Annotated in this window: 38 protein-coding genes, 1 pseudogene and 1 riboswitch; of the genes and pseudogenes, 21 read left to right on the top strand and 18 right to left on the bottom strand. The window is 62.6% G+C overall.

What is annotated here, in order from left to right; translation table 11 throughout:
• The first annotated feature begins 266 nt into the window (after positions 1-266).
• Positions 267-434: a 50S ribosomal protein L33 gene (gene rpmG / locus EOC93_RS14745; RefSeq protein ID WP_006201775.1), complete on the top strand. Its 168-nt coding sequence runs from the start codon at positions 267-269 to the stop codon at positions 432-434.
• A gap of 392 nt (positions 435-826) precedes the next feature.
• Here rpmG and EOC93_RS14735 read toward each other — a convergent pair whose 3' ends face one another.
• Together EOC93_RS14735 and EOC93_RS14730 are read right to left on the bottom strand one after the other, a co-directional pair.
• Positions 827-2,200: a PleD family two-component system response regulator gene (locus EOC93_RS14735; protein WP_095485371.1), complete on the bottom strand. Its 1,374-nt coding sequence runs from the start codon at positions 2,198-2,200 to the stop codon at positions 827-829.
• Between the two features lie 33 nt (positions 2,201-2,233).
• Positions 2,234-2,590 carry a response regulator gene (locus EOC93_RS14730; protein WP_287247952.1) on the bottom strand — a complete coding sequence of 119 codons (357 nt, stop codon included), beginning with the start codon at positions 2,588-2,590 and terminating at the stop codon, positions 2,234-2,236.
• A 250-nt stretch (positions 2,591-2,840) separates the two neighbouring features.
• Here EOC93_RS14730 and EOC93_RS14725 point away from each other — a divergent pair, with 250 nt between their 5' ends.
• Entirely contained in the window at positions 2,841-3,140 is a 300-nt protein-coding gene (locus EOC93_RS14725; protein ID WP_095485583.1) for a DUF3572 domain-containing protein, read from the top strand.
• 102 nt (positions 3,141-3,242) lie between these two features.
• On the opposite strand, the gene EOC93_RS14720 is transcribed toward EOC93_RS14725, so the two are convergent.
• Complete coding sequence (locus EOC93_RS14720; RefSeq protein WP_127204969.1) at positions 3,243-4,724, bottom strand: hypothetical protein; 1,482 nt, start codon at positions 4,722-4,724, stop codon at positions 3,243-3,245.
• 101 nt (positions 4,725-4,825) lie between these two features.
• Positions 4,826-6,271: a S8 family serine peptidase gene (locus EOC93_RS14715; protein ID WP_245329857.1), complete on the bottom strand. Its 1,446-nt coding sequence runs from the start codon at positions 6,269-6,271 to the stop codon at positions 4,826-4,828.
• 119 nt (positions 6,272-6,390) lie between these two features.
• Between EOC93_RS14715 and EOC93_RS14710 the strand changes: the two genes are divergently transcribed.
• Both EOC93_RS14710 and EOC93_RS14705 read left to right on the top strand, forming a co-directional pair.
• Positions 6,391-6,933 carry an RNA polymerase sigma factor gene (locus EOC93_RS14710; RefSeq protein WP_095485373.1) on the top strand — a complete coding sequence of 181 codons (543 nt, stop codon included), beginning with the start codon at positions 6,391-6,393 and terminating at the stop codon, positions 6,931-6,933.
• Complete coding sequence (locus EOC93_RS14705; RefSeq protein ID WP_095485374.1) at positions 6,930-7,712, top strand: anti-sigma factor; 783 nt, start codon at positions 6,930-6,932, stop codon at positions 7,710-7,712. The genes EOC93_RS14710 and EOC93_RS14705 overlap by 4 nt, the downstream gene beginning before the upstream one ends.
• Positions 7,713-7,762: 50 nt before the next feature.
• Here EOC93_RS14705 and EOC93_RS14700 read toward each other — a convergent pair whose 3' ends face one another.
• The 3 genes from EOC93_RS14700 to EOC93_RS14690 all read right to left on the bottom strand — a co-directional run bounded on the left by EOC93_RS14700 (position 7,763) and on the right by EOC93_RS14690 (position 9,714).
• On the bottom strand, positions 7,763-8,110 hold the full coding sequence (locus EOC93_RS14700; RefSeq protein WP_164759138.1) for a hypothetical protein: 348 nt from the start codon (positions 8,108-8,110) through the stop codon (positions 7,763-7,765).
• A 171-nt stretch (positions 8,111-8,281) separates the two neighbouring features.
• Entirely contained in the window at positions 8,282-8,992 is a 711-nt protein-coding gene (locus tag EOC93_RS14695; RefSeq protein WP_095485376.1) for a DUF6065 family protein, read from the bottom strand.
• A gap of 146 nt (positions 8,993-9,138) precedes the next feature.
• Positions 9,139-9,714: a GNAT family N-acetyltransferase gene (locus EOC93_RS14690; protein ID WP_095485377.1), complete on the bottom strand. Its 576-nt coding sequence runs from the start codon at positions 9,712-9,714 to the stop codon at positions 9,139-9,141.
• Between the two features lie 68 nt (positions 9,715-9,782).
• Here EOC93_RS14690 and EOC93_RS14685 point away from each other — a divergent pair.
• A pseudogene (locus EOC93_RS14685) lies at positions 9,783-11,110 on the top strand (DNA polymerase IV).
• A 61-nt stretch (positions 11,111-11,171) separates the two neighbouring features.
• On the opposite strand, the gene EOC93_RS14680 reads toward EOC93_RS14685, so the two are convergent.
• Positions 11,172-11,678 carry a hypothetical protein gene (locus tag EOC93_RS14680; RefSeq protein WP_127204968.1) on the bottom strand — a complete coding sequence of 169 codons (507 nt, stop codon included), beginning with the start codon at positions 11,676-11,678 and terminating at the stop codon, positions 11,172-11,174.
• A gap of 188 nt (positions 11,679-11,866) precedes the next feature.
• On the opposite strand from EOC93_RS14680, the gene EOC93_RS14675 reads away from it, so the two are divergent.
• Positions 11,867-12,748, top strand: coding sequence for a DMT family transporter (locus EOC93_RS14675; RefSeq protein ID WP_127204967.1), 882 nt, complete (start codon positions 11,867-11,869; stop codon positions 12,746-12,748).
• Positions 12,749-12,760: 12 nt separating this feature from the next.
• On the opposite strand, the gene EOC93_RS14670 is transcribed toward EOC93_RS14675, so the two are convergent.
• The 4 genes from EOC93_RS14670 to EOC93_RS14655 form a co-directional block, all read right to left on the bottom strand.
• Positions 12,761-13,564 carry a potassium channel family protein gene (locus tag EOC93_RS14670; protein ID WP_095485381.1) on the bottom strand — a complete coding sequence of 268 codons (804 nt, stop codon included), beginning with the start codon at positions 13,562-13,564 and terminating at the stop codon, positions 12,761-12,763.
• A gap of 104 nt (positions 13,565-13,668) precedes the next feature.
• On the bottom strand, positions 13,669-14,679 hold the full coding sequence (locus tag EOC93_RS14665; protein ID WP_127204966.1) for a methyltransferase: 1,011 nt from the start codon (positions 14,677-14,679) through the stop codon (positions 13,669-13,671).
• A gap of 147 nt (positions 14,680-14,826) precedes the next feature.
• The gene (gene dnaE, locus EOC93_RS14660; RefSeq protein WP_206532240.1) at positions 14,827-18,306 is read right to left on the bottom strand and encodes a DNA polymerase III subunit alpha; all 3,480 of its coding nucleotides are present in this window, start codon (positions 18,304-18,306) and stop codon (positions 14,827-14,829) included.
• Between the two features lie 246 nt (positions 18,307-18,552).
• Positions 18,553-20,565 (bottom strand): acetyl/propionyl/methylcrotonyl-CoA carboxylase subunit alpha, encoded by a 2,013-nt coding sequence (locus tag EOC93_RS14655; protein WP_127204964.1) that lies wholly within the window; start codon positions 20,563-20,565, stop codon positions 18,553-18,555.
• A 216-nt stretch (positions 20,566-20,781) separates the two neighbouring features.
• Here EOC93_RS14655 and EOC93_RS14650 point away from each other — a divergent pair, with 216 nt between their 5' ends.
• From EOC93_RS14650 to EOC93_RS14620, 6 genes are all read left to right on the top strand, one after another.
• Positions 20,782-21,909: an S-(hydroxymethyl)glutathione dehydrogenase/class III alcohol dehydrogenase gene (locus EOC93_RS14650; RefSeq protein ID WP_127204963.1), complete on the top strand. Its 1,128-nt coding sequence runs from the start codon at positions 20,782-20,784 to the stop codon at positions 21,907-21,909.
• Positions 21,910-22,110: 201 nt separating this feature from the next.
• Entirely contained in the window at positions 22,111-22,890 is a 780-nt protein-coding gene (locus tag EOC93_RS14640; RefSeq protein ID WP_126106377.1) for a DUF1353 domain-containing protein, read from the top strand.
• Between the two features lie 9 nt (positions 22,891-22,899).
• Entirely contained in the window at positions 22,900-23,367 is a 468-nt protein-coding gene (locus tag EOC93_RS14635) for a YaiI/YqxD family protein (RefSeq protein ID WP_095485585.1), read from the top strand.
• A 140-nt stretch (positions 23,368-23,507) separates the two neighbouring features.
• Positions 23,508-24,191 carry a DUF1345 domain-containing protein gene (locus EOC93_RS14630; protein ID WP_126106376.1) on the top strand — a complete coding sequence of 228 codons (684 nt, stop codon included), beginning with the start codon at positions 23,508-23,510 and terminating at the stop codon, positions 24,189-24,191.
• 113 nt (positions 24,192-24,304) lie between these two features.
• A complete protein-coding gene (locus EOC93_RS14625) occupies positions 24,305-25,186 on the top strand; it encodes a cytochrome b/b6 domain-containing protein (RefSeq protein WP_127204962.1) in 882 nt (293 codons plus the stop codon).
• 1 nt (position 25,187) lies between these two features.
• On the top strand, positions 25,188-25,976 hold the full coding sequence (locus tag EOC93_RS14620; protein WP_126106375.1) for a molybdopterin-binding protein: 789 nt from the start codon (positions 25,188-25,190) through the stop codon (positions 25,974-25,976).
• Between the two features lie 96 nt (positions 25,977-26,072).
• Here the strand turns inward: EOC93_RS14620 and EOC93_RS34445 are convergent, their stop codons facing one another.
• On the bottom strand, positions 26,073-26,675 hold the full coding sequence (locus EOC93_RS34445) for a DUF3011 domain-containing protein (protein ID WP_206532239.1): 603 nt from the start codon (positions 26,673-26,675) through the stop codon (positions 26,073-26,075).
• Positions 26,676-26,759: 84 nt separating this feature from the next.
• Between EOC93_RS34445 and EOC93_RS14610 the strand changes: the two genes are divergently transcribed.
• The 4 genes from EOC93_RS14610 to gcvP all read left to right on the top strand — a co-directional run bounded on the left by EOC93_RS14610 (position 26,760) and on the right by gcvP (position 32,333).
• Positions 26,760-27,590: a transporter substrate-binding domain-containing protein gene (locus EOC93_RS14610; RefSeq protein WP_164759137.1), complete on the top strand. Its 831-nt coding sequence runs from the start codon at positions 26,760-26,762 to the stop codon at positions 27,588-27,590.
• 188 nt (positions 27,591-27,778) lie between these two features.
• Positions 27,779-27,865, top strand: a riboswitch (glycine riboswitch).
• A 148-nt stretch (positions 27,866-28,013) separates the two neighbouring features.
• A complete protein-coding gene (gene gcvT, locus EOC93_RS14605) occupies positions 28,014-29,129 on the top strand; it encodes a glycine cleavage system aminomethyltransferase GcvT (protein ID WP_126106373.1) in 1,116 nt (371 codons plus the stop codon).
• 8 nt (positions 29,130-29,137) lie between these two features.
• Positions 29,138-29,506: a glycine cleavage system protein GcvH gene (gene gcvH / locus EOC93_RS14600; protein ID WP_095485586.1), complete on the top strand. Its 369-nt coding sequence runs from the start codon at positions 29,138-29,140 to the stop codon at positions 29,504-29,506.
• 16 nt (positions 29,507-29,522) lie between these two features.
• On the top strand, positions 29,523-32,333 hold the full coding sequence (gene gcvP, locus EOC93_RS14595; RefSeq protein WP_126106372.1) for an aminomethyl-transferring glycine dehydrogenase: 2,811 nt from the start codon (positions 29,523-29,525) through the stop codon (positions 32,331-32,333).
• Positions 32,334-32,424: 91 nt separating this feature from the next.
• Here gcvP and EOC93_RS14590 read toward each other — a convergent pair whose 3' ends face one another.
• The gene (locus EOC93_RS14590) at positions 32,425-33,597 is read right to left on the bottom strand and encodes a GGDEF domain-containing protein (protein ID WP_126106371.1); all 1,173 of its coding nucleotides are present in this window, start codon (positions 33,595-33,597) and stop codon (positions 32,425-32,427) included.
• Between the two features lie 265 nt (positions 33,598-33,862).
• Here EOC93_RS14590 and parE point away from each other — a divergent pair, with 265 nt between their 5' ends.
• Together parE and EOC93_RS14580 are read left to right on the top strand one after the other, a co-directional pair.
• Positions 33,863-35,914 (top strand): DNA topoisomerase IV subunit B, encoded by a 2,052-nt coding sequence (parE, locus tag EOC93_RS14585; protein ID WP_095485393.1) that lies wholly within the window; start codon positions 33,863-33,865, stop codon positions 35,912-35,914.
• 35 nt (positions 35,915-35,949) lie between these two features.
• Positions 35,950-38,016, top strand: a complete 2,067-nt coding sequence (locus EOC93_RS14580; protein WP_126106370.1) for an FUSC family protein — start codon at positions 35,950-35,952, stop codon at positions 38,014-38,016.
• Here the strand turns inward: EOC93_RS14580 and EOC93_RS14575 are convergent.
• Positions 38,013-39,134 carry a DUF2336 domain-containing protein gene (locus EOC93_RS14575; RefSeq protein WP_127204960.1) on the bottom strand — a complete coding sequence of 374 codons (1,122 nt, stop codon included), beginning with the start codon at positions 39,132-39,134 and terminating at the stop codon, positions 38,013-38,015. The genes EOC93_RS14580 and EOC93_RS14575 overlap by 4 nt on opposite strands.
• Positions 39,135-39,286: 152 nt before the next feature.
• On the opposite strand from EOC93_RS14575, the gene EOC93_RS14570 reads away from it, so the two are divergent.
• Both EOC93_RS14570 and EOC93_RS14565 read left to right on the top strand, forming a co-directional pair.
• Entirely contained in the window at positions 39,287-39,739 is a 453-nt protein-coding gene (locus EOC93_RS14570; protein ID WP_095485396.1) for a MaoC family dehydratase, read from the top strand.
• 3 nt (positions 39,740-39,742) lie between these two features.
• The gene (locus EOC93_RS14565) at positions 39,743-40,624 is read left to right on the top strand and encodes a CoA ester lyase (RefSeq protein WP_126106369.1); all 882 of its coding nucleotides are present in this window, start codon (positions 39,743-39,745) and stop codon (positions 40,622-40,624) included.
• A 14-nt stretch (positions 40,625-40,638) separates the two neighbouring features.
• Here the strand turns inward: EOC93_RS14565 and EOC93_RS14560 are convergent, their stop codons facing one another.
• Together EOC93_RS14560 and EOC93_RS14555 are read right to left on the bottom strand one after the other, a co-directional pair.
• A complete protein-coding gene (locus tag EOC93_RS14560; RefSeq protein ID WP_126106368.1) occupies positions 40,639-41,244 on the bottom strand; it encodes a flavin reductase family protein in 606 nt (201 codons plus the stop codon).
• Entirely contained in the window at positions 41,245-41,829 is a 585-nt protein-coding gene (locus EOC93_RS14555) for a nitroreductase (RefSeq protein ID WP_126106367.1), read from the bottom strand. It abuts the gene before it with no gap.
• A 159-nt stretch (positions 41,830-41,988) separates the two neighbouring features.
• On the opposite strand from EOC93_RS14555, the gene EOC93_RS14550 reads away from it, so the two are divergent.
• Positions 41,989-42,954, top strand: coding sequence for a hypothetical protein (locus tag EOC93_RS14550; protein WP_126106366.1), 966 nt, complete (start codon positions 41,989-41,991; stop codon positions 42,952-42,954).
• Positions 42,955-43,005: 51 nt separating this feature from the next.
• Here the strand turns inward: EOC93_RS14550 and EOC93_RS14545 are convergent, their stop codons facing one another.
• Positions 43,006-43,944, bottom strand: a complete 939-nt coding sequence (locus tag EOC93_RS14545; protein ID WP_126106365.1) for a GNAT family N-acetyltransferase — start codon at positions 43,942-43,944, stop codon at positions 43,006-43,008.
• Positions 43,945-43,995: the final 51 nt, after the last annotated feature.

Raw genomic sequence — 43,995 nt, 5'->3', positions numbered from 1 at the left:
CAATCCGGCAGGATGGCTGCCTAAACCGACAAAGGCCTCGCAAGGGCCGCGGAAAACCGCTCTGCCGGCCTTCAAAAAGGCCCCCACTGACCACCGAACTCCACTTCGCTCCCCGTGCAAAGCCCTCACAAGGGGAGAAGGAAGAGGCGCTCTCGCGGGGTTGACTTTCCGGGCGCGTTCTTTATGTGTCGCGCCAAGTTTCCCGCGTCCGGGTGTTTCCCCGTGCTCCAGCGGCTAAAACTCCACGAACATAACGGACGAACAACATGGCCAAAGCCGCAAACATCAAGATCAAGCTTCTGTCGACCGCCGACACCGGTTTCTTCTACGTGACCAGCAAGAACAGCCGCACCAAGACGGACAAGCTGTCGTTCCGCAAATACGATCCGGTCGCCAAGAAGCATGTCGAGTTCAAGGAAACCAAGATTAAGTAATCTGGTTTCCTGCTCCAAAAACCAAAACGCCGCCCCTCTGGGCGGCGTTTTGGTTTTCAAGGCTTCGAAAAGTCCGATATTTCCGATGCTTAGCGCAGAGTCTCGATGTCTTTTCGGAAAGAGGGGGCCGGTCGGCGTTTGGCAGCGGTACGAGGAGGCCACTATGTGCCAGCGCCGGCCGGCCGACCCCACGGACCCAGGAGATGCGGCGGACCTGAGAATCATGGGGTATTCTTCGGATCGACCCGGCAACTACCCTCGCGCCGGTTCCGTCATTGGTCTGCACATTTGCGCAACAGCTTACGAAAATCAACAATTTCTTAACCAAGCGCTGCGAATCGCTTGCGTTAAGGTAAATTCGTAACCCTGTCGCACCGACTGGATAATCGGCGCTACGCCGCCTTGGCGACGACGCGATTACGGCCGGCGCTCTTGGCTTCGTAGAGCGCGAGGTCGGCGCGTTTCATCAGCCCGGCAACCGAGTCCACGCCCTTCAGCACCGACGACACGCCGACGCTGACGGTAACCTCGATCGTCTTGCCATCGAGACCGACGGCAAACGGCATCTGGGCGATTTCGGCGCGAATGCGCTCTGCGACCTTTTCGGCGACCGCGCCGTCCGTGTCCGGCATCACCACGACGAATTCCTCGCCACCGAAGCGGCAGGCGAGATCGATGCCGCGCACATTCTTGCGCAGCCGCCGCGCGAATTCGCGCAGCACCTCGTCGCCGCCGTCATGGCCGTGCGCGTCGTTGATGGTCTTGAAGCGGTCGAGATCGGTGATCATCACCGACAGCGGCCGCCGCCGCGCCACGGCACGGTCGAACAACGTCTGCAGATGGCTGTCGAGGTAACGGCGATTGTGCAATCCCGTCAGGGCGTCGGTCACCGCCATCTCAATGGTTTGGGTGACGCTGGCGCGGAGTTGGTCGTTGTAGCGCTTGCGGCGCACTTGCGTGCGCAGCCGAGCCGTCAGCTCCTGCTGGTCGATCGGCCGCATCAGATAGTCGTTGATGCCGAGTTCGAGGCCGCGGATGATGCGCTCTTCCTCACCCTCCTGCGCCAGAAGGATGATCGGCAGGAAACGGGTGCGATCGAGCGAACGCAGTTGCGAGCAGAGCCTGAGCGGATCGAAATCGGCAAAGGCCGTCGAGATCATCACGCATTCATAGGGGGTCTCGGCGGCCTGGAAGAAGCCGGCATGCGGATCGGTGGCAATGTCGAGGTCAGCGCTGCCGCGCAGCATTTTCTGGACGCGCTCGAAGGAGGACTTGCGCTCGTCGATCAGCAGAACTTTCGGCGTTGTGTCTGCGGAAGCGAAGTTGCGGCTCAACAGCTCCTCGATGCCGATATTGCGCGTGGTCGAGGCGCGCAGGCGCAGCTCGTCGGTCAACGTCTTCAGCCTGACCAGGCTTTTGACGCGCGTCATCAATTGCAGATCATTGACCGGCTTGGTCAGAAAATCGTCGGCGCCGGCCTCAAGGCCGCGCACCCGGTCCGAAACCTGGTCGAGCGCGGTGATCATGACGACGGGTATGTGCGACGTCGCCGGATCGCTCTTCAGCCGCCGGCAGACCTCGAACCCGTCCATATCGGGCATCATCACGTCGAGCAGAACGACATCGACCTTGCCGTTTTCGCAGGTCTCGATCGCGTCCAGCCCGTTGGTGGCGGTCAGCACCTCGAAATATTCGGCAAGCAGCCGGACCTCGAGCAGCCTCACATTGGCAGGGATGTCGTCGACGACGAGGATCCGTGCAGTCATCTCACAAAGCTCCGGCTCGGCTGGAAAGGCGCATCAGGCGTCGCCCAGGTAGGATTTGATCGTTTCGATGAAACGCGGCACCGAGATCGGTTTGGAAATATAGGCTTCGCAGCCACCCTGGCGGATGCGCTCCTCATCGCCCTTCATCGCGAATGCAGTGACGGCAATGACCGGTATGACATGGAGGTCGTCGTCCTCCTTCAGCCATTTGGTCACTTCCAGCCCCGACACTTCGGGCAGCTGGATATCCATCAAAATGAGGTCCGGCTTGTGCAGTCGCGCCAGATCCAGCGCTTCCAGGCCGTTGCGCGTGCGTACCGTCTCGTAACCGCTCGCTTCGATGAGGTCCCGAAAGAGCTTCATGTTGAGCTCATTGTCCTCGACGATCATGACCTTCTTAGGCATCAAATTCCCGTTCCGGCCTGCCTTCCACTCGAAGGATACCGCTATGCGCCCTCGCCGGCACGCATCAAACCCTGCTCGACTCTACGGCAATATAATTGACGAAACGGAAACCGGCTGCCGGAAAAGCTTCGGATTTCGCCTAGAATACCGCATTGCCGAGGTAGATGGCTTGCCGCAGGCGACGCTTGCGATTACTGCCAAAAAGAGACTCATTCCACCGCGCAAGAAGGTAGCGATGGCAAACGCAGCGTCAATGCGCGAGGAAGCGGAAACCATCGCCGTGAAGGCGTTGGGCTTTGTCGCCGCCGATCCGGAACTTCTGCCCCGCTTCCTGGCGATCACCGGTATCGAGGCGCATTCCATCCGCCAGGCTGCCAGCGAGCCGGGATTTTTGGCCGGCGTGCTGCAGTTCATCCTCGCCCACGAGCCGACGCTCATGCGGTTCGCGGAGGAAACCGGCACGCCGCCGGCTTCCGTCGGCAAGGCGTTGCGGGCGCTGCCGCTTGGCGACGACAATCATGAGCATTCCATATGAGCGACGATCCCGAAACAGCGCGCCAGATCGAGGAACTGGCCGCCGACGACTGCGTTTCCAAGCGCCCCGGCAGAACCGCTTAGCCGGGGCTCACGAAAGCGCCTACGGCGTCGTTTCTTCTGCTTCATCATTCGCAACCGGATCGGCCGGCTTCAGCATGGCGCCGTTGACCATCACCGAACCGTCGGCCTTGGTGTTAATGATCCATTCCAACCGGCCGTCCGGCAGCGTCTTGCCAAACCCTTTGATCGCCAGCACTACCGGGAAATACTGCGCGGCTTCCGGCTCCGACTTCGCCGCCGCCTGCAGGCTTTCCACGATCTTGTCGTAGCCGGCTATATCGATCGTCACATTTGCCTCGGGCTTCATGCCGGGGAACGTCATCTCGCCTTCCAGTGCAATTTCCACGTCGCGGTTCTTCACCGTGCTGTGGCCGATGACCATCTTCGGCGCTTTGGCCATGAAATCGGCGGTCAGCGTTTCGCCGAAGCCGGCCGCCAGCGGAGGATTCTGATTGAGATCAAAGGCTTCGATCGCCTTTTTCGCCATGCTGTCGAGATCGATGTTGGCGCCGCCGAAATTCAGATCGATGTCGGTGGGCAACAGCGCTGTGCTCCAGCCGGGGACAAGATGCTGAGGGATCGTCAATCCCGCCGCCTTGATCGAATAGTTGATCGCTCCGTTCTGGGCGATGCCGTCGGACCCGAAGCTAGTGCCCAGCTCCGTCGCACCGAAATGTCCCACCGGGCTCTCGACAGTGAAATCCTTGAACCCGTAGTTTCCGTCGATCCGCTCCCACAGCGGCAGCGCGGCGAGCAAAAGGGATTTGAGCTGCGCCTGGTTGGCCTTCAGCTTGGCCTCGTCTTCATTGGCGACCGCAAATGCTAGCAGATCGAGAAACGGCTTTGTCCTCAAGCCTTTGCCGGTCGCATTCACCGACAATTCTGGCGATTTGATCGTAAGCGGGAATTTCAGCCCGCTTTTTGGGTCGTCAACGTCGATCGCTTCAACAAAGCCGGCCATCGTCTGTGTCATGGTGAAATCGACACCGCCATTCGCGGCCTTGGTTGCGTTCATGGAGGCCGTACCCGCGCCGGTCCTTATTTCCATGTGTTGCACGGCATCCCGTGAGATCATGGTCATACCGGTCATCAATGTCGTAGCATTGGCGAAAGTTGCCAGCTCGGGATCATAGACCCCGGCAAACTTGCCGCCTTCGACCGAGAACTGCGTGCTCTGTGGCCCCTGCGGTCCGTTGATCTCGAAGGAAGCTCTCGTCGTGAAATCCCCCGAGATATCCCATGTCGCGTCGCTGCGCGGTTTGGCCAGCAGGACATAGGGCGCAAAATCGAACTTCAGCAAATCCTGCTTCGGCAGCATTCCGGCAAGCGCCTTGAAGTCGAAGGCGATCTTGTATGCATCACCTTCCACCGAGACCTTCAGGACGCCTTTGTCGATCGCCTGGCTACCGACGTAGCGCGACAGATTTTCGGAAAGCTGCTTCGCACCCTCGCCATTGACGGCCTGGGCGAAAGCGGGCGCGCTAAGCGCGAGAACGAAGACGGCCGGCAGAACACGGGTCACGCAGAATCTCCGTTGCTATTCTTGTAGTAGAAAACTCCAACCGCAACCGTAAGCCGAAACGGGCGAGGCGCAATCCCTCCCAGGCGTTGGATTGAGGAGCTTCACGTCGCCTTCTTCGGTGTGACGACGCAAGCGGCCCGGGCATTGAGCAGGCCCCAGCCGAAGACGGCGTCCTTGCCCGGCGCACCGAGATCTTCCGCCGACTTGCCGAGTGCGTCGTGAATGTCGGCTGCGGTGGCGTTGCTGTTTGCCGATTTCATCAACGCCGCTGCGGCGGTAACAAACGGCGCCGCGAAGGAGGTGCCGGTCTTTGGCCGGGCGCCGCTGACCGAAGCGGCCGTCCACACTTCGACACCGGGAGCGGCCAGATCGATATGCTCGCCGCGCCCGGCACGCCTGTAGGGACGTTTCATGCGGTCCACCGCCGTCACCGCGATCACATCCGCGTAGGCCGCTGGAAAGGAAGGTCCGGCCTTTGGGCCGCCATTGCCGGCGGCGGCGACGATCACCATGCCGCGGTCGGCAAGCCTTCGGACAAACTGCTCTAGAAGCGCATTCGCAGGACCCGACAGGCTCATATTCGTCACCTGCACGCCGCGCACGGAAAGAAGATCGAGCGCGCGAAGAAGATCATAGACGTCCGAGCGGTCATCCTGGCGATCGCCCCGGTGAAACGCATCGACCGCGATCAGCCTAGCGTGCGGCAGGAGGCCCGGGGCACGGCTGTCGACGCCGCCGACGAGCAGGGCCGCGACGGCGGTGCCGTGCTGGCGGCCGGACTCGGGAAAGCCGTCGTCCGACAGGCGAAGAACTTCGACCCGGCCTTTCGCGAAGGCGGCATGCGCAGGATTGATCGCCGTGTCGATGAGGCCGATCGTGACATTGCCACCGCAGCCGGCGGGAAGGCCTATATCGGCCGGCCAGCCGATCAGGCCCGCGGCGGCGCAGTGGGGTCCGGCACATTCGGCTTCTTGTCCGGGCCGGTAGTAATGCACGAAATCTGCTGTCGACTGCGGACCGGCGTCGATGACAAGCTCGCGTGCAGCCTCCAGCGGCGTATTGGGTGGTATGCGCAGCCGGACCAGCTCCGTTCCCAGAAGCTGGATGTCGGCGCGGTCCAGGACGGTGAAGCCCGTTGCCTGAAGCCGACCGATCTCAGCCGAACTCAGCCCGGTCGCGACGATCTGGTCCGGCGCCCGGGACGGCAAAGGGACGGCCGGCCGTTGCGCGCGCCTGCCGCCGCCTCGTCTTGGCGGCCGCGGAAGAAACCGATCCGTCAGCGAGAGAAACAGATTAGGTCCGGTCGACCGCCGGGGAGCCGTTCCCGACCCACCAGACGACGGGCCGGATCGACCGCCGTCATCACCACCGCCACCATCGTCGCCGCCACCGTCATCACCACCACCATCATCATCGGCGAACGCCGATCTTGGTCCGAACTCTGCGGGCGCCATCTGGCCGCTCGGCGCTTGGGGATCGACCAGCAACGCGACAGCTACCCAGAACGGCAGCAGGGCCTTTGGTCTCAGCCATGAGGTGGCGTCCATAGTTTCCCTTCCGGCCGTTGCCGATTTTCAACATCGCGAGGCTAGCGGACCTATCCGGCAATAAGCTAGCGTTGCGAGGAACGGGCGCGGGGCCGCTTTATTCCAGAACTTGGAGCAACATGCCGGAAAAAACCGACCGCGTCCAAGATCAGCTAGTCGCTTTTCTCCCGAATCTGCGCCGCTTCGCGATTGCGCTCTGCCGGTCCCGCGATATGGCGGACGATCTGGTTCAGCGAGCCTGCGAACGGGCGCTCGCCAACGAGCAGCGTTTCGAACAAGGGACGCGCTTCGACGCGTGGATGTTCAAGATTCTCCGAAATCTGTGGATCGATGACATCCGCAAGCGCAAGGTCGCCGGCCCGCAGGACGATATCGACGAGCGCCATGACATCGCCGGCGTTTCCGGTGAGCGCGAGATGGAGGCGCGGCTGGCGCTGAGCGGCGTCGCGCAAGCCATCGGCGAGCTCCCCGGCGACCAGCGCGACGTGCTGCTTCTGGTCTGCGTCGAAGAGCTTTCCTACAAGGAAGCCGCCGAAATCCTTGCCGTGCCGATCGGGACGGTGATGAGCCGGCTGGCCCGGGCGAGGAAGAATCTGGCGGAGGCTACTGGAATATCCACGGCGCCCACCCGTTCTGCGGTCACAAAAGGGGCTACGAAATGACCGAAGAGACTTTTTCGGACGAGATCCTGATGCGGTTCGCCGATGGTGAGCTTGATCCGGAGACTGTCGCCAGGATCGAGCAGGCGATGGAGATCGACGACCGTCTGGTTACCAGGGTCGCTATGTTCATCGAAACCAGAGCGCAGGCGCAGGCCGCGCTGAAGCCGCTGCTCGATGAGCCGGTTCCCGAAAAGCTTGTCGCGGCCGTCGAGCAAATGGTCGAGGCCAAGCGTGCCAGCGAGAAGGCGGCATCGGTATTGCCATTCGGCGGCGGGCGTATGGCGGGACCTCCATCCAGATCCCAATGGCTGCTGCCGATTGCCGCCTCTCTCGCGGCCGTCGTCGGCGCGCTCGCCGGGTATTGGGCTGCAGGCACCAACGAACGCGCACAGGGCGGGCTGTGGGTTGCCGGCGTCATCAGGCCAGCCCTCGGCCAAGCCCTTGAAACGGTCGAATCCGGGAAGGAAATCAAGCTCGCCGGGATCAGCGATCGGTTCCGGGCTATCGCCACCTTCCGCAACAATTCGCAGGATTTGTGTCGCGAATTCGAGGTCGACTCGCAGGACCGCTCCACGGTGATGTCGGTCGCCTGCCGTTCCGGCGACGAATGGCGCGTCAGCTTCGCGGTCGTGGCGCCGGGCGACGCCGGAGGCTATGCCCCGGCCTCGTCGGCCGAAGCCCTCGACGCCTATCTTTCGGCGATCGAAGCGGGCGCGCCAATGTCAGCCGAGGAGGAAGTTAAAGCGCTGACCGAGGTCCGCCAGAAGGATCAGAAGTAAAGCTGCGGCGGCCGGCTTCTCTTGAATGGAATAAAGCCGGCGATCGCCCGTTACTCCGCCGGACCGCAACTGCCGGTCCAGTCTGAAAAAGGAGTAACCACCATGACAAGACACTGGAAACTCAAGTCGACACTGGTCGCAGGAATGGCAGCCCTCGCAAGCACCGCGGCGCAGGCGAAGGAGTATCCCGCGGCGCCCCTGGAAACCGAGCGTCCGCCGGCCGCAATGACCAGCCAAAGCGACGGTGCCTTCATCGTCGCGGGCAACAGTTCGTCAAATTCGAGCTCCAATTCGTCGAGCAATTCGAGTTCGAACTCATCGTCCAACAGTTCGTCGAATTCCAGCTCCAATTCGTCGAGCAACTCCAATTCGAACTCATCGTCGAACAGCTCCTCCAACTCGAGCTCGAATAGTTCGGATCGCGGGCCGCGCCACTGGCGGTCCCGCTAGAGCATCGGGCCCAGAGATAGAGCGGCGGTACGCTTCGACTTGAAAGTCCGCCGCTCTATCGATCCACAAAGAAACGGGGGCCCAGCGGCCCCCGTTTCGCATTCTTCTCCGGGAAAGAGTTAGCGGGCCGCGCGGGCCCATTTGCGATACCAGCCTTCGCTCGCAATCGTGTTGCGATAGACCGTTTCGCGTTCCGTCGCCTCGGCTCCGGTCTCCGCCCGGATCTCCGCCTTGAGCGCCGCACCTTCGCGGCGAACCGGTATGACCTGGACGAGCGGCGTGCCCTTTTCAATGACGTAGAGTCCATCAGGCGCAGTCGCGAAGAATGGAAAATGGATGTCGGCTGCATAAGTGTCGGTATCGACGATACCGGCGACGCATTCGAAAGGCTGAGCCGGTCTGTTGAGCGGCGGCAGGAACAAGGAACTCCAGCCCGGCGGGGTACGTATCGACCAGTAGTTGTGAAACTTGCACGGCGGGCCCGGCTCCTTCGGGTTGCCGGCGACCTGATGGGCGCCATGATTGCTCACCATAGTCCTGTCGAACTCCCAGCCGGCATCGACGGTGCGGCCGCCATTCTTGATCTCAAGGCGGACGGTTGCCGCGAGCGGCAGGATCCAGCCGGTTGTCATCGCATCGAGAAACGGCATGCAGCGCTTGACGGTCAGACCGTTGTTGTTGGCCGACGCATGCTGCGAATCGACCGCCGGCAATTTGCGGAACCAGTCCGGCAGGACCGTCTTGGCCGCCACTGGCGGGGCGATGACGCCATGGTCTTCCGGCCGACAGAGAAACCGGATCGAGCGAGAGGTCTGGGGAAAATGGAACATCGATAGCCTCCATGGAAAAATCCGAGGAGGAACGGGCCGCAGGCGGATTTATTCCTGCTGAACGTCAACCGTCTGATTGCAGGCAGGCCACGATAATTCGGGCGCCGCCGAGCGACCGTCGCGACAGCGGCGCGCAAAGCTCACAACTATAGCACCAATCGCATCAGTGGCCGGCCTGCCTTGCGCTCGACCAGCCTCTCGAAGCCGGCTTTCTCAAACACCCGCGACGAGCCGACGAACAGGCCGATCGAACGCGAATCTTTCGACACATCGATCGGACATGCCTCGACCAGTCGCGCCCCATTCTGTCGGGCAAACTCGACGCCGCCTTCGACCAGGCGATGGGTGACGCCCCTGCCGCGCGCTTTAACGCGGATGAAGAAGCACGAAATTGCCCAGACGCCCGGATCCGCGGCATCGGCGGGATCGACCGGCGCCGACCCCCTGCCCTTATTGTTCCATTCGGGCACGTCGGCGCGCGGGCCGATCTGCATCCAGCCAACCGCCTTGCCATCCTCGAACGCCAGCAGGCCAGGTGGCGGCCCAGCCTCGATCCGCGCCTTGATGTGGTCCTTGTTGCGCTCCCGGTTGCTGGCGCGGCGAGCTGCCGGCGACAGCCGGAAATGTGTGCACCAGCAGCCGTAACAGGCGCCTTGCTTACCGAAAAGATCTTCGAAATCCGCCCAAAGCTCGGGCACCAGCGGCGCTATGGTCGTATTCATGAGCTCTCTCCCGGCCCACCGCCTTGTCGTGGCGTCCGTCCTGACGTACCATTGCATTTGTTCTCTTTATGTTCGCAGCGATGGCGGCTTCTGTCAACAATCCCGATCACGGTTTTTGCCGCGACTGCCTGACCTTCCAGCGCAGCGAGGCACGGCGTTGCGATCGCTGCGGCAGCCCGCGGCTTGCTCGCCATCCGGAGCTCTACCGGCTGCATCTTGCCCATATCGATTGCGATGCGTTTTACGCGGCGGTCGAAAAGCGTGACAACCCGACGTTGAAGGACCGGCCGTTGATCATCGGCGGCGGCAAGCGCGGCGTCGTCTCCACCGCTTGCTACATCGCCCGCATCCACGGGGTGCGCTCGGCAATGCCGATGTTCAAGGCGCTTGAAGCCTGCCCGGAAGCGGTCGTCCTCCCGCCGGACATGGAAAAATATGTACGCGTCGGCCGCGAGGTGCGCGCCATGATGCAGGCGCTGACGCCGCTGGTCGAGCCGATCTCCATCGACGAAGCGTTTCTGGACCTTGCCGGCACCGAGCGCCTGCATGGCTTGCCGCCGGCGGTGGTGCTGGCACGCTTCGCGCTTGGTGTGGAGAAGGAGATCGGCATCACCGTTTCATCAGGCCTTTCCTACTGCAAGTTCCTGGCCAAGGTGGCGTCGGATTTTCGCAAGCCGCGCGGCTTTTCGGTGATCGGCGAGGCCGAGGCGGCCGGCTTTCTCGCCGAGCAGCCGGTGACGCTGATCTGGGGCGTGGGGAAAGCCTTCGCCGCCACGCTTGAACGGGACGGCATCCGCATGATCGGCCAGTTGCAGCGCATGGAGCGCGGCGACCTGATGCGCCGCTATGGCGTGATGGGCGACCGGCTCTACCGCCTTTCGCGCGGCGAGGACGATCGCCGCGTCCATCCTGACCAGGATGCGAAAAGCGTCTCGGCGGAGACCACCTTCGACACAGACATCGCGTCGCTGGATGAATTGGTTTCGGTGCTGAGGGCGCTGTCGGAAAAGGTCTCGGGGCGGCTGAAAAAATCCGGCATTGCCGGGCGCACCGTCGTGCTGAAGCTAAAGACCCAGGATTTCAAGACCCGCACGCGCAACCGCCAGCTCGGCGACCCGACACGGCTGGCCGACCGCATTTTTCGACCGGGCTCGAGCTGCTGCGCAAGGAAACGGATGGCACAAGATACCGGCTGCTTGGCATCGGCGTCAGCGACCTCTCGAATGACGAAAAGGCCGATCCGCCCGACCTCGTCGATATCCAGTCACGCAAGCGCGCCATGGCCGAAGGCGCCATCGACACGCTGCGCGACAAATTCGGCCGCAAGGCCGTGGAGACCGGCTATACCTTCGGCAAGGGCCGCAGCGCTCACCCGCCCGAGCCGATCGAGGACTGAGCATGATGCCGAACCTTCGGCTCGGAAAAGATCATGCTCAAACAAGAAGATAGAGCGGCCTTCAGATGCGCCTCAAATCGATCCGGCTGGTCATCACGCGCTCACCGGTTTTTGGGTCGACGTCGATAACGGTCAGCCGCATGCCGTCCTCGCCGCTCTTCTCGACCGTCATTTGCGCCGTGCGATCGCCGTTGACCTCCTTCGCCCAGCGGATGCCGAGATTGATCGCATTGCCCGAGCGCCTGCCGCTAAGCTGCGCCGGCCCGGTGCGGGATCCGACATAGGTGCCGGTGTACTTCGTCCCGCTGGACTTCAGATCGGCACTGATGGCGCGCGTCACCACGACCAGACCGCGGCAGGTGCCGTCCAGCGACAATGAGCTCGATGTCGCGTCGGAATTGAAGCGGCAGGAGACGTTCACCGTCGGCGCATCGGTGGTTACCTTGACGGTCCCCTTGCCGGCAAAATTCCCCTGGAACGAGCGGAGGAAATCGGCTTCGTCGGCGTGAGCTGCGCCAGCCGCTGCCGCTAGGCAGCCGGCGAGTGCAAATCGTGCGAATGATTTCATCGGATCTCTCCTCGTTGAGATCGGAAACAAGGCACTCCCTGCTAGGCAGGTAAACACTACGAATCAACGCCCGCCACTTCGGCAGGTTCCGCCTTCAACATGACTGTTTTGCAACACGTCGCTTCTGGCCCAGCCGAATGCGTCGACTAGCGGTTGCAGTGAACGTCCCGGCTTGCGACATAGCGCGCATGGCACCCTCACCATCGATACCCAAGGCCGCATTCTGGATGGCGCTGTCGATCGCATCGTTTCTGGCGATGTCGGTCGCCGGCCGTGCCACGACGGCCGAACTCAACGTCTTCCAGGTGTTGGAGCTGCGCTCGGTCATCGGCTTTTTCATCCTCCTGCCGCTGGTGATGATATCAGGCGGTTTTGCGGCAATGCGCACCAAACGGCCCTTGGCCAATATCGTCCGCAACGTCGTCCATTTTATCGGCCAGGCGGCGTGGCTTTACGCCTTGACGCTGATCCCGCTGGCCGTGCTGATCTCCATCGAATTCACGACGCCGATCTGGACGGCCATCCTGGCGGTCGGCTTCCTCGGTGAAAGGCTAAGCCGGCCCAAGGTTGCGGCGATCATGCTGGGGCTGATCGGCGCGATGATCATCGTGCGTCCGGGAGCGGGCTCCGTCGATCCGGGACATGTCGTCGTGCTGGGCGCCGCCGTCTGCTTCGGCATATCCGTGGTTCTGGTCAAGTCGCTGACGCGGACGGACAGCGTCGTGCGCATCATCTTCTGGATGCTGCTTATCCAGTCGGTGCTCGGCCTTGTCCCGGCGCTCTACGAATGGCGCAATCCGCCGCTCGAACTGTGGCCGTGGATCCTGCTGATCGCCTTCACCGGCATGTCGTCGCATTTCTGCATGGCCCGCGCGCTCGCCTATGCCGACGCGACCGTCATCTCGCCGATGGACTTTTTGCGCGTGCCGCTGTCGGCGCTGATCGGCTGGCTGCTTTACCACGAGCAGATCGACGCTTTCACCGCCGGTGGCGCCTTGCTGATCCTGATGGGCAATCTGCTCAATCTGCAACGGAAAGCGACGAAACCGGCTGAGATCGCGGCATCATAGTTCCGTCGGAGCTCAAATACCGTCGTCGGGTATCTTGAGAAGATGCCCGCAGGCCTTGCAGTGGACGGCGTCGGGCTCGTGCCGCTGAAGGCCGCATTGCGGGCACGGGAAGAAGACCTTGGCGGGGCGGAAGAGCGCCTGCGCCAGCCTGACGAACAGCGATATGCCGATGATCATGGTGACAATCGCGGTGAGCTTGCCGGCTATCCCCGGCAGCACGATGTCGCCGAAACCGGTCGTTGTCACCGTCGCGACGGTGAAATAAAGCGCGTCGACATAGCCTTCGAGACCGGCCCCGGTGCGGAAGAAGAAGGTGTAGACGAAGCCGGTGACGACAAACAGGAATGTCAGGAGATTGATGACCGCGTGGCTTGCCTCGCGCCATTTTTTGAGGCCGCGCATCTCGAAATACCGCCACAGCGCGCCGCTGCGCGACAGCGACCACAACCGCAGGATGCGCAGGAAACCCAGATTGGCCAGCGCCGAAGGCATCAGCAACGTCAGCAGGATGAAGGCGTCGATCCACGACGCCGGCTGTTTCAGCAGGCGCAGCATGTCATTGGAGGCTAGCAGCCTGGCAATCATGTCGGCGGCGACAAGTGCTGCGACAGAATAATCAAGCCAGAGGAACGAGGACGACTCCTGGATCACCGGTGTGGCGATGAAGAAGGCGATGATGGCAAGGTCGATGATGATCGCCGCCAGTTGAAACCGGAAAGCCGCAGGTGTGCGCCCGTGATAAAGCTTGCGCAACGTATCGCGCAGCCGCGCCAAGGCTGATAACTCCCGCGCTCCGTCCTTGTCTGCCGCCTTCATGGCAACTGCGATAACGTTCGCTGCAACAGCCGTCCAGTGGGCAGAGCAGGGATAAGCCGCCGTGGGTTGAGAACATCCGGAGAGTTTCAGACCCGGAAAGCAATTCAGACCGGTTCCGCCTCGATGATGCTGATGCGAGGTCCGGCTTCAACAATATTCGCGACCCGGAAATCCGACGCTGCAAGCAGCACCCTGAATTCTTCCGCCGTGCGCTCCTGCCCGCCCGGCATGACCAGCATGTTCAGATCGCCGAATTTTGCGCCGGCGCCTTCGTTGGGCGGCGCCAGAATGCTCTCGAGCACCAGCAGTTTGCCTTCTGGGCGCATTGCCCGGCGGCAGGTTTTCAGGATGCGGATGTTTGTGTCGTCGTCCCAGTCATGCAAGATCCATTTAAGCACAATCGCATCGGCGCCCTCGGGCACCGAGACGAAGAAATCGCCGGCAACGATATCGCAACGATCGGCCACGCCCGCGGCGTCAAAGACCGGGCCGGCCTTTGCCACGACCTGCGGCTGATCGAAAAGAATGCCGCGCTGGCCGGGATTGCGGCAGACGATTTCGGCAAGCAGCGCGCCCTGCCCGCCCGCGACATCCATGACGACAGAGAACGGCCGGAAGTCATAGGCCGCGATCACCGCGGCGGCGACGCCACGCGACATGGCCGTCATCGCCCGGTCGAAGATGACGGACTCTTCCGGATGCTCCGCCCGATATTCCCAAACGCCCTTGCCATGAGCATGGCGAAAGGCGTTTTCGCCGGTGCTGACACTGTGCAGCAGATCGCTCCATGCCTGACGGAAATAGGGCCGTCCGGCCAGGATAGCCCACGGCGCGACCGAATGCTGAACATCGGATCGCAACGCGCTGCCAACCGGGGTCAGTGAGAAGAGCCGGTCTTCCGCTTCATGGAACACGCCGACCGACGCAAGGGCGCGCAACAGCCGGCAGAGCGCCTGCGGATGGGCATCGGTCAACGCGGCAAGTTCGCCGCTGGTGCGTTTTCCGTCCTTAAGGTGGTCTGCGATGCCCAGCGTGGCGGCGACGCATATCGCCTGAGATACCTGGAACCCATTCACCATCTTCTGGAGTTCGGCAGCGGCTGTCCGCTCGTCCATGACGCACTCCCCCGGCCGCCGAAAGACCCAGGCCGCCGAGCTCACAATACCAGCGGCGTTATCACCGGGCAATGACGGCGCTGGGCATGCCGGCGCTGACTGACGGCATACGGTCGAAACAGACGGAACCGTGCTAATCCCGTTAGGTCACACCAGTTCCACTTCCACCACGCCCGGCACCGCGCGCATCGCCGACGCTATCTGCGGCGAGACACGGTAACGGTTGGGCAGCTCGATCTCGACCTCGCCCTGCGCCTCGTCCTTGATAACGATAATGCTCACCTGACTGTCGCCGCGCTGGGTAAGCTGCGATTGAATCGCCGACGCCGGTCGGTCATTCCTGACAAAGATGCGCAAGGCCTTCTGGATGCGGCTTGCCTCGTCCTCCAGCGACTGCACGGTCTGGATGCGCAGATTGACGCCTTCGGGCCTGTCCTCGGCCGAAACGGTGATCACCACCGAACGGCCGGGCTCGAGCAGGTCTCGATACTGCGCCAGCCCCTCGGAAAACAGCACCGCCTCATACTGGCCCGACGTGTCGGAAAACTGCACGACGCCCATCTTGTTGCCGGTGCGCGTCTTGCGCTCTTGTTTGGTGGTGACGGTTCCGGCAAGCCGCCCGGCGGCAGCACCGCGTTTGACGGCGGCCGAGAATTCGGCCCAGGTCTGCACCCGCATCTTCTGCAGCGCCGCCTTGTATTCATCCAGCGGATGGGCGGAGAGATAGAAGCCGACCACCTGAAATTCACGGTGCAGGCGGTCGGCGGCAAGCCATGGGTCGGTCGCCGGCAGGTTGAGGGCCTGCCACTGCGCGCCGAGCGAGGCGCCGAAAATGTCGTGCTGGCCCGACATTGCATTCTGCTGCGCCAGCGACGCCAGCCCCATCATCCGCTCGACGCCCGCCATCATCGCGGCGCGGTCGTGGCCGAAACAGTCGAGCGCGCCAGCCATGATCAGGCTTTCAAAGACGCGCTTGCCGACGATCTTCGGATCGACCCTTTCGCAGAAATCGGCGAGGTTTTTGAACGGTTTTTCGCCGCGCATGGCGACGATATGCTCGACCGCCGCGTCGCCGACGCCCTTGAGCGCGGCCAGCGAATAGAAGATCCGGTTCTCGCCGACTTCGAAGGCGCGGAAGCTCGTCATCACCGAAGGCGCCACGACATCGATGCCGAGGCGCAGCGCATCCTGGCGGAAATCGGCGAGCTTGTCGGTGTTGCCCATATCCAGCGTCATCGACGCGGCCAGGAACTCGACCGGGTAGTGCGCCTTCAGATAGGCCGTCTGGTAGGAGACGACCGCGTAGGCGGCGGCATGCGATTTGTTGAAACCGTAGTCGGCGAACTTTGCCAGCAGGTCGAAAATAAAGTCGGCTTGCGGCTTGCCGACGCCGCGCTCGACCGCGCCCGAGACGAAGCGCTCGCGCTGCTTGTCCATCTCGGCGCGGATCTTCTTGCCCATGGCGCGGCGCAACAAATCGGCTTCGCCCAGCGAATAGCCGGAGAGCTCCTGCGCGATCTGCATAACCTGTTCCTGGTAGACGATGACGCCTTGCGTCTCCTTCACCAGATGGTCGATCTTCGGGTGGATCGACGCCATCTCCTCCTCGCCATGCTTTCTGGCGTTGTAGGTCGGGATGTTCTCCATCGGCCCCGGCCGGTAAAGCGCGACCAGCGCGATGATGTCCTCGATACAGTCGGGGCGCATGCCGATCAGCGCCTTGCGCATGCCGGCACTTTCCACCTGGAACACGCCGACCACTTCGCCGCGCGACAGCATGGCGTAGGTGTCGGGGTCGTCGAGCGGAATGTGGGCGAGATCGATCTCGATGCCGCGGCGGCGGATCAGCTTGACCGCGGTCTCCAGCACCGTCAGCGTCTTCAGGCCGAGGAAGTCGAACTTCACCAGCCCGGCCTGCTCGACATACTTCATGTTGAACTGGGTGACCGGCATGTCGGAGCGCGGGTCGCGGTACATCGGCACCAGCTCCCACAGCGGCCGGTCGCCGATGACGATGCCGGCGGCGTGCGTCGAGGCGTGGCGGTAGAGCCCTTCCAGCTTCTGCGCCATGTCGAGCAGCGTCTGCACGATCGGCTCGCGCTCTGCCTCTTCGGCAAAGCGCGGCTCGTTGGCGATGGCGTCGGCGAGCTTGACTGGATTGGCCGGGTTCGACGGCACCATCTTGGAGAGCTTGTCGACCTGGCCATAGGGCATCTGCAGCACGCGGCCGACATCGCGCAGCACCGCGCGGGCCTGCAGCGTGCCGAAGGTGATGATCTGGCCGACCTGGTCGCGGCCGTATTTCTGCTGGACGTAGCGGATGACCTCCTCGCGCCGGTCCTGGCAGAAGTCGATGTCGAAGTCGGGCATCGACACGCGGTCGGGGTTGAGGAAGCGCTCGAACAGCAGCGAGAAACGCAGCGGATCGATGTCGGTGATGGTCGTCGAATACGCGACCAGCGAGCCGGCGCCCGAACCGCGGCCCGGCCCGACCGGAATGCCTTGTGCCTTCGCCCATTTGATGAAGTCGGCAACGATCAGGAAATAGCCGGGGAACTTCATCTTCTCAATGATGCCGAGCTCGAATTCCAACCGTTCGCGATATTGTTCGACCGTGTAGCCAGGCGCCAGTCCGTGCGCGGCGATCCGCGCCTCCAGCCCTTCATGCGCCTGTCTGGCAAGCTCCTGCGCCTCCGCCTTCACCGCCGCATCGGCGTCGGCGACATCGCCGCCGGCAAAGCGCGGCAGGATCGGGTTGCGGGTCTTGGGATAATAAGAGCAGCGCAGCGCGATCTCGACGGTGTTGTCGATCGCTTCGGGCAGATCGGCGAACAGCCTCGCCATGTCAGCCTGGCTTCTCAGAAAATTGTCGGGCGACAGGCGGCGGCGATTGTCGACGGCGACGACCGAGCCTTCGGCGATGGCGATCAGCGCGTCATGCGCCTCATAGTCGTCGCGCGAGGAGAAAAACGCCTCGTTGGTGGCGACCAGCGGCAGGTCATTGATATAGGCGAGATCGACGGACGATTGCTCGATCGCCCGGTCATAGCCGGAAACCCGTTCCAGCTCGACATAGAGCCGGTCGCCGAACAGCGCCTTGAGCGCCAAAAGCCGTGTCTCGGCGAGATCGCGGCGGTCCTCTTTCAAGGCGTTGCCGATCGGACCGCGCGGCCCGCCGCTGAGACAGATCAGGCCGTCGCAATGGCCTTGCAGCATTTCGGTCGTCAGATGCACCGCCTCGCCGGGCGGCGTTTCGAGATAGACCCGGCTGACCAGCCTGACCAGATTGCTGTAGCCGGCCTCGGTCGCCGCGATCAAAACCACCGGCCGCATCTCCGGGCCTTGCCGCCTGCGGTCGCGCTGGCTGTCGCTGGCTTCGCCGGAAAAGGCGAGAGTGGTCTGGCAGCCGATGATCGGCTGGATGCCCTCCTTCACCGCTTTCTGCGCGAATTCGAGCGCGCCGAACAGATTGTTGGTGTCGGTGACGGCGATGGCCGGAGCTTCATCCTTGACCGCATGGGCGACGACCGTGCCAAGCTGCAAAGCACCTTCGAGCAGCGAATAGGCCGAATGCACGCGCAGATGGATGAACGGCCGCGCCGGCATTTCCGGCCGCGACGCCTTCATAAAAGCCTCGCGCCGCAAAGGGTCGCGTGGAAGTGTCTCATTCGCCATGGTTTTTTAGCGCCGCTTGAAAGGACTCAGTCGATGAAATTGCATTGTCCGGCACCGGACGATGCGAGTCCAGCAGTTGCCAATCGAGCCTTGCAAGTTCGCGATCGTTGCTTTGTGACGGCATTTATGCTAGGAATATATGCATGGTGCTGATTTGCGCCAACGACCCGCCGCCGAGGCGGGTTTTTATTTTCAGCCTCACGCGAATTCCATGATCACCGCATCGACCGCGAGACTGTCGCCCGGCTTCGCCTTGAGTTTCGACACGGTGAGATCGCGCTCGGCGCGCAGCACGTTTTCCATCTTCATCGCCTCGACCACGGCCAGCGTCTCGCCGGCCTTGACCTCCTGCCCCTCGGCAACCGCGATCGACACGACGAGGCCGGGCATCGGGCAGAGCAGCATCTTCGACGTGTCCGGCGCCACTTTTTCCGGCATCAGCCTCTCGAGCTCGGCGGTGCGCGGCAGCATGGCGCGTGCGGCGACCGACATGCCTTTCCAGGCGATGCGAAACCCGTTCAGCACCGGCCTGATCTGCGCGGCGATTCTTCGGTCGCCGACCGTGCCGCGCCAGATGAGATCGCCCGGCCGCCAGTCTGACATCACCGTCAGCGCCTTGCCGCCGTCGATCGACAGATCGAGCTCCATTGGAATGGAAATCATGCCTTCGAGGACAGAGGCCGAAAGGTAATCCTCGCCGATCTTGACCGCCCAGTCGCGCTTCAGGGCACCCGAATGCGGCGCCAGCCGCCCGCCCAGCCGATCGAGCCGGTCGCGGCGCAGCAGTTCGACCGCGGTGGCGATCGATGCGAGCACGGCCTTCTCCTCGCTATCAGGCACGATCGGCGCGAACCCGTCAGGATATTCCTCTGATATGAAGGCGGTCGATATCAGCCCTTCCCGCCAGCGCGGATGCTGCATGAGTGCTGCCAGGAACGGTATGTTGTGCTCGATGCCGTCGACGACGAAGCTGTCCAGCGCTTCCGACATGGCGTCGATCGCGGCGAGCCGCGTCGGCGCCCAGGTGCACAGCTTGGCGACCATCGGGTCATAGAACATCGAGATTTCCGACCCTTCGGTGACGCCGGTATCGTTGCGGATGACGATTTCGCCGAACTGTCCCTCTTCCGGCGGCCGGTATCTCGTCAGCCGGCCGATCGACGGCAGGAAATTGCGATATGGGTCCTCGGCATAGAGCCGGCTTTCCACCGCCCAGCCGTTCAGCTTGACGTCACTTTGCTTGATAGCGAGTTTTTCGCCGGCAGCTATGCGGATCATCTGCTCGACCAGATCGATGCCGGTGACCAGCTCGGTCACCGGGTGCTCGACTTGCAATCGCGTATTCATTTCAAGGAAATAGAAGTTCTTTTCGCTGTCGACGATGAACTCCACCGTGCCGGCGCTCTGGTAGTCGACCGCCCTAGCCAGCGCCACCGACTGCTCGCCCATGGCTTTCCGGGTCTTGGCGTCGAGGAAAGGCGAAGGCGCCTCTTCGACGATCTTCTGGTTGCGGCGCTGGATCGAGCATTCGCGCTCGCCGAGATAAAGCGCATTGCCATGCGCGTCGGCCAGCACCTGGATCTCGATGTGGCGCGGATCGACCACGAACTTCTCGATGAAGACGCGGTCGTCGCCAAACGAGCTTTTGGCCTCCGAACGCGCCCGGTCGAACCCGTCGCGCACCTCGGCCTTGCTCCAGGCGATGCGCATGCCCTTGCCGCCGCCGCCGGCCGAGGCCTTGATCATCACGGGATAGCCGATCTCACCGGCTATTTTCTCGGCATGGCCGGCATTCTCGATGACGCCAAGCCAGCCGGGCACGGTCGACACGTTTGCAGCGTTGGCGAATTTCTTCGATTCGATCTTGTCGCCCATCGCCCTGATCGCTCTGGGTTTTGGGCCGATGAAGACGATGCCCTCCTTCTCCAGCGCCTCACAGAACGATGCGCGTTCGGACAGAAATCCGTAGCCGGGATGCACGGCTTCAGCACCCGTCGCCTTGCAGGCGGCGATGATCTTCTCCGGCACCAGATAGCTCTGCGAGGCCGGCGAAGGCCCGATATGCACCGCTTCGTCGGCCATCTCGACATGCACGGCGTCGCGATCGGCGTCCGAATAGACCGCCACGGTTGCGATGCCCATCTTGCGCGCCGTCTTAATGACGCGGCAGGCGATCTCGCCACGATTGGCGACCAGGGTTTTTGTGAACATGCGGGTTTTGTTCCCTCGGCTGCCTTTCTTTTATGGGCTTCGCCCAGCCGGTCAAGGCCCCGGCTGATCAAGGCAAGTTGGCGCATATCCCGGGCGCAAGTCGCCTAGTGACGACCAAACCCGGCTATGAACTGTCAATTCGTCCCATAGTCCAGAACCTGCAGATACGCTAATGCTCGGCCACGATTGCAGATTTGCCCTGAGAGGAGATTCCCGATGAAAACCCGTGCCGCTGTCGCTGTCGCCGCCGGAAAGCCGCTGGAGATCCTGGAGGTCGACCTCGACGGCCCGCGCGCGGGCGAGGTGCTGGTCGAGATCAAGGCGACCGGCATCTGCCACACCGACGAGTTCACGCTGTCGGGCGCCGATCCCGAAGGCATTTTTCCGGCGATCCTCGGCCATGAGGGTGCAGGAATCGTCGTCGATGTCGGCAAAGGCGTCACCTCGGTCAAGAAGGGCGACCACGTCATCCCGCTCTACACGCCGGAATGCCGGCAATGCCCGTCCTGCCTATCCAGAAAGACCAATCTGTGCACCGCGATCCGCGCCACGCAGGGGCAAGGCCTGATGCCTGACGGCTCGTCGCGCTTCTCGATCGGCAAGGACAAGATCTTCCACTATATGGGCTGCTCGACCTTCTCCAACTTCACCGTGCTGCCCGAGATCGCGGTGGCCAAGGTCAATCCCGACGCCCCCTTCGACAAGATCTGCTACATCGGCTGCGGCGTCACCACTGGCATCGGCGCGGTGATCCACACGGCCAAGGTCGAGATCGGCGCCACGGCCGCCGTCTTCGGCCTCGGCGGCATCGGCCTCAACGTCATCCAGGGACTACGTCTCGCTGGTGCCGACATGATCATCGGCGTCGACCTGAACAACGACAAGAAGGAATGGGGCGAGAAATTCGGCATGACGCATTTCGTCAATCCGAAGGAGATCGATGGCGATATCGTGCCCTACCTCGTCAACATGACCAAGCGCGGTGCCGACCAGATCGGCGGTGCCGACTATACGTTCGACTGCACGGGCAGCACCAAGGTGATGCGGCAGGCGCTTGAGGCATCGCACCGCGGCTGGGGCAAGTCGGTCGTCATTGGCGTTGCCGGCGCCGGCCAGGAGATCTCGACGCGGCCGTTCCAGCTCGTCACCGGCCGCACCTGGATGGGCACCGCCTTTGGCGGCGCGCGCGGCCGCACCGACGTGCCGAAGATCGTCGACTGGTACATGGACGGCAAGATCGAGATCGACCCGATGATCACCCACACGCTGAAGCTGGAGGACATCAACAAGGGTTTTGACCTGATGCATGAGGGCAAGAGCATCAGGAGCGTGGTGGTTTACTGACGAGAACCACAAGCCGCTGATCGACCGGTCCGCGACCTGGTTTCGAAAAGAAAGGGGCAGATAAAAACGCCGAAAAACTGCATCCGAAAGTCGACAATGGACTGCCCAAGGAAAAGACCGATTGTGCCCGCGAGACGCTGGTCTGCGCCTTCAATTAGAATATGATAAAATTTGGGTTTGATGATTTGAGGTCATGCCACCATGGTCAGAAAAGTTGTTCTCGTCGTCGGCATTTTAACTTTCATTTCTACTCTTCAAGCGCTCTCTCAATCGTTTCAGGGCTCTTTTGAATTTCGGTGGACAACAGATCCTCAAAATCAGCACCGCATTATGATGCTACTCTCAGACGCTTCTTTTACCGACAAAGCCGGAAAGATATGGAGCGTTCCCAAAGGCACAAATATTGATGGAGCATCTATTCCGGCGCCACTATGGTCATTCGCTGGCTCACCGTTTGTTGGAAACTACAGACGCGCCTCTGTTATCCACGACCGATTTTGCGACACCAAAACCGAACGCGCATCAGATGTTCACAAAATGTTTCGTGAAGCGATGGAGGCTGATGGCGTCGGGTATTTGGAGCGGCTAAGCAAATATATGGCTGTTAGCGCTTATAGCGTCGTCACCGGCGCATGCGGAAAAGAAGAAGACACGTTAAGAAAACTCTTTTCGTCGAACGACTTTCAAGGGGTGCTTAAAAGTGACGAGCTTTTTAAGCAGCTTGATACTTATAAGGTAGACATGAGAAAATTGGATACCGTTGCCTCAAGAGCTGACACTATTAAATCCATTGCCAAGATTGAAAATCCACTGACATTCGCGGCGCTAACTGAGTTTCGGCGTATCCCGTCCAACCAGAACTACGCGACGCTCGAAACAGCAATTAAGGCAGAGCAACCAACGGAAGCCGAGGCCGATCAACTGGTGTTGTTGGCAAACGCCACCGTTCCAGAAGGCAGTATTTCGTTGCCGGGGCAATAGACCTTGAATTTGACGCGCCCCGCCATTTATGTCGATGCTGATGCCTGTCCGGTGAAGGCCGAGGTCGAGAAAGTCGCCGAGCGCCATGGCGTCGTCGTCACCTTCGTCTCCAATGGCGGCCTGCGCCCGTCGCGTGATCCGATGGTCCGCAACGTCGTCGTGTCCAAGGGCGCCGACGCGGCGGACGACTGGATCGTCGACAATGCCAAGCCCAACGACATCGTGGTGACATCAGACATCCCGCTTGCCGCCCGCACGGTGGCGCTCGGCGCCCATGTGCTTGGGCCGACCGGGCGCCCGTTCACGCCGGAAACGATCGGCATGGCGGTGGCGATGCGCGACCTCAAGCAGCATCTGCGCGAGACCGGCGAGAGCAAGGGCTACAATGCCAGTTTCGCGCCGCAGGACCGCTCGCGGTTTCTCGGCGAGCTCGACCGCATCTTGCGGCGTGCGCTGAAATCCGCCGCACTGGGTTAGCGCTTCGACCTCGAACCGGACGTCAGCGCAGCAAAACCGGGAATCGATCTTCGGCATCATGCGCACAGGCAAAAGTGCTATAATGTCCGAGTCCTAAAAGACGAGCGGCGGTAAGACGGACCGCCATCAGGGGCCGGGCCATGACGACCGAGACGCCGCTGAAGAAACCACTGCATCGCCACATGCAGTTCGCGGTGTCGGCCTGCATCGGTGTAGTGGCACTGGCGATCGCGTTGGTTTTGCGCGCACCCATCGCCTATTCGATCGGCGCCAATGCGTTCTTCGCCGCCTACACCGTCATCGTCGTCGCCCAGATGCCGCTGCTCACCGGCCGCTATCTGAGCAAGAATGCCCGCGCCACCGACCAGCCGGTGCTGGTCATCTTTGCCGTGACGCTGATTGTCGTCGCCGTCGCCATCGTCTCGTTGTTCCAGTTGATCAATCGAGGGGGCAGCCCACATCCTGTCGAACTCACCTTCGCGCTGGTATCGATCCCGCTCGGCTGGTTCACCATCCACGCCATGACGGCGCTGCACTACGCACATGTTTATTGGCTGAACGATGAAGAGACCGACCCCGGCAGCAAAGCGAAGCAGAAAAAGCCCGTCGGCGGCCTCGTATTTACCGGTAAGGAGCGGCCGGACGGCTGGGATTTCCTCTATTTCTCGACCACCGTCGGCATGACCTCACAGACCTCCGATACCACTGTCTCGACCACGCATATGCGTCGCATCGTGCTTTTGCATTCGATCGTGTCGTTCTTTTTCAATACAGTGATCGTCGCAGCAGCGGTCAACCTCGCCGTCAGTCTTGGAAGCCAGTAGTATCGGGTAGCTCGTAATAATTCCGTGATCGGATGAAACATCGCTTTGGCTGGCAACGTATTGGGAGGAGAACGATCGGAAAGGCCGACTGAGCGGCCGGGAGACGCGAAAAAATGGAATCGGTTGCCAGGAGCCAATCCGCCATCGAGCCAGATACTGCCGCGCCGAAGGATGCAACGCTGATCTACCGGCAGTCGCGCTGGACGCGGCTGACGCATTGGCTCTGGGCCATCTCGCTGTTCTTCATGCTGCTTTCCGGCCTGCAGATCTTCAACGCCCGCCCCCAGCTCTATATCGGCAAGGAGTCGGGATTCGCCTATGACAACACCATCTTTGCCATCGGCGCCGAGAACACCGCAAACGGCCCGCGCGGCTACACCGAAATCTTCGGCAAGCGCTTCGATACGACCGGTGTGCTCGGCTGGTCGGGACCGGCGGGTCGGGAGACGTCCCGGGCTTTCCCGTCTTGGGCGACGATCCCCTCCTATTACGACCTCGGCACCGCCCGCGTCGTCCATTTCTTCTTCGCCTGGATACTAACCACGACGCTGGTCGTGTGGCTGGTCGCCAGCCTCATCAACGGCCATCTGCGCCGCGATCTTGCCCCGCGCATCGACGATCTCAGGCGTTTGCCGCGAGACATCGCCGATCATGCCAGGTTCAAGTTCCGTCACAGACGCGAATACAACACGCTGCAGAAGATGGCCTATGGCGGCGTCATGTTCGTGCTGCTGCCGCTGATGATCGTCACCGGCCTTGCCATGTCGCCGAGCATGAACGCGGTGCTGCCGTTCCTCAACGATCTGCTTGGCGGCAGGCAGACGGCGCGGACGATCCATTTCATCGTGATGCTGCTGCTCGTCGCCTTCTTCATCATCCATATCCTGATGATCTTCGCCGCCGGCCCGATCAACGAGCTGCGTTCCATCATCACCGGCTGGTACCGAACCGACCCGCCGGCGCATGGCAGCAAGACGCCTCAGAGGAGTGCGTGAGATGGCGAAGTTTGTGATCAGCCGCAGAAAATTCCTGACCTCGGCCAGCCTCGGCGTCTCCGGTATCATGCTCTCGGGTTGTGACGCCTTCGACAGCCAGCTTCGCGTCGGCGACGGCCTGCGCAGCTTCCTCGAAGGCGCCAACGGCCTGACCTGGCGCGCGCAACGCCTGCTTGCCGGCGATTCGCTGGCGCCGGAATTCACCGAAGCCGACATCCGCCAGCCGCAGCGGCCGAACGGCGTCACCGCGCCGGACGACGATGTCTACAAGGGCCTGCTCGCCAACAATTTCGCCGACTGGCGGCTCGAGGTTTCCGGCCTCGTCGAAAAGCCGCTGTCGCTGACCCGCGAGCAGCTAATGAACATGCCGAGCCGCACCCAGATCACCCGCCACGACTGCGTCGAAGGCTGGAGTTGCATCGCCAAATGGACCGGCACGCCGCTGTCGCTGGTGCTTGATCAGGCGGTGGTCAAGCCGCAGGCGCGCTACGTCATGTTCCATTGCCTCGACACGATCGACCGCAGCCTGTCCGGCGACATCAAATATTACGGCTCGATCGACCTGGTCGATGCCCGTCACCCGCAGACGATCCTAGCCTATGGCTTGAACGGCAAGCCGCTGCCGGTCGAGAACGGCGCGCCGTTGCGTGTCCGCGTCGAGCGCCAGATCGGCTACAAGATGCCGAAATATCTCACCAAGATCGAACTGGTCGACGGTTTCGCCACTATCGGCGGCGGCAAGGGCGGTTATTGGGAGGACAATGGCTACGACTGGTACGGCGGCATTTGACCGCAGAGCATGATCCCGAACCGAAGGTCAGCGCAGCAAAAAGTGAGAACCGGTTTTTGGAAAAAGATCATGTTCAAAGGAAAGTAGGCGCGATGCTCAGTAACTGTCATCGCTGTCATCGCCATCGCTGCGCAGGGCCGGATTCAAGTCCGGATTGTCATCGGGGGTGACAAGCTTGCCCAGTCCGTGCGGGCCCTGATAGTTGCCGTGCGTGTCGAAATTCGGATTGCCCTGATTGTCGAATTGCGGCGTCGGATCGATCCATTGGTCGTCACGGCGATGGCGCGGCTTCGGGTAATAACTGTCGGAATGGTGGCGATGGGAGTTGTTATTGTCTAGAATGGCGCCAACCACGCCGCCGACGATTATAGCCGCGGCCAGGTCGCCGGCAGAAGGGTTGCGGCCGGAGCCGGCGACCAGGAATTCCGCCGAGCAGCCATCATCGACCCAAATGCCGCCGCGGTCATAATCCCAGCTTCTGCCTTGGACGCAGCGCGACTTCGAAAGCTGAGAGGCCAATTGCACGCCGCGCCGCGTGTCGACACCGCAGTAGGAATAGCGGTGGTTCACACTGGAGCAGACCACGCGTCTGGCGCCTGCCGCCTGCGCGGTGTCGGGCAGCAGCGAGAGCTTCGCCGGATTGCCTAGGGTGCAGGCCAGGAACACCATCGAGCCGCTCATCGCCATCCGTGCCGACATTGCAATTCTCCAACCCGATCCGCTATCGACAGAATGGCATCCTCGTGTAAATCTGACAACCAGGCGGTTGCAGCGGGATTCATCATGCACTCAAAAATGATCGCCACGATTGCACTTGCGCTTTCCGCCTGGCTGGCGTTGGCGGCGCCATCCGCCTGGGCGGACGACAGTCTCAAGCACATCATCGACCAGAAGACGCTGACGGTCGGTGTGGCGCTCAATCCACCATGGATCCTCAAGAAAGCCGACGGCAAATTCGCAGGCTACGATGTCGACCTGACCAGCGCGCTTGCGTCCGACCTTGGCGTCGACCTGAAGCTGGTCGAAGTGCCTTGGAACGATCTCAAGGCACGGCTGCTCAAGGGCGATTTCGACATGATTGCGGCGGGCTACGCCAGCACTCCGGAACGTGCGCGCGAAGTGGTATTCTCCGACCAGACAGGCGCTGCCGATATTCGCATGGTGGCGACGATCGCCAGCCTCGGCAAAAAGCCGGGAAAGGCGGTGGCCGCGCCGGGATACAAGATCGCCGTGCTTTCCAATTCCACGGATGAAGCCGCCGCGAAGGAAGCATTCCCCAAGGCGACCATCCTCTCCTTCGACAATACATCAGATGTTTTCGCCGCGGTCATCGGCGGCGAGGCACAGGCGATGGTCGCCACATCGCCAACGCCGCAGATGGCCGCCAGGCTCTATGATGCGAAGTTGACAATGGTGGGTGGCCCGCTGTTGCGGACGCCGGAGGCGTTTGCGATGCGGCCGGACGATATCCGCCTGATCCAATACGTCAACAACTGGATTGACGCGCGTACCGCAGATGGCGCCATCACCGGCGTGCGCCGCTACTGGTTCGGCAGTTTCAAATGGATGTCGCGGTTCGACACCAGCGCCAAGCCGGAGCCTGCCAAGCAATAGTTTTGCGACAGTTCGAGGGTCCTGGCCGGGGTGCAGCCGTCTAGGCGACCTTGTCGCCCAGCGCCCCGAGCGCCGGATGGATTTCCGGCGTGGTTGTTAGCGAAGACTTGTCGGTAAGGTGTCGCTGGCAGGTGACAAGGTGTCGTCCACAGGCTATGGATGACGAGTCGAGGGCTCAAATTGAGTCCTACCTGTTTGCGGGAGAGAGCAGCGAGAGCTGCCGCCGAAGGGGAAATCGCCCGAAATCTCTCAGGCAAAAGAACCGTAGACGGGAAAGACACTCTGGAAAGTCGGGGCTTGCCCCCGCGCCGAAGGTGTAAGCGCTGCCGACAGAGTTACGGGGCGCGAGTCTCTCAGGCTTCAGACAGAGGGGCACGGACTGGCCGCCATTCGCGGCCGATTGCGTGCGACTCTGGAGACGACATGACGGGCGACATCAAACACCTTCCCCTCGAAGACCTTCACGTGGCCGCCGGTGCGCGCTTTGGCGCGTTCGCCGGCTGGTCGATGCCGCTGACCTATCCGGCCGGCGTGATGAAGGAGCACCTTCAGACCCGCGAGCATGCCGGCCTGTTCGACATCTCGCACATGAAGCTGTTCGAGATCAGTGGGCCGGGCGCTGAGGCACTGCTCAATCGTGCCTGCCCGTTCGACGCCGGCGCGCTTGAGATTTCCCAGTCCAAATACACGTTCTTTCTCAACGAAGCGGCCGGCATCATCGACGATCTGATCGTCACCAGGCTCGGCCAGCAACGCTTCATGGTTGTCGCCAATGCCGGCAATGCCGAAGCCGACGACAAGCACCTGCGCGCACTTGCCCTGGATTCTGAAACAAAGGGGGTTTTTGATGCCAAGGTGGACGCACTCGACCGCGTCTTCCTGGCGATCCAGGGGCCCGAAGCCTGGGCCGCCCTGTCCCGCGCCGGCATCGAGACCGGATCGCTGCTGTTCATGCATGGCTTTGAGCCCCGCGAAAACTGGTTCATGAGCCGGTCGGGCTACACCGGCGAAGACGGTTTCGAGATCGGCCTGCCGGAAGCCGACGCGCGAGATCTCGTCGCCAGGCTGCTCGAGGACGAGCGCGTGATGTGGGTTGGGTTGGCCGCCCGTGACAGCCTGCGGCTCGAAGCAGGCCTGTGCCTGCACGGGCTGGACATCACACCGGAGATCGACCCGGCCAGCGCCGGGCTGATGTGGGCGATTCCGAAGGAGGTTCGCGCCTCTGGCACTTTCATCGGTGCCGACGCATTGCGTGCGATCCTGGAGCGCGGCCCGGCGCAAAAACGCGTCGGCCTGAAACCGCAAGGTCGACAGCCTGTGCGGGCTGGAGCGTCGCTTTTCAATGCGGTTGGGAAACCGGTCGGACATGTCACCTCCGGCGGCTTTGGCCCTTCGGCAGGTTTTCCCGTCGCCATGGGTTACGTCGAAACGCCGTTGGCTTCATCGACAAGCCCACTCTTCGCCGACGTTCGCGGGACGAAAATCCCGATCGATATCAATCCCCTGCCCTTCACGCCGCATCGCTATCGCAAAGGATGAATCTTCTCATGGCAAAAACCTATTTCACCGAAGATCACGAATGGCTCCGCGTCGAAGGCGGTGTCGCCACCGTTGGCATCACCGACTACGCACAGGAGCAACTCGGCGATCTCGTCTTCGTCGAATTGCCGGAGCTTGGGAAAAAGCTGGCCAAGGGCGATACCGCCGTCGTGGTCGAATCCGTCAAGGCGGCATCGGACGTCTATGCACCGGTCGACGGCGAGATCACCGAGGCAAACACCTCGCTCTCGTCTGATCCGTCCCTGGTAAATTCCGCGGCGACCAGCGACGGCTGGCTGTGGAAGATGAAGCTGGCCGATGAAAGCCAGCTCGAAGGCCTCCTGGATGAGGCCGCCTACAAAGCCCATATTGGTTGATAGCAGGATCAAGAAGATGACTGCAGCATCTTACCCCTTCTCGGCCCGCCATATCGGCCCCGGCCTCAATGATGTCAGAGCCATGCTGGCGACGATCGGCGTTCCCTCAGTCGAGACCCTGATTAGCCAGGCTGTGCCGAAATCGATCCGGCTCGACCAGCCGCTGGCCTTGCCCGCACCGGCGAGCGAAGCGGAGGCGCTGGCCGAGCTTTCAGCGACAATGGCAAAAAACACGGTGCTGAAGAGCTTCATCGGCGCCGGCTACCACGGCGTGCACGTGCCGCCGGTCATCCAGCGCAATCTGTTCGAGAACCCGGCCTGGTATACGGCCTACACGCCCTACCAAGCCGAGATCAGCCAGGGCCGGCTCGAAATGCTGTTCAATTTCCAGACGCTGGTCACTGAGCTGACCGGCCTGCCGGTAGCGTCGGCCTCGCTGCTCGACGAAGCGACGGCGGTGGCCGAGGCGGTCGGCATTGCGTTGCGCCATCACCGCGACAAGCGGACCAAGGTGGCGCTTGCCGGCACGCCGCATCCACAGACGCTAGACGTCGTGCGCACCCGTGCCGAGCCGCTCGGCATCGAGGTCGACGGCGACACGATCGACGACAACACCGCCGCTCTGCTGGTCTCCTGGCCTGATACGTTTGGCGTCTATGGCGACCATAAGGCAGCAATCGAGAAGGCCCGCGCCACCGGCGCGCTGGTCGTCTTCATTGCCGATCCGCTCGGGCTGACGCTGACCGACGCGCCGGCTAGGCTTGGCGCCGACATCGCTGTCGGCCCAATGCAGCGCTTCGGCGTGCCGATGGGCTTTGGTGGGCCGCACGCCGCTTATTGCGCCGTCTCCGACAGGCTGACGCGGCTGATGCCCGGCCGCCTCGTCGGCCAGTCGACCGACAGCAAAGGCCGCGCCGGCTATCGTCTCGCCTTGCAGACGCGCGAACAGCATATCCGTCGCGACAAGGCGACCTCCAACATCTGCACGGCGCAGGCGCTGCTCGCCAACATGGCGACGGCCTATGCGATCTGGCATGGCCCTGCCGGCCTGCAGGCGATTGCCGGCCGAATCCATGCATTGGCCAACCGCTTGGCAGCCGGCCTTAGGGCATCAGGCGTTTCTGTCGTTGGCGCAAGCCGCTTCGACACGGTGACGGTGGAAGAGAAAGGCAGAGCCGGCGCGATCGCCGCCGCTGCTGAAAAGACCGGCCGGCTGCTGCGTGTCATCGACGCCGACCACATCGGCATCAGCTTCGATGAGACCTCGACCGACGCCGATCTGGACGCGATCGCGGCGCTGTTTGGCGCCAAGGCGGGCGCCGCTGCCGGCAGCACCATGCCCGGACAGCCGCGCGGCAAGGAGTTTCTCACGCAGCCGGTGTTCCACGACAACCGTTCGGAAACCGAGATGATGCGCTTCCTGCGCCGGCTGGCCGACAAGGACTTGGCGCTCGACCGCGCCATGATCCCACTCGGCTCCTGCACGATGAAGCTCAACGCCGCCGCCGAGATGATGCCGGTGAGCTGGCCAAGCGTCGCCAATCTGCATCCGTTCGCGCCGGCCAGCCATTCGGCAGGCTACCGCGCTATGGTCGGCGAACTGGAAGGCTGGCTGTCGGAGATCACCGGCTTCGATGCGGTCAGCCTGCAGCCCAATGCCGGCAGCCAGGGAGAGTATGCCGGATTGCTCGCCATTCGCGCCTATCACCGCTCGCGCGGCGAAGGCCATCGCACCGTCTGCCTGATCCCGTCCTCCGCGCATGGCACCAATCCGGCGAGTGCGGCGATGGCCGGCATGAGCGTTGTCGTCGTGCGCTGCACCGAGGACGGTAATATCGACATGGACGATATGAGTGCCAAGGCCAATGAGCATTCCAAGAATCTCGCGGCGCTGATGTTCACCTATCCCTCGACGCATGGGGTATACGAGGAAGGCGCGCGCCATCTCTGCGCCCTCATCCATGAGCATGGCGCACAGGTCTATTTCGACGGCGCCAACCTCAACGCCTTGGTCGGCCTCGCTCGCCCCGGCGACATCGGCGCCGATGTCTGTCACATGAACCTGCACAAGACCTTCTGCATCCCGCATGGCGGCGGTGGCCCAGGCGTCGGCCCGATCGGCGTAAGGGCGCACCTCAAGCCCTATCTGCCGGGCCATGTCACCGAAGGCTCGGCGCATGCCGTGTCGGCCGCACCGTTCGGCAGTGCTTCCATCCTGCCGATCACCTGGATGTATATCCGCATGATGGGCGCCTCCGGCCTGAAGCAGGCGACCGAGACGGCGATCGTTTCCGCCAACTACGTCGCGACGCGGCTCGCCCCGCACTTCCCGCTCCTCTACAAGGGCCGGCACGATCGCATCGCCCATGAGTGCATCCTCGACACCCGCGTGCTCAAGGAGAGCTCCGGCATCAGCGTTGACGATATCGCCAAGCGGCTGATCGACTATGGCTTCCATGCGCCGACCATGTCGTTTCCGGTGGCCGGCACGCTGATGGTCGAGCCGACCGAGTCCGAGCCCAAGAGCGAACTCGATCGCTTCTGCGATGCGATGATCGCGATCTCGGGCGAGGCGGCCAAGGTGGCGAAAGGCGAATGGCCCTTGACCGACAATCCGCTGGTCAATGCGCCGCATACCGCCGCCGAGGCGCTGGCTGGCCAGTGGACCCATCCCTATTCGCGCCTGGAGGCGGCCTATCCGGCCGGCGATGCCGACACATCAGCCAAATACTGGCCGCCGGTGTCGCGCATCGACAATGTCGCCGGCGACCGCAACCTCGTCTGCTCCTGCCCGCCGCTGTCGGAATATCTGGGCGCGGCGGAGTAGACCATGATCCCAAACCGAAGGTCAGCGCAGCAAAAAGTGGAATCCGGTCTTCGGACAAGATCATGGTCTAACAAGAAGATAGAAGCCTCAATCAGGCAGAACGCAAGGCCGGCGCATCGGCCTTGCTCGCCTTGTTGTGGGAGACGACGCGATTTCGCCCGGCGCGCTTTGCCGCATAGAGTGCGGCGTCGGCTTCCGCCAACACATCGTCGAGACTGGTGCCGCCGGTCCCGCCGAAGCCGATGCCGCCGCTGACCGTGCTGCGCAACGGACCAAGCTGGGTGGCCACGACTTCCGCGCCGAAGGCGACGCTGATCTTGCTCGCAATGTCGTAAGCCTTCTCTTCCGTCATCCGCGACATGACCAGCACGAATTCCTCGCCGCCCAGCCGGAAGGCGTCGACGCCGGTCCTGGCGTATTTCCTGATGACAGCGGCGAAGCGGCGCAGAACCTGATCGCCGACCGGATGACCGAATACATCGTTGGTTCTCTTGAAGTGGTCGAGGTCGAACATGGCCACGGACATGAACGGACCGAAGACCCGCTCGCCGTAGAATGCCGTCAACGCCCGCCGGTTCATCAGCCCGGTCAATGGGTCGGTCATGGTCTCGGCCTTCAATTCGATCTGCGCCTGTAAATGGTGCAGGGAGAGCGTCAGTGCCCCGAGCCCGGTCATGCAGGCGACCGCCACGACGGAGTTCAACCGTTCGGCCCAATTGTCGGGCGCAACGCCGAGCATCCATTGGCCCTTGACCAGCAGGACCGCGCCGCAAAGTACGAAGGATAGCGCACAGATGCCGCTCAGGAACGAAACGACCAGCAGAATCCGGCGATCGTGACCACCGCCCTTGATCCAGAACATCACCCCGATAAGCGAGAGCAGCGCCGTTACCGTCGCGTAGGTGACGATGAAACCGACACCGTCGAGGCCGAAATACGTCGCGCCTGCGCAAACAGCCATCGCAGCCAAGGTCGGCAGGATGGCGCGCCTGTAGTCGCGCACGCCGAGATACTGCATGGCCGACAGGCAGATGATCAGAAAGCCCAGGCTGAGAAGCGCAAGCACAATCTGGCAAAGCCAGGGGCTGGGATGCCTGGCATAATGCCAGAACAAGACCACATGCGCGACGAGCACGAGAATGCCGCAAGCCACCGTCAGGACGAAGCGGGCCTGCGGCGCGGCGAACCATATCGCAAACATGGTGATGCTGAGGCACATGCCCGACAGCGCCGCCGCGAGCAGGAGCGAACTGTAATCCAACATGCGTAAGCGACAGCCTCTTGAGAGTTCCGCTGCATTCTAGGGAGGCGGCAGTCTGCGGATACCGTTTTCAGCCAACCTTCCGATGCAACCTTCGGAAAAGGTTTACAAAGCGTCGATGCGCTCGACGCATTTCCGCCGCTTGGTTGTCGAATGGTTTTGCGGTAAGAGGCTCAATCCTCGAACGTAACAGGAACCTCCGTCGCCTGCCCGCAAAAAGCGTGGCAGTATCGGGTGGTGATTCGCAGCATCGGAATCCAGGACCAGCATGGACGACAATAACGATCTTTTCGGCACTATGGACAAGCAGCCGCAACCGGTTCGCGCCACCGCGCGCCCGGCCGACCCGCTGGTGCAGGCGGCGAAGCGCCCGGCATCCCGCGACGGCAGCGAGAGCTACAGTGCCGCCGACATCGAGGTTCTCGAAGGGTTGGAGCCGGTGCGGCGGCGGCCCGGCATGTATATCGGCGGCACCGACGACAAGGCGATGCACCATCTGTTCGCCGAGGTCATCGACAATTCGATGGACGAGGCGGTAGCCGGCCACGCGACTTTCATCGATGTCGAGCTTTCAGCCGACGGATATCTGGCCGTGACCGACAATGGCCGCGGCATTCCGGTCGATCCGCATCCGAAATTCAAGAAGCCGGCGCTCGAAGTCATCATGACGACGCTGCATTCGGGCGGCAAGTTCGACTCGAAGGTCTACGAGACCTCAGGCGGCCTGCACGGCGTCGGCGTCTCCGTCGTCAACGCGCTGTCGGACCATCTCGAGGTCGAGGTCGCACGCGGCCGCCAGCTCTATCGCCAGCGTTTTTCACGCGGCGTTCCGGTGACCGGTCTCGAGCAGCTCGGAGAGGTGCATAACCGCCGCGGCACCAAGATCCGCTTCCATCCCGACGAGCAGATCTTCGGCAAGGGTGCTGCTTTCGAGCCGGCGCGGCTCTACCGCATGACGCGCTCGAAGGCCTATCTGTTCGGCGGCGTCGAGATCCGCTGGACCTGCGACCCCTCGCTGATCAAGGAGAAGGACACGACGCCGGCCAAGGCCGAGTTCCATTTTCCCGGTGGCCTAAAGGACTATCTAAAAGCGTCGCTCGGCGACGAATTCCAGGTCACCCGCGAAATCTTCGCCGGCAAGAGCGACAGGCAAGGCGGCCACGGCTCGCTCGAATGGGCGGTGACCTGGTTCGGCGGCGATGGATTCCTCAATTCCTACTGCAACACCATTCCGACCGGCGAAGGCGGCACGCACGAGGCCGGCTTCCGTAACGTCTTGACGCGAGGCTTGCGCGCCTACGCGGATCTGGTCGGCAACAAGCGCGCTTCGATCGTCACCTCGGAAGACGTCATGATCTCGGCGGCGGGCATGCTGTCGGTGTTCATCCGCGAGCCGGAATTCGTCGGCCAGACCAAGGACAGGCTGGCGACGATCGAGGCGATCAGGATCGTCGAGACCGCTATCCGAGACCCCTTCGATCACTGGCTAGCCGACAACCCGCAGGAAGCCTCAAAACTGCTCGAATGGGTGATCGCGCGTGCCGACGAACGGGTGCGCCGCCGGCAGGAAAAGGAAGTCTCGCGCAAGAGCGCGGTGCGCAAGCTGCGCCTGCCCGGCAAGCTCGCCGACTGCACGCAGAATGCCGCTGCCGGCGCCGAACTCTTCATCGTCGAGGGCGATTCGGCCGGCGGCTCGGCAAAACAGGCGCGCGACCGCGCCAGCCAGGCGGTGCTGCCGCTGCGTGGAAAGATCCTCAACGTCGCCAGCGCCGGCAACGACAAGCTGGCCGGCAACCAGCAGATTTCGGACCTGATCCAGGCGCTTGGCTGCGGCACGCGCTCGAAGTACCGCGACGCGGATCTGCGCTACGACCGGGTCATCATCATGACCGACGCCGACGTCGACGGCGCCCACATCGCTTCGCTGCTGATCACCTTCTTCTATCAGGAGATGCCGAGCTTGGTCCACGGCGGCCATCTCTATCTGGCGGTGCCGCCGCTCTACTCGATCCGGCAAGGCGGCAAGGTCGCCTATGCCCGCGACGATGCGCACAAGGACGAACTTCTGCGCACCGAATTCACCGGGCGCGGCAAGGTCGAGATCGGCCGCTTCAAGGGGCTGGGCGAAATGATGGCCGCCCAGCTCAAGGAAACCACCATGGACCCGAGGAAGCGCACGCTGCTCAGGGTCGATGTGATCGACGCCGAGGCCGCAACCAAGGATGCGGTCGACGCATTGATGGGCACCAAGCCGGAAGCCCGCTTCCGCTTCATCCAGGAACGCGCGGAGTTCGCCGAGACGGAAGTGCTGGATATCTGAGCTAACTCGCTCGCGTCGAATGCGGAGATGAGCGTGTGACCTGGGACCGGCTGCGCAGCGATCTTGCCGCGAGGTTCGCCGGCGTCACGCGACCGACGCACTCGGATTGGATTTTCGCTCTGCGCACGGTTTCGGCCGGGCTGATCGCACTTCTCGCCGCCTACGCGCTCAAGCTCGACCACCCGCAATGGGCGATGATGACGGTGTTCATCGTTGCCCAGCCGGTCGCCGGCATGGTGCTGGCGAAAGGTTTTTACCGGCTGCTCGGCACACTGGCCGGCGCGCTGGCGGCGATCGGCACCACCACGGTCTTTGGCGCCAACCTCTGGCTGCTCGTCACGGTGCTTGCCGTCTGGATCGGCCTTTGTACCCTCGTCTCGTCGCTGCTGCGCAACCCGGAAGCCTATGGCGCTGCGCTTGCCGGCTACACGGCGATGATCATCGGCCTGCCGGCTTTCGGCCAGCCACATCTCGTCGTCGATCTCGCCGTGGCGCGCTGTGGGGAGATCGTGCTTGGCATCGTCTGCGCCGCACTGACCAGCCGGCTGATCCTGCCGAAACTGGCGGCTGACGCCATCATCGGCAGGCTGAAGCGCTGCATCCTCGACCTTGCCGTCTATGCTGGCGGCGCGTTCTCCGACAGCGATGCGGCAACCCTTGCCAACCTGCACCGAAAGCTGGTCGCAGACGCCCAGACGCTGGGTGAAATGCGCGCCTATGCGAGGCTGGAAGCGCCGAGCTTCGCGACGCGCGCCTATCCGGTCCGCCGCACTATCGGCCAGCTTTTGTCGGCGCTGTCGGCGGCGCGCGCTCTGTATGCCCATGCCGCACCGAAAAACGCAGTCCTCATACCCGTGCGCACCGAGCTGAAGGTTTTCGTCGGCGAATTGGCAGAAAAACCGGGTGCGCTGGACGACACAGCACCCTGGATAGCGCGGCTCGACGCGATCGTTGCCGAAGCACGGCGGATGCCCGACATGCCCGCCGCAAAAGGCGATGACAGGGCAGGCGCAGTCACCCGCCTCACCATCGCCGCCGATTTCGCGGAGGCCCTGAAGCAAGTGCTGCGCGGCCTGGACGCCTTACGAGCGCCGGCCCCGCGCCTTACGCGTGAACGCAGGCAGCCGGCGCTGGTCGTGCACCGCGACTACCATGCGGCGTGGCGAAACGCCGTGCGCGCGGCACTTGCGACACTGCTGGTCGCCGCTTTCTGGCTGACGACAAAATGGTCCGAAGCGGCGGGCACGGTCATCCTTGTCGCCGTCGTCTCCAGCCTGTTTGCCGCGCGCCCCGATCCCGTGCAATCGGCCTGGGGCTTCTTCAAGGGGACGTTGCTGGCCCTGCCCTTCGCATTTCTCGTCGGTCAGGTCGCGCTCCCCGCTCTGCCCGGCTTCGGCTGGTTCACGCTCTTCGTCGTGCCGATCCTGGTTCCCGCGGCGCTGGCGATGGCCAATCCGCGCTATGTCGGCGTGGCAACCGCCTTCGCCATCAATTTCCTTGCCTTCCTCAGCCCACATCAGGCCATGACCTACGACCCCGGACCGTTTTTCGCCGGTTCGGCATCGATCTTGGTCGGCATTCTTCTGGCGATCGGCGTCTTCCTCACGGTACTGCCCGCCGATCCGTGGGTCACCGTCGGCCGTATCGTGCGAGCCATGCGGGAAGATCTGGCGCGCCTCTGCCTGCATGAGCGCGTGCCGAGACGCGAGGCCTTCGAAAGCCTCGCCTACGACCGGGTCAACCAGTTGATGCCGCTCATGCAGCGCACCGGCAGCAAAGGCGACGCCGTTCTCGGCGGCAGCATAGCCGCAGTCACGGTTGGCATCGAGATCCTGCGGCTGCGCAATGCGCAGCAAAGTTCAGCGATTCCCGCCGAACCCGCGCTTTCGATCACTAGTTTCCTGCGAGGACTGGCGCGCGAACTGCTTTTCCGGCGAGCCGGCGAGCCGCAAACGGCGACCATCACTGTCGCGCGGCAATATGCGGCTGGCATCGCCGAGCGAAGCGAGGCGGCCGACATGCTGCAGATAGCGGCCTCATTGCGCATCATCGCCGCGGCGATCGAGGATTTTCCGGATTTCTTCGCGAAGGATAGGGTCTAAGCCGCCGCTATCGCCAGCGCATGGCCGCGCGCATTTTCGCGCAGCGCATCGAGATGGATCGATTTGACCAGTCCGGCGAGATCGCCTTGGGCGGACTGCCCGCCGAGTTCCTTCAGCATCAGCCAACTGACTTCCTGGACGCCGGCCAGGCGCTTGCCATTGGCAACCTCGCGCCAGATCTTCAGCGCACGCAGAATGATCGCGTGCGTGATCGCGGCAAGGCCGGCACTGCGGAACAGCGCCTGCAGCGCCACGTCGTGCCCGCCGGCCAGAAGCGCCCTCACCCGTTGTTCGGATTGCTGGCTGAGCGCGACCAGCGCCGAACCGAAGAAATCGACCTTGCCATGCGCGATGGTGCGAATGATGAAGCTTGCGGTCAGGTCGCCGCGCAGGCGCAGATGCTCGATGAGCGCCGCATGTTCTTCGTGGCGGGTGCCTTCGATCAGCGTCACGGAAGCCTTGACGCAGGCATCGCGCATGACGCGCTCGGCTCTGGCTGCGCCCATAAGAGCCACGACAAGCGGAGATCCTTTTAGGGTTTCTCCGAGCTTAACCAGAAGCATATGCCGGCAATCAGCGGGCAGCCGCGCATCCGATATCAGCGCCTCGCGCACCAAAGGCAGATGGCCATGGCGTTCCGCGATACGGCGGAAGCTGAGTGAAGCGATGTCGGCGCCGCTGTTGGCGAGAAGCGTGGCGCAGGCTTCCGGCTCGCCGATTTCGGCAATCGCCGCGGCGACCGCCATGGAGACGCGCGGACGATCCGCGATCAATTTCTGCGTCGCGTTCTGGCCTCCGGCGATGCGGTCGATCAGGTCGGCGTCGGTAAGAAGCGGCGAACGCGCCAGCACCAGGCTCGCGACCTCCGGCTGATCGGACGCCAGCGCGCTGATGATCTGCAGCGGCGCGTGATGGCTCATCGACAGCGCTTCCGCAATCGCCAGCCGCACTTTGGACGAGGCATCGTCGAGCAGCAGGGTCAGCGCGGCCTCCGCCGCGCAGCGGTCCTCGAAAGGCAGATCGGCATTGATGTAGGCGCGGGCCAGAGCACTTGCTGCCGCAGCGCGCTCCGAGACCCTTGCCGTGTAGATCCATTTCAGGAAATGCGAAACAACCATGCCGTCCGCTACGCCCCTGGCCCGAGTCCGTTCCCGCCCCAGGGAAGACCGTAGGCAGAAATGGTTTACGAACGGTTCACCATGTTTGTTAACTGGCTTGCGAGCGCGGTATGCAGCGCCTATCAACCCTTGAAGAACGAAGGAGATCGACCATGGCCGGGCTTTATCTGGAAGAGTTCGTCGTCGGCCATGTCTTCCGGCACACGCTGCGTAAAACCGTTACCGAAAGCGACAATATGCTGTTTTCGGTAATGACGCTGAATCCGCAGCCGCTGCACATCGATTTCGACTTCGCTGCTAAGAGCGAATGGGGCAAGCCGCTGGTCAATTCGCTGTTCACGCTCGGCCTGATGATCGGGATTTCGGTGAACGACATCACCGTCGGCACCACCATCGCCAATCTCGGTATGAAGGAGACGGTGTTTCCGCATCCGGTGTTCCACGGCGACACCATCCGCGTCGAGACCACGGTGGTGTCGGTGCGCGACTCCAAGTCGAAGCAGGACCGTGGCATCGTCGAGTTCGAGCACCGCGCCTACAACCAGAACGATGTGCTCGTCGCCAAATGCACAAGGCAGGCGATGATGATGAAAAAAGCGGCCTGACCGATGCGTTCGTTGCTCTTCGTTCCCGGCGATTCCGAAAAGAAGCTGGAAAAGGCGTTTGGCGCCGGCGCCGACGTGGTCATCGTCGATCTCGAGGATTCGGTCGCGTCACAAAACAAGGCTTTGGCACGCGACATCGCCGCACGCTTCATCACCGAACAACGGCATCAAACCAAGTCCGCGGTCTATATACGCATCAACGATCTCTCGACCGGCTTGCCGGACGACGATCTGGCGGCACTAGTTCCGGCAAAGCCCGACGGCATCATGCTGCCGAAGTCGAACAGCGGACAGGATGTCCAGCATCTCTCGGCAAAACTCAGGGTGCACGAGGCCGAAGGCGGGCTGCCCGATGGTGCAATAAAAATCCTGCCAATCATCACCGAAACAGCCGCTGGCGTGCTGGCGGCTGCGACCTACGCCAACGCAAGTGCGCGGCTCGTCGGCGTCACTTGGGGCGCGGAAGATCTATCGGCCGCGATCGGTGCGCGCACGGCGCGCGACGAGAACGGCCGCTACACCGATGTGTTCCGTTTCGCCCGCACCATGACCATCCTCGCCGCAAGTGCTGCGGAAGTCGCGGCGATCGACACGATTTTTCCCAGTTTTCGCGACATGGCGGCCTTCGAGGCGGAATGCGCCAAGGCAGAGCGCGACGGCTTTACCGGCAAGATGGCGATCCATCCGACACAGGTGCCGGTCATCAACGCCGCCTTCACGCCGTCGACCGAGGCGGTGAAACACTCCATGGCGATCATTGCCGCATTCGAAGCGGCTGGAAATCCCGGCGTGGTCGGCATCGACGGCAAGATGTACGACCGGCCGCATCTCAAGCTGGCCGAGCGGCTTCTGGCGCGAGCCAGAGCGGCAGGAATCTCTGTTTAGTCTTTTCCCCAGCCCTAATCTTTTCCCCAACGAGGCCGGCGCATCGAGAATATCTCGCTGACGCTGGCATAGTCCATATAGCCGAGACGGCCGACATTGCCCGCCCTGACGATATCGAACATGCCGTCGTTCAGGAATGCGTCGTCGATATGCACGCCGACAACTTCGCCGGCAACGACGACGGCGCTCGTCGTCCCGTCCAGCGCCTTTGGCCGCAAGATCTCCGTCACCCGGCATTCAAGCGCCGCCGGCGCTGCCGCCACGCGGGGCGGCGCAACAAGACGCGACGGCGCCATGGCGAGATCGGCATAGTCGAATTCGCTGACGCCGCGCGGCGCATCGACCGCCGTGCGGACCATTTTTTCCGCGAGATCGCGGCTGACGAGATTGGCGACGAACTCGCCTGTCTCTTCGGCGAAGGTGGCGCTGTCCTTCTCGCCTTCGGACGAAAACCAGACGATGAAGGGTCGCGTCGAAAAAGCATTGAAGAAGGAATAAGGAGCGAGGTTGAGCTTGCCGGCCTTGTTCACCGTCGAGATCCAGCCGATCGGCCGTGGCGCCACGATCGCCTTGGACGGGTCATGCGGCAGCCCGTGACCTTTTGACGGCTCGTAAAACATTCAGCCGACCCAAGGCCCGGCATAATCGGCATAGAGTTTTGCCGGATCAGGCCGCGGCCGCTCCGGCGCCGGCCCTTGATAGGAGCCGACATGGACGAAGCCGACGACGCGCTCGTGCGGCGCCAGCCCTAGGATCGCCCTGCCCTCCGGCACATCGGAATACCAATTGCTGATCATGTTGGTGCCATAGCCCAGCGCATTGGCTGATATCATGAGGTTCATCGCCGCCATGCCGCCGGACAGGAACATTTCCCATTGCGGGATTTTTGGGTTGTCCTTCGGGCTCGACACCACGCCGATCACCAGCGGCGCGCGTGAAAAACGCGCCAGTTCCTGGCTGCGGCGGCCTTCCGGCAGCGGCCCTTCGCGCTGTTCGGCAAGTGCTGCCAGCTTCTTGCCGATCTCGACGCGTGCCTCGCCCCGGTAGAGGATGAAGCGCCAAGGCTCGAGGCGGCCGTGGTCCGGCACCCGCGAGGCAGCGGCAATCATCGTCGAGATGTCAGCGTCGCTGGGCGCCGGTTCCTTCAATTCCGGGATCGGTGCGGAATTTCGGGTCAGCAGAAAGTCGATGATCGGCGACGCCATGGGCGCTAGTCTCCTGGTGGAATTTGAGCTGAAGCGCACCATCGGGACATCGGGCGGCTCGGGCATTGGCGCGGCGCGCCGGACAAAGAGTTCTCTAGCAGAAGCTGATCGGACTCTTAAGCCTTGAAATTGCCACCGCCTTGGGCTTCAACGCAAGGCATGTTTGAGGGGACATTCCGTCTTTTCCTGATCTTGCTCGCTGCCGCACTGTTGATGGTGCCGGTTTCGCTTGCCGTCGCGCAGGATGTGGACGGCCTCGGCGATCTGAAGCTTCCCGGAATTTCGAGCTACGCACCTCCGAAAAGCGAGACATCGCTGGCACTGGGGAGCAGTGGGGCGATCACGCTGTCGGCGCAATTGACCGACAAGGGCGCCGACATCACGCGCGGCATCGTCTGGCGCGTCTTCAAGCCTGAGCCCACTGGCGACGGCAAGCTGCCGATGGTCGCCTCCGCCCATGGCGGCAGCGCGGTGTTTCAGCTCGAGCCCGGCAGCTATCTGGTTCATGCCTCCTATGGCCGGGCCGGCGCCACCAAGCGCATCACCGTCGGCAAGGACGCCAAGCGCGAAAGCCTCGTGCTCGATGCCGGCGGACTCAAGCTCGATGCCGTGCTGTCGGGCGGGGTGCGCATACCGCCGAAGAAACTGCGCTTTTCGATCTATGAGGGCCAGGCCGAAGCCAATCACGATCGCGCCCTGATCATACCCGACGTCGAGCCGAACAGCGTCGTGCGGCTGAACGCGGGCGTCTACCACGTCGTCTCGACCTATGGCTCGGTGAATGCGGTCATCCGCTCTGACATCCGCGTCGAGGCCGGCAAGCTGACCGAAGCGGCCGTCGAGCATCGTGCGGCGGAGATGACCATGAAGCTAGTACGCGAGCCGGGTGGAGAGGCGATTGCCGACACCTCCTGGTCGTTGCTCAACGAATCCGGCGATCCCATCAAGGAAACCGTCGGCGCCTTTGCTTCGATGGTGCTTGCCGAGGGCGACTACACCATCATCGCCAAGAACCGCGACCGCATCTACCAGAAGGATTTTACGGTCGTGGCCGGGCAGAACCAGGAAATCGAGGTTCTCGCCACGGAAGCCTCGGCGATCGATCCCCAAGAAGGCGCAGACTGAACGGCCCGGACACTGCCGTCCAAGTTTAGGATCCGCCGCATGGTTTGCCGATCAGGCCGCCTTGCGCATGCGTCGCGGCAGGAACTGGCCGCGGCCGCGCGATTCGGTGGGCGCCAGATCGAAAACGCCACGATGGAGGCGGTCGAGCAAAGCCTTGCGGTCGCGCAGCGGCTCCAGTTCGTCCCATCCCAGCACGTCGCCGACGCGCACGTCGATTGACTTGCCGGACAGCCGCGCGAATTCGTGGATGAGCAGCGAAGTACGTAGCGTCAGCGAAGCCCTGCCGACGAACTTCGCCACGCGCCCGTCACGCTCAGCCATATTCATCGGTCCGCTGACCAGGTGAAACAGCCGGCCGTTCTGACCGGAAAAATGCATTGGGATAACCGATGCCTTGGCATCCTGGACGAGACGGGCCGGAAACATTTTCCATGGCAGATCGCGCGCCCGGCCAAAACCTTTCGGCGCGGTGGCGACGCCGCCCGCAGGGAAGACGACGATGATGACGCCCTCCTTCAGCAACCGCACCGCCTCATGGCGCACCGCCATGTTGTTCTTCAGCGCGTCCTTGGTCTCGGAAAAGTCGATCGGCAGCGAATAGGGCTCCATCTCGCGGATCTTGAGCAGATCCTTGTGGATCATGACACGGAACGGGCGCTGAAGCTGCTCGGCCAGCGAGAGCACCGCAATGCCATCGCCGATGCCGAACGGATGATTGGCGACGATCACCAACGGCGTGCCGGGCAGGTTTGCCGGCGGCCATTGGCCGGCGGTCCGCACCCGGACGTCGATCAGTTCCAGCATGCGGCTGAACACGCGCTCGTCGGTCGGCACCACATGGCGGCGCCAAAAATCATAGAGCGCCGCGAAACGATCGCGGCCGGACAGGCCTTCGATGGAATGGATGAACCAGCGCGTCAATGCCGGCTGATGCGGACTGGCATAGGAAAGCTCGGGAAACGGTCTTTCGCGCATCTTCAGCTTGAGCATGAGGGCTCGTTACAAGGCTGGCGTGACAAGCATGTGAAATGGCGGGGATTT

This window comes from Mesorhizobium sp. M6A.T.Ce.TU.002.03.1.1 (assembly GCF_003997275.1).
Taxonomy (GTDB): Bacteria; Pseudomonadota; Alphaproteobacteria; order Rhizobiales; family Rhizobiaceae; genus Mesorhizobium; species Mesorhizobium mediterraneum.
Note: the sequence above shows the minus strand (reverse complement) of the source record. Positions and strands in the feature narration are given on the sequence as shown.

Excerpts from the sequence above, each read along its gene's own strand:
- rpmG (WP_006201775.1), top strand. The coding sequence starts at position 267 with ATGGCCAAAGCCGCAAACATCAAGATCAAGCTTCTGTCGACCGCCGAC.
- EOC93_RS14735 (WP_095485371.1), bottom strand. The coding sequence starts at position 2,200 with ATGACTGCACGGATCCTCGTCGTCGACGACATCCCTGCCAATGTGAGG.
- EOC93_RS14730 (WP_287247952.1), bottom strand. The coding sequence starts at position 2,590 with ATGATCGTCGAGGACAATGAGCTCAACATGAAGCTCTTTCGGGACCTC.
- EOC93_RS14725 (WP_095485583.1), top strand. The coding sequence starts at position 2,841 with ATGGCAAACGCAGCGTCAATGCGCGAGGAAGCGGAAACCATCGCCGTG.
- EOC93_RS14715 (WP_245329857.1), bottom strand. The coding sequence starts at position 6,271 with ATGGACGCCACCTCATGGCTGAGACCAAAGGCCCTGCTGCCGTTCTGG.
- EOC93_RS14710 (WP_095485373.1), top strand. The coding sequence starts at position 6,391 with ATGCCGGAAAAAACCGACCGCGTCCAAGATCAGCTAGTCGCTTTTCTC.
- EOC93_RS14705 (WP_095485374.1), top strand. The coding sequence starts at position 6,930 with ATGACCGAAGAGACTTTTTCGGACGAGATCCTGATGCGGTTCGCCGAT.
- EOC93_RS14695 (WP_095485376.1), bottom strand. The coding sequence starts at position 8,992 with ATGTTCCATTTTCCCCAGACCTCTCGCTCGATCCGGTTTCTCTGTCGG.
- EOC93_RS14690 (WP_095485377.1), bottom strand. The coding sequence starts at position 9,714 with ATGAATACGACCATAGCGCCGCTGGTGCCCGAGCTTTGGGCGGATTTC.
- EOC93_RS14680 (WP_127204968.1), bottom strand. The coding sequence starts at position 11,678 with ATGAAATCATTCGCACGATTTGCACTCGCCGGCTGCCTAGCGGCAGCG.
- EOC93_RS14675 (WP_127204967.1), top strand. The coding sequence starts at position 11,867 with ATGGCACCCTCACCATCGATACCCAAGGCCGCATTCTGGATGGCGCTG.
- EOC93_RS14670 (WP_095485381.1), bottom strand. The coding sequence starts at position 13,564 with ATGAAGGCGGCAGACAAGGACGGAGCGCGGGAGTTATCAGCCTTGGCG.
- EOC93_RS14665 (WP_127204966.1), bottom strand. The coding sequence starts at position 14,679 with ATGGACGAGCGGACAGCCGCTGCCGAACTCCAGAAGATGGTGAATGGG.
- dnaE (WP_206532240.1), bottom strand. The coding sequence starts at position 18,306 with ATGAAGGCGTCGCGGCCGGAAATGCCGGCGCGGCCGTTCATCCATCTG.
- EOC93_RS14655 (WP_127204964.1), bottom strand. The coding sequence starts at position 20,565 with ATGTTCACAAAAACCCTGGTCGCCAATCGTGGCGAGATCGCCTGCCGC.
- EOC93_RS14650 (WP_127204963.1), top strand. The coding sequence starts at position 20,782 with ATGAAAACCCGTGCCGCTGTCGCTGTCGCCGCCGGAAAGCCGCTGGAG.
- EOC93_RS14640 (WP_126106377.1), top strand. The coding sequence starts at position 22,111 with ATGGTCAGAAAAGTTGTTCTCGTCGTCGGCATTTTAACTTTCATTTCT.
- EOC93_RS14630 (WP_126106376.1), top strand. The coding sequence starts at position 23,508 with ATGACGACCGAGACGCCGCTGAAGAAACCACTGCATCGCCACATGCAG.
- EOC93_RS14625 (WP_127204962.1), top strand. The coding sequence starts at position 24,305 with ATGGAATCGGTTGCCAGGAGCCAATCCGCCATCGAGCCAGATACTGCC.
- EOC93_RS14620 (WP_126106375.1), top strand. The coding sequence starts at position 25,188 with ATGGCGAAGTTTGTGATCAGCCGCAGAAAATTCCTGACCTCGGCCAGC.
- EOC93_RS34445 (WP_206532239.1), bottom strand. The coding sequence starts at position 26,675 with ATGTCGGCACGGATGGCGATGAGCGGCTCGATGGTGTTCCTGGCCTGC.
- EOC93_RS14610 (WP_164759137.1), top strand. The coding sequence starts at position 26,760 with ATGCACTCAAAAATGATCGCCACGATTGCACTTGCGCTTTCCGCCTGG.
- gcvT (WP_126106373.1), top strand. The coding sequence starts at position 28,014 with ATGACGGGCGACATCAAACACCTTCCCCTCGAAGACCTTCACGTGGCC.
- gcvH (WP_095485586.1), top strand. The coding sequence starts at position 29,138 with ATGGCAAAAACCTATTTCACCGAAGATCACGAATGGCTCCGCGTCGAA.
- gcvP (WP_126106372.1), top strand. The coding sequence starts at position 29,523 with ATGACTGCAGCATCTTACCCCTTCTCGGCCCGCCATATCGGCCCCGGC.
- EOC93_RS14590 (WP_126106371.1), bottom strand. The coding sequence starts at position 33,597 with ATGTTGGATTACAGTTCGCTCCTGCTCGCGGCGGCGCTGTCGGGCATG.
- parE (WP_095485393.1), top strand. The coding sequence starts at position 33,863 with ATGGACGACAATAACGATCTTTTCGGCACTATGGACAAGCAGCCGCAA.
- EOC93_RS14575 (WP_127204960.1), bottom strand. The coding sequence starts at position 39,134 with ATGGTTGTTTCGCATTTCCTGAAATGGATCTACACGGCAAGGGTCTCG.
- EOC93_RS14570 (WP_095485396.1), top strand. The coding sequence starts at position 39,287 with ATGGCCGGGCTTTATCTGGAAGAGTTCGTCGTCGGCCATGTCTTCCGG.
- EOC93_RS14565 (WP_126106369.1), top strand. The coding sequence starts at position 39,743 with ATGCGTTCGTTGCTCTTCGTTCCCGGCGATTCCGAAAAGAAGCTGGAA.
- EOC93_RS14560 (WP_126106368.1), bottom strand. The coding sequence starts at position 41,244 with ATGTTTTACGAGCCGTCAAAAGGTCACGGGCTGCCGCATGACCCGTCC.
- EOC93_RS14555 (WP_126106367.1), bottom strand. The coding sequence starts at position 41,829 with ATGGCGTCGCCGATCATCGACTTTCTGCTGACCCGAAATTCCGCACCG.
- EOC93_RS14550 (WP_126106366.1), top strand. The coding sequence starts at position 41,989 with ATGTTTGAGGGGACATTCCGTCTTTTCCTGATCTTGCTCGCTGCCGCA.
- EOC93_RS14545 (WP_126106365.1), bottom strand. The coding sequence starts at position 43,944 with ATGCTCAAGCTGAAGATGCGCGAAAGACCGTTTCCCGAGCTTTCCTAT.